Genomic DNA, 57298 nt, shown 5'->3' with positions numbered 1-57298 from the left:
CCTTGAGCGACTTTCCGGATTTCTTCGACATCGAGCTGCGCGGAGACTTGTCGGACAAGCGTGGTCCTTTGCTCGCAGGACCTGAACGGCCCCGATACTTCGACCGTACGCTACGCCGAGGGGGTCGCGTACCGCTTCCAGCCCCCAGCAACCTCACAGCTGAGGCCCAGCTCCGTGGCAGCGTGACCGTCGAGGGTGGTCACCATGACCGAGACTGTGACCGTCGCGGCTGCGGAAAGAGCCGAGAAAAGCGGGACACCCGTGCTCGATGTGGTGATCCCGGTCTACAACGAAGAAACCGACCTCGGCGTCTGTGTGCGCAGGCTGCACGCGTATCTGCGCGAGGGGTTCCCCTTCACGGCGCGGATCACGGTCGCCGACAACGCCAGCACCGACGCCACCCTCGAGGTGGCGCGGCTGCTCGCGGACGAGCTGGACGGCGTACGGGTGGTGCACCTGGACGCCAAGGGCCGAGGGCGGGCGCTGCGCGCGGTGTGGGAACACTCCGACGCTCAGGTGGTCGCGTACATGGACGTCGACCTGTCCACCGATCTCAACGCGTTGCTGCCGCTGGTCGCGCCGCTGATCACCGGGCATTCCGACCTGGCGATCGGCACCCGGCTCAGCGCGTCGTCGCGGGTGGTGCGCGGACCGAAGCGGGAATTCATCTCGCGCTGCTACAACCTATTGCTGAAAGCGTCACTGCAAGCCCACTTTTCGGACGCCCAGTGCGGTTTCAAGGCGATGCGCACCGAGGTGGCGCGCCGGCTGCTGCCGCTGGTGCGCGACGGTGAATGGTTCTTCGACACCGAATTGCTGGTGCTCGCCGAGCGGGCCGGGCTGCGCATCCACGAGGTGCCGGTGGACTGGATCGACGATCCGGACAGCCGGGTCGACATCCTGGACACCGCGCGCAAGGATCTGCTCGGCATCGGCCGGCTCGGCCGGGCCCTGGCCACCGGCGCGCTGCCGATGGACGAGCTGCGCCGCGCAGTGGGACGCGAGCCGCTGGTGCCCGGCGTGCCGCTCGGCATGGTCGGCCAGCTGGTGCGCTTCGCGATCGTCGGCGTGCTCAGCACCCTCGCCTACCTCCTGCTTTACGTTGCGCTGCAATCGTTTACCGGCGCGCAGGTGGCCAACTTCCTCGCGTTGCTGATCACCGCCGTCGCGAACACGGCAGCCAACCGGGCCTTCACCTTCGGCGTGCGCGGATCGACCGGCGTGGTCTCGCATCAGTTCCAGGGACTGGTGATCTTCGGCATCGGGCTGGCCCTGACCAGCGGATCGCTGTTCACGCTGCACCATTGGGCGCCGGACGCACCGGTGCACCTGGAGCTGTTCGTACTCGTCGTGGCGAACCTGGTGGCCACCATTCTGCGCTTCGTCGGGTTGCGCTGGGTCTTCCGGAACACACCCGACAGCACGTCCCGGACGGCGGTGGCGGTGCGGCCCGAGACGAGCGACGCACCCGGCGCGACGGTGCTGGGCACCGAGGGAGGAAACCGATGACGGCGACCCTGGCGCCGCCGACCGCGGCACCCGAGCAACCCGCACGGCAGCACGGAAATCGCTGGGAATTACCGGCTTTGGCGGCTCTCCTGCTCGGCACGGGGATCGCATACCTGTGCAACCTGAGCGCCAACGGCTGGGCCAACTCGTTCTATTCCGCTGCGGTACAAGCCGGTTCGGTGTCCTGGAAGGCATTCTTCTTCGGTTCCTCGGATGCCGCGAACTCGATCACCGTGGACAAACCGCCCGCCTCGCTGTGGCTGATGGAGCTGTCGGTGCGCGCCTTCGGCCTGAACAGCTGGAGCATTCTGGTACCGGAGGTGCTGCTCGGCGTGGCGAGTGTGGCCCTGGTCTGGGCGACCGTGCGCCGTCCGTTCGGTCCGGCCGCCGGGCTGCTCGCCGGGCTGGTGCTCGCGGTGACTCCCGTTGCCGCACTGATGTTCCGGTTCAACAACCCGGACGCGCTGCTGGTGTTCCTTATGGTGGCCGCCGCGTGGGCGATCACCCGCGCGGTCGAGGACGGCCGGTGGCGCTGGCTGGTGCTCACCGGCGTATTCGTCGGATTCGGCTTCCTCACCAAGCAGTTGCAGGTGCTGCTGGTGGTGCCGCCGCTCGTGCTGACCTACCTGATCGCCGGACCGCCGAAACTCGGCAAGCGGGTGCTGCAACTGCTGGCAGCCGGGGCCGCCATGGTGGTGGCCGCGGGCTGGTGGCTGCTGGCCGTCGAGCTGTGGCCTGCCGCTTCGCGGCCGTGGATCGGTGGGTCACAGAACAATTCGATTCTCGAACTCACCCTCGGCTACAACGGGCTCGGCAGGCTGAACGGCAACGAGCGCGGCAGCGTCGGCATGGGTGGCGCCGACCTGCCGGCCGGTGGCGGCGGCATGTGGGGCAGTCCGGGCATCACCCGGATGTTCGAGCCCGCGCAGGGCGGTCAGATCGCGTGGCTGATCCCCGCCGCGCTGGTCGCCCTGGTGGCCGGAATCCTGTTGCGCGGCAAAGCCGCCCGGACCGATCGGCAGCGCGCCGGACTGATCCTGTGGGGCGGTTGGCTGTTGGCGACCGGACTGACCTTCAGCTTCATGGCCGGCATCTTCCATCAGTACTACACGGTGGCACTCGCGCCCGCGGTGGCGGCGCTGGCCGGAGCGGGCGCGGTGCTGCTGTGGCGGGAACGGCGGCGACTGTGGGTGCGGCTGATGCTCGCGCTCGCGGTCGGGCTGACCACCGCGACGGCGTGGATGTTGTTGTCCCGCAGCGTCCACTGGCAGCCCTGGCTGCGCTGGACCGTGCTCGTCGCCGGCATTCTCGCGACGCTCGTCGCGCTCGTTCCCGCACGGCGCAAGCTGGCCGTCGTCTCCGCGCTCACCATCGCGTTCACCGGTTTGGCCGGGCCGACCGCGTACGCCGTCGACACCATCGCGACCGCACACGAGGGCTCAATCCCGTCGGCGGGCCCGAATGTCGGCCGGTTCGGGATGTTCGGACCCGGCCCGTGGGGTGAGGGCATGCCCGGTGGCCGCATGCCGCGCGGTGACGGCGGACAAGGTCCTGGACATCAGGGCATGCCGGGCGGCCCGGCAGCCGGTCAGGGCCGCGAGATGCTGGGCGGCCCGGCGGGCGGGTTGCTCGGTGCGAGCAAACCCAGCGACAAGGTCGTCGCCCTGCTGGCGCAGGACGGCAGCACCTACACCTGGGCGGCCGCCGCCATCGGCTCCAACAGCGCGGCAGGGTTCCAGCTCGCCACCGAGCTACCCGTCATGCCCATCGGCGGCTTCAACGGCAGCGATCCCTCGCCGACCCTTGATCAGTTCAAACAGTATGTGGCAGAAGGGAAGATCCACTATTTCATCGGCAGCAATCGCGGCGAACGCGAAGGCGGGCCCGGCGACGGTGGACAATCCACCAGCAATCAGATCACGCAGTGGGTCAAGGACAACTACACCGCCACCGAGGTGGACGGCGTAACCCTGTACGACCTCACCGCCACCCGATAGTCCGCTCGATCCGCACCGGGTCCCTCGCCCGGTGCGGATTGCGCATGCCACCCCGATGTCACACTCGGGCGGGCTGGGTCGTCCTCTCTGTGAACGCGGCAGAACGCGCAGGAACACAGAGGAGTGCAACGATGACGAAGAAGATCGCGGTGGCCGGGGCGACGGGTCGGCTGGGACGGCACGTGGTGGACGTGCTGAACGAGCAGGGCCACGAGGTGGTGGCGTTCTCCCGGAAAGACGGCGTGGACATCGAGACCGGGGCGGCGCTGGCCGCGGCGCTGGCCGGCGTGCAGGTGGTCATCGACGCGTCCAGCACGCCGTCGGCGGACAAGGACATCGCGACCGAGTTCTTCACCGCCGCAGCGCGAAACCTGCACGAGGCGGGCCGGCAGGCCGGAGTCGAACGACTGGTGGTGGTCTCCATCATCGGCATCGACAACGCCACCGGCGGATACAACGCGGCCAAGCTGGCGCACGAGCGCGCGCTCGCGGCGGGCCCGCTGCCGGTACAGATTCTGCGCGCCGCCCAGTTCCACGAGCTGGTCGAGGTGATGACCCAGTGGGGCACGCAGGGTGATGTCGCCTACCTCGCGAACATGCGCACCCAGCTGGTCGCCGCGCGCACGGTGGCCGAAGCGCTGGTGGAGCTGGCCGTCGCCCCGGCGCCCGCGGCGACCGGTGCGCCGATCCCCGAGATCGCGGGCCCGCAGCCCGAGACCATGGCGGGCGCGGCCCGGCTGCTCGCCGCGCGGCGCGGCGCGGCCACTCGGATCATCGAATCCAGCGACCCGGCCAACCCGGATCGCGAGACCTTCGAGAACGGCGGACTGCTGGCCGGCGCACACGCCACCCTCGCAGGCCCCACCTTCGCCGAATGGCTGGCCGACGCCTATCCGGCGAAGTAGGGTGCTACAGCTCGGCGACCAGCTTGCCGTACACCGCGTCTCGGATCTTCGGACTGAGATCGCTCTGGCTGGTGAGCAATTCGAGCATCCGCAGGATCTGCAGGGCGCGCACGCGCTCGGCCAGCTCGGGTTCGGCGGGGTCGAACTTCGCGGCCTCGAGAAATCCGGGCCAGGCGGGCGCCAGCACCTCGGCGCCCGCGAAACCGACCGACCAAGCCCACCACGCGGGATCGAAGAGCGGGTCGGCGAGCCGGACGGACTCGAAATCGAGCAGGCCCGTGATGGTTTCGCCGTCGGTGAGGATATTGACCGGGGTGAAGTCCCCGTGCGCGAGCACCGTGCGACGCTCGGCGAACAGCGCGGGATAGGCCTTCAGCACTTGGTCCAGGTTCGCGCGCTGCGGGCCGGAGAGCTCGGGTTCGAGCCGGGCGGCCCAGCCGCTCGCCTGCTGGGCGAGCCGGGTCGGGGTGGCCCAGAGGTCGTCGAGTTGCAGGCCCGCGGTGGGCAGGCGGCGGAAGGCCGCGAGCAGCAGGCCCATCTCCCGTGCGATGGCCGGGAAACGCGCGCTGTCCGGACCGATCGCGGCGCTGGCCGGGACGGGCACTCCGGGCAGCGCGTCGAAGACGATCCAGGCGGGATCGGCGTCGAGATCGAAGCGGCGGATGCGCGGGATGGCGATGCCCCGCTTGGCGGCGGGCTCCAGCAGCGTGTGCATGATCCGCAACCTGCGCTCGGCATCGTCGGGATCGCGGTAGCGCTGCAGGACCATCCGATCGCCGTCGGCCAGGGTGAGCAGGTCGGTACGGTTCTGGAAGCCCCATTCGGCGGGCGCGCTACCGGCAATCGGCTGACCGAGGGTTTGCTCGAGCCCGCCGTACTCCGCACTGTCCATACGCCAGACCCTAAGGCAAGCAAGGACGGTTGCGCGCGGATCAGCTCAGGTGCGCCGACGACCGCGACCGGCACGCCCCGGTACCCGGCCGCACCGACCCGCGAAAGCCGGTGAAACACACGGCGTTGCCCCTGACTATGGGGGTCGACAAGGCACCGTTTCAGTCAATACCGTGCAGCCGTGAACGAACGCAGTGAGCCAACCGGGTGGCAGTGCACCGCGCGCCCGACGGAACCGAGCGCCGGCGAGGTGGCGTCATGAGTTCGGGCGACGACCGTTTCTTCACTGCCGTCGGCGCTTTCATGCAGGCGCTGTCGGCGCGCGAACCCGAGCAGACCCGGGCCGCGCAAGAGGAACTCATGGCCTCGCTGGACGGGGCGGGTTCCGAGATCATCGTGCGCGGCTGCAAAGCGCTCGCCCCGCTGCTCGACCATGTGCCGCCCGGGGCGCGGCCACAGATCGCGAACATGGTGGGCGCGTACGTGACCAGCGCGGACGATGCGGTGGAGTGCGCACCCGTGATCCTCGCGAATCTGGCCAAATCACTTGGATACGCCCGGCAATTCGCCGAGCAGTGGCGTGACAGTATGGGCACCGAGCCGCCCGACCCGGAGACCACCGACCCCGACTACGCGTGGCTCGACCGGTTCGGACTGGAGCCGCTGATGGGATGGTGGACGCTGCCCCAGTGGGTCTCGCCCGCGCTGGCGATGCTGCAGCATCAGCGGGTGCGAAAGTTGTTCGGGCCCGAGGGTTGTCAGATCCTGGCGCAACGCCACGACGACCTCGCCGAGTGCTCGGGGCGCTGGTTCAAGGAGCTGGCCCACATGTTGGCGCTGCTCGACGACGAACCCTTGGTGGCCCTGCACCGCGAAACCGGGACCGGCTACCTGCTGCGGATGACCGGGATCGCCGACAACTTCCAGCTGCACACCCTGCTCGCCGACGTGCTGCTCGGCGATCAGCACCTGCCCGGCGCGCGCCCGTCGGCCGAGGCGGCGGCGATGTGCCGCGACGCCGAGGGGCAGGCGCCCACCGTCGGCGCATTCAATCTCGTTGCGCCCGAGGGCGATTGGATATGGAACGAGGGCACGCCCGCGGATATCCCGGTGCTCGGCGGGTCCCGGGTGCTGGTGCTCGATCCGCCGCCGTACGAGCGCCACTGGCCCGCGGGCCGCTACTTCCCGTTCGTACCCGCCGATCTCGTGCTGGAGCGGGCCCTCACCGCCGACGAGGCGGCTCGATGGTTCGAGCACGTTCGCCCGGCGCACGGCCCGACCGGCGAATCGCCCGCGGTGCCCCGGGAATCGCAGGCGGACAACTGATCTCAGCCGCGGGCGTGCAGCGCCTCGTGCAGCGTCGCCGCCCACTGCTGCACGATGTCCTTGCGCCGCGCGGAGTCGTCGGTGAGCACGTCGGCCAGGCCGAGCCCGCGCGCCATGTCCAGCGTGGCCTGGACCAGATGATGGGTGACCGGATCGGAGTCGTCCACCCCGAGCGCCTCCACCGCGCGCCGGTGCGAGATCCGGCCGAACTTGGCTTCGAGCGGGACGATTCGCTCCCGCAGCGCCGGATCGGCGGCCGCGTGCGTCCACACCTGCAACGCCGCCTTGAACAGCGGGCTGGTGTACGACTCGACCAGCCCGGCGACCACCGCCTCGGTGCGGCCGACCCCGCTGGCCACCTCGGCCATGGCCACCGCCTCGTCCTTGGCCTGCTGGGTCCTGGTGTCGAACATGTACTCGAGCGCGGCGGTGATCAGATCCTCCCTGGTGGGGAAGTGATGCTGGGCCGCGCCCCGGGACACCCCCGCCCGCTCGGCGACCACCGCGACCGTCGCCGCCGCCCAGCCCGTTTCGGCCAGGCAGTCGATGGTCGCCTCCAGCAGGCGCTGCCGGGTGGCTCGGCTGCGGTCCTGCTTGGGTTCGTGGGGTGTCGCCATGAGGGCTATTCTGCCCAGCTCGCGGGACGGCGCTGCAGGAAGGCCAGCATGCCCTCGTGCACCTCGGGGGTGCCGAAGAAGCTCGCCGAGCGTTGCGCGAGTTCCTCGGCCGAGGTGTCGAACTCGGCCAGCATGGCCGCGTTGACCAGCCGCTTGCTCTCGGCCAGCCCCTGCGGCGAGCCTTTGCGCAGCTCCGCGCGCAGCCGCGCCACCTCGGCCACCGGATCGGCCGCGGCGGTGCTGATCAGCCCGATCTGCTCGGCCACCGCGGCATCGAACTTCTCCCCGGTCAAGAAGTAGCGCGACGCCGCCCGCGAGCTCAGGCGCGGCAGCAGGGTGAGCGAAATCATGAACGGGGCCAGCCCGATGCGCACCTCGGTGAGCGCGAAACTACTCGTCGGCCCGGCCACCGCGATATCGCAGGCCGCGACGATGCCCATCCCACCGGCCCGCACGTTGCCGTCGATCTGCGCGATCACCGGCTTGGGCGTGGCGATCAAGCGGCGCAGCACGCCGATCATCACGCGGGTGCGCTCGTCGGCGGCCACCGCGGGATCGGCGTTACTGGCCTCGGACAGGTCGGCGCCCGCACAGAACGTGTTGCCGGTGTGGGCGAGGACGATGCCGCGCACCTTGTCATCGGCCGCGGCCGCATCGAGGCCCTGCAAGAGTTCGGCCACCAGCTTCGACGACAGCGCGTTGCGGTTGTGCGGCGAATCCAGCGTGAGCGTCGCGAAACCGTCGGCGACGTCGTAGCGGACGTAGGGCGCGGTGGATGTCTCGGTCATCGAGTCTCCTGTCGCCCCGCCGGGGGTACCGCGCTCGGCACCCCCGGCGGGCGGACGTGGTCAGTAGGACTTGGGCAGGCCGAGCGAGTACTGCGCGACGAAGTTCAGCACCATTTCCCGGCTGACCGGGGCGATCCGGCCGATGCGCGCGGCGGCCAGCATCGCGGCCAGGCCGTACTCCTTGGTCAGGCCCGCGCCGCCGTGGGTCTGGATGGCCTGATCCAGCGCCTTGATACTCGCCTCCGCCGCAGCGTATTTCGCCATGTTCGCGGCCTCGGCGGCACCCATCTCGTCGCCGAGGTCGTAGAGCGTCGCGGCCTTGCGCATCATCAGCTTGGCCAGCTCCAGCTCGATTTTCACCTGCGCCAGCGGATGCGAGATGCCTTGGTGCGCACCGATCGGCGTCTTCCACACCGTGCGCTCCTTGGCGTACTCCACCGCACGATCGATGGCGTAGCGGCCCAGGCCGATCGCCATCGCGGCACCCATCACCCGCTCCGGGTTCAGACCGGCGAACAACTGCATCAGCGCGGCGTCTTCCTTGCCCACCAGCGCGTTCGCCGGCAGCCGCACGTCATCGAGGAACAGCGTGAACTGATGATCCGGCTCGATGATGTCCATTTCCTGCGGCGTCTTGTGGAAGCCTGCGGCATCGGTCGGCACGATGAACAGCGCGGGCTTGAGCTTGCCGGTCTTGTGATCCTCGGTACGCGAGACGATCAGCACGGCCTCGGCCTGATCCACCCCGGAGATGAAGATCTTGCGGCCGTTGAGGATCCACTCCTCGCCGTCGCGGCGCGCGGTGGTGGTGATCTGGTGCGAATTGGAACCCGCGTCCGGCTCCGTGATGCCGAACACCATTTTGCCGCTGCCGTCACCGAGTTTGGGCAGCCAGGTCTGCTTCTGCTCGTCGGTGCCGTACTTGGTGATGATGGTGCCGCAGATGGCCGGGGAGACCACCATCAGCAGCAGCCCCGCGCCCTGCGCGGACAGCTCCTCCATCACCAGCGCCAGCTCGTAGAGCCCCGCGCCACCGCCGCCGTACTCCTCCGGCAGATTCACCCCGAGGAAGCCGAGTTTGCCTGCCTCGTCCCACAATTCGGTGAGCGGCTCGTTGGCGCGGGCTTTCGGCAGCACGTAGTCGCGATAGTTGTACTTCGCGGCCAGCGCCGCAACAGCCGTTCTCAGCGCTTGCTGTTCTTCAGTCTCGACAAAGCTCATTCAGGACTCCTGGTGTTCGTTGCTCTCGGCGGGATCGACGACGGCAAGGACGGCGCCTACGTCGACCTGCTGGCCGACGGTGACATTGACGGCGCTGAGCACGCCGGCGGCGGGGGCGGCGATGGTGTGCTCCATCTTCATCGCCTCCAGCCACAGGATGGGCTGGCCCTGTTCGACCCGGCTGCCGACCTCGGCGCCGAGCCGGATCACGCTGCCGGGCATGGGCGCGAGCAGGGAGCCGGTGGCCACCTGGTCGGCCGGATCACTGAAGCGCGGCAGTTTGCGCGCGCTGACCGGCCCGAGCGGCGAGTCCACGCACACCAGATCGCCGTACCTGGCGACGGCGAAATGCCTACGGACCGAGCCTCTTTCGCCCGGCACCGCGAGCACCACGCGGTCGGCACGCGATTCGACGAGTTCGAGCCCGTCGTGGCCGTCCACCGCGACCACCCCGCGGGTGTAGCGGTAGCCGATATCGTGCGTGCCGCTGGTACGGCTCTCGAACAGCTTGTGCGTCGACTGCGACGGCAGGTTGCGCCAGCCGCTGGGCAGTCCACCGCCGGCCCGGGCGGCGACGCGGTTCGCCGCGGCGTCGGCGAGCGCGGCCGCGACCAGCGACAGCGCCTCGTCGGCTTCGGACACCAAAGGCGCTGCCAGCGTGTCCAATCCGTGCGTGCCGAAGAACGCGGTATCGGTGTCCCCGGCCAGAAAGGCCGGGTGACGCAGCACCCGGACCAGCAGGTCGCGGTTGGTCACCAGGCCGTGGATCTTTGCCCGGTGCAACGCGGTCGCCAGCAGCCGCGCCGCCTCGTCGCGGGTTTCGGCGTAGGAGATGACTTTGGCCAGCATCGGGTCGTAGTGCACGCCGACGACCGAACCGTCCACCACGCCGGTGTCCAGCCGGATGCCCGGACGGTCGAGCAGATCGAATTCGGTACGCACCAACGGGATGTCGAGTCGGTGCACAGTGCCGCTCTGCGGTTGCCAGTCCTGCGCCGGATCCTCGGCGTAGAGCCGGACCTCGATCGAATGCCCGTGCATCGCAGGCGGTTCCGACGGCAGCGCGGCGCCGTCGGCCACGTCGAGTTGCAGGCGAACCAGATCCAGGCCGGTGGTGCACTCGGTGACCGGATGTTCCACCTGCAAACGGGTATTCATCTCGAGGAAGAAGAATTCGCCGCGCTCGTCGGCGAGGAATTCCACCGTGCCCGCGCCGGTGTAATCGATCGCGCCGGCGGCCAGCCGCGCCGCCTCGAACAGCCGCTCGCGCATCCCTTCGGTGCGCTCGACCAGCGGCGAGGGCGCCTCCTCGACGACCTTCTGGTGCCTGCGCTGGATGGAGCATTCGCGCTCGCCGACCGCCCAGATGGTGCCGTGCGTATCGGCCATCACCTGCACCTCGATATGCCTGCCGGTTTCGAGGTACCGCTCGCAGAACACCGTCGGATCGCCGAAGGCCGACTCGGCCTCGCGCCGCGCCCCTTCGAGCTGCGGGGTCAACTCCGCCAGGCTGCGGACCACCCGCATGCCGCGCCCACCGCCGCCCGCGGACGCCTTGATCAGGACCGGCAGATGATCCTCGGTGACTTCGGCCGGGTCCAGCTCGGCGAGCACGGGGACGCCCGCGGCGTCCATCATCTTCTTCGAGGCGACCTTGGAGCCCATCTGCTCGATCGCCTCGACCGGCGGGCCGATCCAGATCAGCCCCGCCGCGAGCACCGCCTTCGCGAAATCGGCGTTCTCGGACATGAATCCGTAGCCGGGGTGTACGGCGTCGGCGCCCGCGGACAGCGCCGCCTCGATGATCAGATCACCGCGCAGGTAGGTTTCGGCCGGGGTGTTGCCGGGCAGCCGGACCGCCGAATCCGCCTCCGCCACATGCGGGGCGGCCGCGTCCGCGTCCGAATAGACCGCGACGGTGCTCAGACCGGTCCGCCGGCAGGTGGCGAACACGCGGCGAGCGATCTCACCCCGATTGGCAACCAGGACACTCGAGATTGGCATCTGATCCCTCACATTCGGAAGACGCCGAAGCCGTCGGCGCCCTTGATCGGGGCATTGTGAATGGCCGACAAGGACATTCCCAGCACGGTGCGGGTATCGCGCGGATCGATGACACCGTCGTCGTAGAGGCGACCGGACATGAACATGGCCAGCGACTCGGCCTCGATCTGCGCCTCGACCATGGCGCGCATCCCGGCGTCGGCCTCCTCGTTGAACGGCTGACCCTTGGCCTCGGCCGACGCCCGGCTCACGATCGAGATGACACCGGCCAGCTGCGCGCCACCCATCACGGCGGATTTCGCACTGGGCCAGGCGAAGACGAAACGTGGGTCGTAAGCCCGGCCGCACATGCCGTAGTGCCCGGCGCCGTAGGAGGCGCCCATGAGCACCGAGATATGCGGCACCGTCGAATTGGACACCGCGTTGATCATCATCGCACCGTGCTTGATGATGCCCTTCTGCTCGTACTCTTTGCCGACCATGTAGCCGGTGGTGTTGTGCAGGAACAGCAGTGGCGTGTCGGTCTTGTTCGCCAGCTGGATGAACTGGGTGGCCTTCTGCGATTCCTCGGAGAACAGCACGCCCCGCGCGTTGGCCAGGATGCCGATCGGATAGCCGTGCAGCTCCGCCCAACCGGTGACCAGGCTGCTGCCGTACAGCGGCTTGAACTCGTCGAAATCGGAGCCGTCCACGATGCGCGCGATCACCTCGCGCGGGTCGAACGGGATCTTCAGATCCGAGGGCACGATGCCGAGCAGATCCTCGGGGTCGTACAGCGGCTCGAGCACGCTCGGGCGCGGCGCCGGGCCCTGCTTGCGCCAGTTCAGCCTGCGGACGATGGCGCGGCCGAGCCGGATCGCGTCCTGCTCGTCGATCGCGTAGTAGTCGGCCAGGCCCGAGACGCGGGCGTGCATATCGGCGCCGCCGAGCGATTCGTCGTCGGACTCCTCTCCCGTCGCCATCTTGACCAGTGGCGGTCCGCCGAGGAACACCTTGGAGCGCTCCTTGATCATCACTACGTGATCGGACATGCCGGGAATGTAGGCGCCACCCGCGGTCGAGTTACCGAAAACCAGTGCGATGGTGGGGATTCCGGCCGCGGAGGCGCGGGTGAGGTCGCGGAACATGCGACCGCCGGGCACGAAGACTTCCTTCTGCGTCGGCAGGTCCGCGCCGCCGGACTCCACCAGCGAGATCACCGGCAACCGGTTCTCCCGCACGATGTCGTTGATCCGCAACGTCTTTCGCAGCGTCCACGGGTTCGACGTGCCGCCGCGCACGGTCGGGTCGGGCGCGACGATCATGCATTCGACGCCCTCCACGATCCCGATGCCCGCGATGGTGCTCGCGCCGACGTGGAATTCGCTGCCCCACCCCGCCAGCGGGCACAGCTCCAGGAACGGCGAATCCTCGTCGACGAGCAGCTCGATCCGCTCGCGCGCGGTCAGCTTGCCGCGCTTGCGATGCCGGGCCAGCTTCTCCGGCCCGCCGCCCGCGATCGCCTTGGCGAACTCCCCCTCCACCTCGGTGAGCTTGGCGGTCATGGCGTCCGCCGCGGCCGCGTAATCCGGCGACGCGGTGTCCAATGTGCTGCGCAGGGTGGTCAAGACTGGTACCCCAATCGTTTGGCGGCAAGGCCGGTCAGGATTTCGGTGGTGCCACCGCCGATGCCGAGGATGCGCATGTCGCGGTATTGGCGTTCGATCTCGGATTCGCGCATGTAGCCGAGGCCGCCGAACAGCTGGACCGCCTGGTTGGCCACCCATTCGCCCGCCTCGACGGCGGTGTTCTTGGCGAAGCAGACCTCGGCGATCAGGTCGGTCTCGCCGTTCGCGCTGCGCTGGGCCACATCCCGGGTGTAGACGCGGGCGACGTCGATGCGCCGCGCCATCTCGGTGACCGTGTTCTGCACGGCCTGCCTGCTGATCAGCGGGCGGCCGAAGGTTTCCCGGCTGCGCACCCAGTCCAGGGTGAGATCGAGGCAGCGTTGCGCGCTCGAATACGCCTGCACCGCAAGGCCGACCCGCTCGCTGACGAACGCGCCCGCGATCTGGAAGAAGCCGGAGTTCTCCGCGCCGACCAGGTTCGCCGCAGGCACCCGGACGTCCACGTAGGACAGTTCGGCGGTGTCGGAGGCGCGCCAGCCCATCTTGTCCAGCTTGCGGCTCACGGTGAAGCCCGGCGTGCCCTTCTCCACCACCAGCAGCGAAATCCCTTGCGAACCGGGGCCGCCCGTGCGGACGGCGGTGACCACGTAGTCGGCCCGGCAGGCCGAGGTGATATAGGTCTTGGCGCCGTTGACGATGTAGTGGTCGCCGTCACGGCGCGCGGTGGTGGTGAGGTGGCCGACATCGGAACCGCCGCCGGGCTCGGTGATGGCGAGCGAGCCGATCTTCTCCCCCGCCAGCGTCGGGCGCACCCAGCGCTCGATCTGCTCGGGGTTGCCCGCGGCGATCATGTGCGGCACCGCGATACCGCAGGTGAACAACGAGGCGAACAAGCCGCCGGAGGCCCCCGCCTGGTGCAGTTCCTCGCAGACGATCATCGCGTCGATACCGTCACCGCCGGAACCGCCCGCGGATTCCGGGAATTGGATGCCCAGCAGGCCCAGCGCACCCGCCTTCTTGTGCAACTCGCGCGGGATCTCGCCGTCGCGCTCCCACTCGTCCATATAGGGCAGGATCTCGCGCTCCGCGAAACTGCGCACCGTGGCACGCAATTCGCGCCGCTCAGGAGTATTCCAACGCCCACCCGTCGCCCGACCGCCGCCCCCGACGGAATCGCTTCGCGATACTGAATTCATAGAAACTCCAATGGAATGTCGAGATGACGGGACCGCAGCCATTCGCCGAGTCCTTTGGCCTGTGGGTCGAATCGGGCCTGATAGGCGACGCCCTGTCCGAGCAGTCCCTCGATGATGAAATTGACCGCGCGCAGATTGGGCAGCATGTGCCGGGTCACGGACAGCGTGGCGGCCTCGGGCAACAGCTCTTTCACCCGGTCGACGGTGAGTGTGTGTACCAGCCAACGCCATTGGTCCTCGGTGCGCACCCAGACACCGACATTGGCGTTGCCACCCTTGTCGCCGCTGCGCGCCAGCGCGATGCTGCCGAGCGGTGCGCGCCGGGTTTCCTTGCCCACCAACGGTTCCGGCAGCGCGGGCGCGCTTACCTCGGCCAACGCCAGCGTGTCCGCGGGGGGCGCGATATCGGTGCGTGAACCATCCGGCAGCACCGCGACGTGCGGCACCTCGGTGGCCGCGACGTAGCCCGGCGTGTACACCCCGTAGGGCGAGCCGTTGCCGGGCAGCGTGGTGAAGCTGCACCCCGGGTAGCTGGCGAGCGCCAATTCGACGGCGACGCTGGAGAAGGCACGGCCCACCTTGTTCGGGTCGGCGTCGCGCACCACACAGCGCAGCAGCGCGCTGGCCTGCTCCTCGGTGTCGGCGTCGGGCCGGTCCAGGCGGGCCAGTGTCCAGTCCAGCTCCGCGGGCTTGCTCGGCAGCCAGGACTCCAACTGCCGCTGCGCCAGTTCGGCTTTCGCCTCGATATCGAGTCCGGTGAGGATGAAGGCCATCTCGTTGCGGAAGCCGCCGAGGGTGTTCAGCGAGACCTTCAGGGTGTCGGGCGGGGCCTCGCCGGCGACACCGCTGATCAGCACCCGGTCCGGGCCGTCTGCGGCGAGTCGCACGGTGTCCAGCCGGGACGTGACATCCGGCCCGGCGTAGCGCGCGCCCTGGATCTCGTACATGAGCTGCGCCGCGACCGTGTCGACCGTGACCGCGCCGCCGGTGCCCTCGTGCTTGGTGATGACACTGCTGCCGTCCCTGCGGATTTCGGCGATCGGGAAGCCGGGCCGGCCGAGATCGGCGAGTTCGGTGAAGAAGGCGAAGTTGCCGCCGGTGGCCTGGGTGCTGCACTCGATCACGTGCCCGGCCACCACCGCACCCGCCAGTTGGTCGTAATCGGTTCGGCCCCAGCCGAAGTGGGCGGCCGCCGGGCCGACGACCACCGACGCGTCGGTGACCCGCCCGGTCACCACGATATCGGCGCCGGCGTGCAGGCATTCGACGATGCCCCAGGCACCGAGGTAGGCATTGGCGGTGAGCGGGGCGCCGAGGCCGAGTTCGCTTGCGCGCCCGACCAGATCGTCGCCTTCGACGTAGGCGATCTTGGCGTCGAGGCCGAGGTCCGCGGCCACCTTGCGCAGTCGCTCCGCGAGCCCTGCGGGATTCAGACCGCCTGCGTTCGCGACGATCTGCACGTTGCGTTCCAACGCCAGCCCGAGGCAGTCCTCGAGCTGCTTGACGAAGGTCTTGGCGTAACCGAGGCTCGGGTCCTTCATCCGGTCCCGGCCGAGGATCAGCATGGTCAACTCGGCGAGGTAGTCCCCGGTGAGCACGTCGAGCTGCCCACCTTCGAGCATCTCGCGCATCGCGCTGAACCGATCACCGTAGAAGCCGGAACAGTTGCCGATCCGGAGGACCTCCGGATTCGCGGCCAGCGTACTCATCAGCGGGTATGCCTCCTCTGCGGTGCCGGACCGGCAGGGCGCAGCCGCGTGCCGCACCCGTGAAGTCCGCGTTCCGGGTTCAGCATCACACCGCGCACAGAAAAAAGCAAGCGCGCGTGCTTGTTACTCGGCTGTGGGTCAGATCACCGCAGGAAGCGCGTGCGAAGCGAGTCATCAGGACAGAGCACAATGGGCCCCGTGTCTACTGATGTCACCGTGATTCTCTTGATCGCCCTGGCCGGATTCCTGCTCGGCGGGGCGTATACGACGTGGAAGACCGCGCGACCGCTGTCGATCGCACTCGGGGTCTGCGCGGTACTCGCCGCGGCGGGCGGCATCACCTGGTGGATCGGGTCCTGACTCAGTTCTCGGACAGCCGGAAGATGCGCAGGTCCTCGGGGACCCCGCTGAGCGGCGCGGCGAAGAAGCTGCGGCGGTACGGCTTCACGACATAGCCCAGTTCCGCGAGCGTCTCCGGCTGCAGCGACTGCAACGTCGCCTCGGACAGCATGGTGTTGCCGTTGCCGCCCGCCTCCATCACCCGGGCCGCGATGGTGACGTCCACGCCGAGCCAGTCGCCGCCGATCTCCCGCGGCGAGCCGGTGTGCAGGCCGATCCGCATCTGCGGGCGGTAGTCCCGCACCTTCACGTCGGCCAGGTTGCGTTTGGCGTTGATCGCGGCGCGCACCGCGCGCTCGGCGGACGGGAACACCGCCATGACGCCGTCCCCCATCCGCTTGACCACCTGACCGCCGCGCTCGGCGATCGGCGGCTCGATGGCCTTGGCCACACGGCGGAGCAACTCCAGGGTCGCCTCGTCGCCCGCGGACAGCGACCAACTGGAGAACGCGACCAGGTCGGTGAACATGACGGTTATCTCTTGGTTACCTTTGCCGCGGCCGACACGCTCCAGCATCGCCTGCCAGACCTGCAACGCGCCGAAGCCGATCTCCCTGGCCGCGCTGGGGGTGTCGCCGACCAGCTTGTCCGCGGCACGCGCGACGGCCCGCGCGCCACCGGGGCCCGAAACCGACAGCGGGTCACCGAAAGAAGGATCACCGGGCAGCTGCTCGCGCGCTTTGCGGAGCACTCCGATGAGATCTTTCCGGTTGTTCGCCGCGTTCATCAGCGTGGACAGCTGACCTTTGCGCAGCCCCGCGCGGGAGCGGCGGATCGGGCCGTCCGCGTCCGCGGGTACCAGCGGGATGACGACCTCGGGCGGAAGGGCATCCTCGCCCTCCGAATCCGACCCGGGCGCAGCACCGCCGGAAGGTGTTTCGCTCACGTGCAGAGGGTATCTCAGCCGTCCCGCGGCTGGTGGATCGCTGATCATGGCCACCTTGCTACCTCCCGACGGACGCAGCGGGCACGACATTGGGGCCGCCGACGGATAACGAGCTGGTTGCTGGTTCGAACTGTACCCGCGGATCCGGCCCCGCTGAAGCGACGTGATTCACAGTTTCCGCGATGTTCACAGTGCCCGCCGACCGGCCATAATGCCCTCGGCCGAAACCTCATCGACCCGGCACGAAGGGGATTCGCACCGGGCCGATGAGCACACCGTCCACCGGGCAGTGGCGGGCGGTGCAGGGGCGCGCGGACCTCCCGACAAGGTCGGCGCCCCGACCCGAGTGGCGAGGGAAGGCGACTCGGGTAGTTCCAGGTCAGGCGTCGCGCTGGTTCACCAGGACCAGTGCGGCGCCGTAGACGATCGCCGTGAAGGCGGCGAAGTAGAGCAGGCTGCCCCACGGACCCCAGTGCCAGTTGGCGCCGGAATCCGAGACGCTCAGGAAGTGGCTGGCGTTCTGGAACGGCAGGAACGGTCCCACGTTGCGCCCGAAGCTGCCGAATGCGCCCAGCAGCGGCTCGATCAGCAGCGACCACAGCACGATCAGCGAGATCGCGGCCGCCGACTGCCGGACCAGCACACCGACGCCGATCGCGACGGCGATCATGAGGAAGGCGTAGATCGGGATGCCGTAGACCGCCCGCCACTGTCCGTCCAGGGCCAGATCGGCGTTCGAGGCCGAGCCCGCGATCGCCTTGGCCACGCCGACGGCGAGGAAGGCCAGGATCGTGGTGAGCACGGCGCTGAAGACACCGACCAAAGCGGTCTTGGTCAACAGCACCTTGGTGCGGTTGGGCACCGCCTGGAACGTGGTCCGGATGACGCCGAAGCGGTACTCGCTGGTCACGGTCAACGCGGCCATGATCATCAGCACCATCACGCCGAACCCGACGACACCCGAGGTCGCGGTGCTCACGTCCAGATTCGGCGTGCCCTGCGCGGGCTCGTCCCCGGAGGACTTGACCACCAGCGAGAACAGCGCGGCTAGGCCGAGACCGAGTGCGACGACGACCGCCGAGCACCACCAGGGCGACCTGGTCGAGGTGAGCTTGATTCGTTCTGCTGCCAGCACGCCCATCAGAGCGCACCTCCCATCGCCTGATCGAGGCCTTCGCCGTGGTACTGCACCGCGCCGCCGGTCATCCGCATGAACGCTTCCTCCAGCGAGGCGCGCTGCGGCGCGAGCTCGAACAGCGTGATGTCGTTCGCGCCGGCCAGTTTGCCGACCGCGTCGCTGGCCACACCGGCCACGACCAGCGCGGGACCGTCCTGGCCGCTGCCGTCTTCACGCACGGTCATGCCGTTGGAGGTGAGCAGGCTGCGCAACTGGTCGAGCTGCGGGCTGCGCACGCGCACCGACTGTTCGGAGGCGCGCTCGATGAATTCCTGGGTGGTGGTGTCGGAGATCAGCTGTCCGCGCCCGATCACCACGAGGTGCTCGGCGGTCTGCGCCATCTCCGAGAGCAGGTGGCTGGACACCAGCACGGTGCGGCCCTCGGCGGCCAGGCGCTGCATGAACCGGCGGATCCACAGGATGCCCTCCGGGTCGAGGCCGTTGACCGGCTCGTCGAACAGCAGCACCTGCGGGTCGCCGAGCAGCGCGCCGGCCAGGCCGAGCCGCTGCGACATACCGAGCGAGAAGCCGCCCGCGGTCTTGCCCGCCACCTCGGACAGGCCGACCAGCCGCAGCACCTCCTCCACCCGCGACTTCGGGATGTCGTTGGAGGCGGCCATCCACTCGAGGTGGGCGCGCGCCGAACGGTTCGGATGCACCCACTTGGCGTCGAGCAATGCGCCGACGGTGCGCAGCGGATGGTCCAGTTCGCGGTACGGCTTGCCCAAGATGTGCGCGGTCCCCGCGGTGGGCTTGTCCAGCCCGAGGATCATTCGCATCGTCGTCGACTTACCGGCGCCGTTCGGGCCCAGGAACCCCGTCACCTGTCCGGGTCGAACGGTGAAGGAGAGATCCTGAACCGCGACGGTCTGCCCGTAGTGCTTGGTCAGCCCTCTCAGCTCGATCATGATGACCAGCATTCCCGAAAATCAGGCGACGCGCGTCACCAGAAGGTGTCGATTTCGATCATCCTCGAGGATGATCGACACCCTGACGAGCTGATACCCGCACCCTGGCAAACCCCGAAGATCACGTACCGGGGGTCATCCTTCAGGGATAGTTCCTGGTCAGAGTGCGGGTGAGGAAGCCTGCGCCCAGAACCGTTTCGGGATCCGGCCCGCCTGCCTGGCCAGGTACCCGGCCCGCACCGCCGCCGCCATCGCCTCGGCCATCAACTCCGGTTGACGCGCCCTGGTCACCGCGGTGGCCAGCAGCACCGCCGAGCAGCCCAGTTCCATGGCGAGCGCGGCATCGCTCGCGGTGCCGATGCCCGCGTCCAGGATGACCGGGACCTTCGCCTCGGCGACGATCATCTCGATGTTGTGCGGGTTGCCGATGCCCAGGCCGGTGCCGATCGGCGCGCCGAGCGGCATCACCGCGACGCAGCCCGCCTCCTCCAGCCGGCGCGCCAGGATCGGGTCGTCGCTGGTGTAGGGCAGCACGGTGAAGCCGTCGTCGACCAATTGTTCGGCGGCGGTGAGCAATTCGACCGGATCGGGCAGCAGCGTGCGCTCGTCGGCGACCACCTCGAGCTTCACCCAGTCGGTGCCGAGCGCCTCCCGGGCCAGTTGCGCGGTGAGCACCGCCTCGGCCGCGGTGCGGCAGCCCGCCGTATTGGGCAGCGGCTGAATGTCCAAGCGCTTCAACAGATCCAGCACGCCGGTGCCGCCCGCGGCGTCCACCCGGCGCATGGCGACCGTGGTCAGCTCGGTGCCCGAGGCGACCAGCGCCTCCTCCAGCACCGCGAGGTTGTCCGCCCCGCCCGTGCCCATGATGAGCCGGGAACCGAACTCGCGGTCCGCGATGCGCAGCGGGGCGTATGCCTCAGCCACCCTGGACCGCCGTGAGCACCTCGATCTGCCAGCCCCGCCCGACCGGTTCGTCCCAGCGGGACTTGGGGAACACCGCGCCGTCCACCGCGAGCGCGATGCCCTGACAGGGCAGCTCGAGGCGGCTCAGCAACTCACGCACGGTGAGGGTGTCGGCGAACTCGTGATCGGTACCGTTCACGGTGACGCCGATGGGGACGGATGTCGAAGTCATCGAACTCCTCCTGCGGATGACAAGGACGGCTGGTGAGCCGTCGAAAAGCGTTGCGGGTCGGCGTGTTCCGCCTCGGGCAACGGGGTTCCGGCGAGCTGGGCGAGCACCGCGTCCACGGTCAGCGGCATGGTCAGCATGCCGTTGCGACCGTGGCCGGTGGCCGCGATGATCCGGTCGGTCAGCCTGCCGAGCAGCGGCAGGTTGTCCGGGGTGCCGGGGCGCGCGCCGGCGCTCGCCTCGGCCAGCTCGTATTCGCCGATGCTCGGGAATATCGCCTCGGCGTCGGCGATCAGGTCGCGGACCCCGGCGACGGTCACCGTCGTGTCGAAACCCGCCTCGTATTGGGTTGCGCCGACCACGATGCCGTCGGCGCGCGGAACCAGGTACACCGCACGGCCGTGCACCCTGGCCCGGATCACCCGCTGCGGCGCGGGCGCCACGCCGGGCCGCTGCCGCAGCCGCAGGATCTCGCCCTTGACCGGGCGGACCGGCAGCCCGGGCCACAGCCGGGCCGAGGCGGCGCCGGCGGCGAGCACGATCTGATCGTGGTCGAGGACGTCGAGCGAGTCGACCGATTCGGCGCGGATCCGCACCCCGGCCGCCTCGGCCGCCTGGCGCAATCCGGCCACGAGCCGTCGATTGTCGATCGCGGGCTCGGCGGGCGCGTGCAGTCCGGCGCGCACCGTGCGTGCCAGGGACGGCTCCAGCGCGCGGACGCCCGCGCGATCCAGCAGCCGCAGGTCGTGCCCGCGGCCACCGACCCAGTCGGCCACAGTGCGCAGGTCCGCGACGTCGGCGGCATCGAGCGCGACGGTCAGGGTCGCATCGGCCACCAGGACCGCCACCCCGCCGGCTGCCTCGATCCGAGCGGCGAACTCGGGCCAGCGGGCCAGTGCGGCGGCGCCGAAATCGAGCACCCGATCCTCGCCCGGCCAGCCTTCCGACAACGGAGCGAGCATCCCGCCCGCCACCCAGGAGGCCCCCGATCCGACGGCGGGATCGAACAGGGTGACCGACCAGCCCGCCTCGGCGGCCCGCCAGGCCACACCGAGTCCGATGACGCCGCCACCGACGACGGCCAGCGTCCGCATCCGTTCCACCTGCCTTTGTATCTGGTCGGCGACGTTCCGGGCGCCTTCCTGGTCACCCGCGCCCGAACTCCGGCGGGCCGCCGTGCGCGGCCATCGCGCGAGCGGCCGGCGGGCCCGGCGCTCGTGCCGCCGTTCGCTTCCCCACGGTAGCGCGGCTACGGTCGAAGGCGTGCAACCGTCCCACCCCAATCGACCCGCATCGCCCAGGGAGCGCTTGGCCACCGCTCGGCTCTATCTCTGTACCGACGCCCGGCGGGAAAAGGGCGACCTCGCCAAGTTCGCCGAAGCCGCGCTCGCGGGTGGGGTCGACATCATCCAGCTCCGCGACAAGGGTTCGCCCGGCGAGGCGAAGTTCGGTCCGCTGGAGGCGCGGGCCGAGCTCGGCGCGCTGGCCGAGCTGAAGGCCGCGGCCCGCAGGCACGGCGCGCTGGTCGCGGTGAACGACCGCGCCGATATCGCGCTGGCCGCCGGCGCCGACATCCTGCACCTCGGGCAGGGCGATCTGCCGCCCTGGTACGCCCGCCGCATCCTGGGCCAGGACGTGGTGATCGGCCGCTCCACGCACAACCGCGCGCAGGCCGGTCTCGCCGCGATCGACGAGCACATCGACTACTTCTGCACCGGTCCGGTGTACGCGACACCGACCAAGCCGGGCCGCCAGGCCGCGGGCATCGACCTGGTCCGGTCCACCTCCGACGCCCACCCGACCCGGCCCTGGTTCGCGATCGGCGGCATCGACGCGCACAACCTGCCGGAGGTGCTCGACGCGGGCGCGACGCGCATCGTGGTGGTCCGCGCGATCACCGCGGCCGACGACCCGCAATCGGCGGCCCGAGCTCTGAAGACCGCACTCCTCGCGAACGCCTGACCGCTCGAACAGCGTGCGGCGGTGGCAGTTCCGATGCTCGGCACCCTCAGGAGAGCACTTGGCCCCTGCTGAGCGACAGCACGGTGCCCGCCGGCGCGTCGTCGGACGGGGTGTCGGTGATGCGTGCGCAGTCACCGGGGCCGTCGGGATCGGTGTGCAGCCAGAAGAAGCCGCGGGCCGCGAGGTCGACGGTGCGCGGCAGCGCCGCGGCGACGGCCCGGTCCTCGTCGAGTTCGTCGAGACAGACCCGGGCCGGCGCGGCGCGCAGGCCGGGCCAGGCCGCCGCGAAGCCCGGATGCAGCAGCCGCGCCGCGACCTCGGCCTCCGGAATCCAGGCGAGTTCGGAACTCTCACGGTTGCGGCTGGTCGGCAGCGTGCGGTCGGCGTCGGCGATCACCGTCGTGTAGGTCCAGCCGCTCTGCGCGGCGGCGGTCACCCGCTCGCTGCGCACCCGGACATCGGCGGGATCGATGCCCGCTTCCTCCCAGGCCTCGCGCACCGCGGCGTGCACCGGGGTCTCGTGACTGTCCCGGGCGCCGCCGGGCAGGGCCCAGGTGCCGCCCTGATGACTCCACGCCGCCCGATGCTGCATCAGCACCGCCGAGCCGCCGTCGGTGAGCGGCGCGCGCAGCAGCAGCCCCGCGGCGCCGAAGCGGCCCCAATGTTTCAATCCGTCGGCCCCCCGCGACCACCCGTCACCGTCACCACGCATCTCGTACCCATCTTCATCCTGCCGTCCCCGGACCTACCGCTGACTGCCAACCAGGGGTATTTCACACGCCACGGCGCCACTACGACCACAATAAACTCCGCACCAGCACACGCGGAGCGATCGACCGGCCGGTGCGACCGTCGAGAAATCCGCGAATACGGCCCAGACTGAGGAGGTGGACATGGCTCGAACCGGGCAGACAACGACAGCACTACGACCGTCGTCGATCGCCGAGCCGGCCGCTGCGGACAGTCCGGCGGCACTGCGGGTCGCGTTCGTGCGCGAACAGTTCGACCCTGCCCGGCTGCGACTGTTCGCTCGCTCCTCGCCCGGCCGGTTGATCGCGATCGGGCTGCTGCTCATCGGATTGTGCGTGGCCGCAGGCTGGGTGACCGGCGCGACCGTGGGCGACCGGCAGCAGGCACTCAATGTCCTGCTCGACGACACCGAACCGGATTCCTACTCCGCGCACCGCCTCTACACCTCGCTGTCGATCGCCGACGCGGCGGCGAGCACCGCGTTCATCGCGGGCGGGCTGGAGCCGCAGACCGTGCGCGATCGCTATACCCAGGCCATCGGTGAGGCGGCCGCGGAACTGGTCGCGCAGACCGGCCACAGCCGGGGCGCCGGGGCGGGCGTGGCCGACACGACCGACACGAACCTCCGGATCGGAATTGCCACCCGGTTGCCGGTGTACACGGGCGTCATCGAGACCGCGCGGACCAACAACCGCAGCGGTTATCCGGTCGGCGGCGCGTATCTGAGCGAAGCGTCCAACCAGATGCAGACCGATGTGCTGCCGATGGCCGAGGAACTACAGAACCGGCGTTCGGCGGCGGTGACCGAGGCCCAGCGCAATCATGTCCGCCCGCCGTGGACCGCGATCGTGCTGCTGATCCTCGCGCTGGCGGCGTTGGTGTGGGCGCAGTTCGATCTCGCGAAGCGCTGGCGCCGGGTGCTCAACCCCGGGCTGCTGCTGGCCTCGGCGGCGGTGGTCGTGCTGCTGGTGTGGACCGTGGTCGCGGGCGCGATCTCGGCCACCTCGATGATTCGCGCCCGCGACGACGGCGCGGTGCCCGCCTCCCGGCTGACCGAGAGCCGGATCCTGGCCCAGCAGGCCCGCTCCGCGGAAACGCTGAAACTGGCCCGCCGCGATGCCACCGGCGACTACGACCGCACCTTCGACGCGAACATCGCCCGCCTCGCCGATCTGCTCGGCGGGTATCCGAGTTCCGCGCCCGCCGCCGAGGACGTGCGCAATGCCGTTCCGGCGCTGTCCCGTTGGCGGGTGGCGCACCAGCGGATGAACGACACCCTGGCCCGCGGCGACTTCAACGGTGCGGCGACGGTGGCGACCGGTCCAGGCGCGGCCGACGCCGCGGCGCAGGTCGAGGCGCTGGACAGCGCACTGGAAAAGGGCATCGACAAGACGCGTAATACGTTACGGGACAAGATATTCCGCGCCGCCTGGGTGCTCGACTTCATGGGCCCCGGGGCGTTGCTGCTCGGCATCGTGGCCGCGGGCTGTGTCGGAATCGGCCTCTGGCCTCGATTACGGGAGTACCGATGAGACCCGGCCGCGGCCTGCTCGCCGCCACACTCGCCGCGGTCGCGCTGCTCGGCGGTTGTACGAGCCAACCCGCCGCACCGCTGCCGACCAACACGACCAAGTACACCGAACCGCCCTATCCGGCCAAAGCCATTCCGGTGCTGACGGATTCGCCGTTCTCCTCGGACAAGGCGCCGCAATGCGGCGACCCGACATTGAGCCTGCGCCCCACCGGCGCCGCGGCCGGGGCGCGCGGTCCCAGCATCGACGCGATCCGGGCCCGCGGTCGCCTGCTCGTCGGATTGGACGCGGGCAGTAACCTTTTCAGCTTCCGCGACCCGATCACCGGGTCCATCGTCGGCTTCGACTCCGATATCGCCCGCGAGGTCGCGCGCGATCTGCTCGGCAGCCCGGACCTGGTCGAGTACCGGATGCTCGGCTCCGCCGACCGGGAGATCGCCTTGCAGAGCCACGATGTGGACATCGTGGCCAAGACCATGACGATCACCTGCGAGCGGCGGCAGCGGGTCACCTTCTCCACCGTCTATCTGCACTCCTATCAGCGGGTGCTCGCGTTCAAGAACTCCGGGATCAACGGCGTCGGCGATCTGGCGGGCAAGCGGGTGTGCGTGGTGCGCGGCACCACGTCGCTGGATCGCATCCGCGTGCAGCAGCCCGCCGCCACCATTCTCACCGTGCCCAATTGGGCCGACTGCCTGGTCGTGCTGCAGCAGGGCCAGGTCGACGCGGTGACCACCGATGACTCCATCCTCGCCGGCTTGGCCGCGCAGGACCCCTACACCCAGGTGGTCGGCGACAAGATCAGCGTGGAGCCGTACGGCATCGGCATCCCCAAGGGCGACGACGACCTGGTGCGGTTCGTGAACGGCACCCTGGAGCGCATTCGCAACGACGGGACCTGGGATCGCTTCTACCGCCAGTGGTTGTCCGTCCTCGGCCCGTCGCCCGGTCCGCCCGCACCGAACTACCTGGACTGACCGCCGATGAACGACTCCGACGATCCTTCCCTCGACGCGGACGAAAGCGCCGCCGCCCCGGGCGGTTCGACCGCTTCGTCCGATGTGACGGTGTACTCGAACCGCACGCCGAAACCCGCGGCGACCTCGGCCGCCGAGCCGCCGCACACCGAGTTGGCCAGGGCCGAGAACCGTCCGGCGGCCAAGTCCGCCGCGGCGGCGGAAACCGTGGTCGGCGTGGAACGGCCCAATTCGGAGCCGGGTTCGGCGGCGACCATGCGCACCTCCGGCCGCAGCTTCCGGACCGCGCGGTCGCGGCCGACGGTGCGCAGGCTCGGCGGTGGGCTGGTGCCCATCCAATCGGTCGCCCCCGCCGACCCGCGGGCCGCGGTGCTCACCGACCCGGTGGTGTCGGAGGGCAGGCGGTTCTGCTGGCGCTGCGGCAGCCCCGTCGGCCGGGCCAGCGCGACGCGCCCCGCGGTGACCGCCGGTACCTGCGAAACCTGTTCCGCTCCTTATGATTTCCGGCCGTCGCTGCACGAGGGCGATATGGTGTCCGGCCAGTACGAGGTGCAGGGGTGCATCGCGCACGGCGGGCTCGGCTGGATCTACCTGGCGATCGACCGCAACGTCAGCGATCGCTGGGTGGTGCTCAAGGGCCTGCTGCACGCCGGTGACGCGGAAGCACAGGCCGTGGCCGTCGCCGAACGCCAATTCCTCGCCGAGGTGGCCCATCCCAGCATCGTGAAGATCCACAACTTCGTCGAGCACACCGACGACGACGGCGCGCCGATCGGCTACATCGTGATGGAGTACGTCGGCGGGCGCTCGCTGCGCGACATTCTCAACTCCTATGCGCGACCGCATCGGATGCCGGTCGCCGAGGCGATCGCGTACCTGCTCGAAATCCTGCCCGCGCTGGACTATCTGCACAACATCGGGCTGACCTACAACGACCTCAAACCGGACAACATCATGGTCACCGAGGACCAGGTCAAGCTGATCGACCTCGGTGCCGTGGCCACCATCGAATCCTACGGAAACCTGTACGGCACCAGGGGATTCCAGGCGCCCGAGATCGCCAAGACCGGCCCCACGGTCGCCTCGGACATCTACACCGTCGGGCGCACGCTGGCCGTGCTGACCCTGGAGATGCCGATGGAGCAGGGGCGCTACCTCGACGGCATCCCCGACCCCGCCGACCATCCCCTGCTCGAGCGCTACGAGTTCTTCCACCGCTTGCTGCTCTGCGCCACCGATCCCGATCCCGAGCGCCGCTTCCCGTCCGCCCGCGCGATGTCGGCGCAGCTGTCCGGGGTGCTGCGGGAGATTCTGGCGCTGGACACCGATACCGAACACCCGCAGCTGTCGACGGTGTTCGGCCCGCAGCGCGGCAGTTTCGGCACCGAGGAAGTGATCAGCCAGACCGACGCCTACGCCGACGGCCAGGGCCGCAGCAAACAGCTCGAGGCGCGCGAAGTCGTTGCGGCGCTGCCCACTCCGCTGCTCGATTCGGCCGATCCGTCGGCGCCGCTGCTCGCCTCGACGGTGCATCCCGAGCCGGAACAGTCGCTCGAGGCGTTGCGTACCGCCCGCGAGCGCGCCGAGTCCGATCCCGGCAACGTCCCGGAGACCTTGGATCTGGAGCTGGCGCTGGCCGAGGCCCGGGTGCGGCTCGACCTCGGCGAGTCGGCGGCGGTGCTGCACCTGCTCGCCCGATTGCCCGAGAACGATTGGCGGGTCGACTGGTATCGCGGCCTGGCGCAACTGCTCGACCTGGCCTACGAGCCCGCCTTCGCCAGCTTCGACGAGGTGCTGCGGGTGCTGCCCGGCGAGATCGGGCCGAAGCTGGCCTTGGCCGCCACCGCGGAATTGATCCTGCAGCAGTGGGATGCGCCGGACCCCGAGCAATGGCGGCGCTACGCCGAGAAGTTCTACGACACCGTGTGGCGCACCGACCGCGCGGTGGTGAGCGCCGCCTTCGGCCTGGCCAGGCAGCTCGCCGCGGCCGACCGGGTGACCGACGCCGTGCACGCGCTCGACGAAGTGCCCGCCGCCTCACGGCATTTCACCACCGCGCGAATGACCGCGGTGCTCTTGCTGCTCACCGCGGCCCCGGTGGCCGAGCTGGACGAGGCCACCCTGCACATCTCGGCGGCGCGGGTGTCGAGCCTGCCCGCGGGCGAGGGGCGCGCGGTCCAGATGCGCGTCCTCGTGCTCGGCGCGGCGCTGGCCTGGCTGCAGGCGGGCAACACCCCGAAACGAGCGGACGCCACGCTTTTCGGCGCTCCGTTCACCGAACGCGACCTGCGGATGGGCACCGAGGCGGGCCTGCGCGCCCTTGCCCGCAGCGCACCGGGCCGCAACCACCGCTACGCCCTGGTCGACCTGGCGAACTCGATCCGCGCCAAAACCTGGGTGTGAGCGGCACTCTCACGAAAAACTCATACTGTGTCCGGCAGAGTCGGTCGCGGATCAGGTTCATCCGGCCTACCGGGCGCCGATCCGCCGCAACCCTCCCGGGACCCGATGCCCTCGCGGACCCGGCACACGGCACCGGACTGCCCTCCGGCCCGTGTCGCGGCGGACGACGCGTCCGGTGCGCCAGCTGCTCCGAGCGGCGGATCCGGCCCGGTCGGTCTTCCCTCCCGACCGGGCGCTCGCCGCCGCATCCCGGCTTCCGCGCGGACCGAAAATTGGTCGCCGATAAGGTAATTCGGCTAGCGAGGCGCTTCCGCCTCGGCGACATCGTGCGCCGCGCGGGCGATCGCCAACTCTTCGTTCGTCGGCACGACCAGTACCGCCACCTCCGCGTCCGGCGGTGAAATGCGCCGCGCAGTACGGTCTTTCGCGGTGTTCGCGGCCGCGTCGACCTCGATGCCGAAGCGGGACAAGCCCGCCAGCGCGTCCGCGCGCACCTGCGGGCTGTTCTCGCCGACGCCCGCGGTGAAGGTGATCGCGTCGACGCCGCCCAGGTCGACCAGATAGGCGCCGAGGTAGCGGCGCAGCCGGTGGATGTAGACGTCGTAGGCGAGGCGCGCGGCACTGTCCCCGCCATCGATGAGGCGTTGCAATTCGCGGAAGTCGTTGACCCCCGACAGACCCTTGATGCCGGAATCCCGGTTGAGCAGGGTGTCGATCTGATCGATATCCATGTCCGCGGAACGCACCAGGTGCGCGACGATGCCGGGATCGAGGTCACCGGACCTGGTCCCCATCACCAGGCCCTCCAGTGGGGTCAGCCCCATCGTGGTGTCGACCGGCCGGCCCCCGCGGATCGCCGAGGCCGACGCGCCGTTGCCCAGATGGAAGACGATCTGGTTCAGCTCCGCCGGATCGCGGCCGAGCAGCTCGGCGACCTGGCCGGAGACGTACTCGTGTGAGGTGCCGTGGAAGCCGTACTTGCGGATGCCATGCGCGGCAGCCACTTTCGCGTCGATTGCGTAGGTCTTCGCGGCGTCGGGCAGGCCGTGGAAGAACGCGGTGTCGAACACCGCGACCTGCGGCACGCCGGGCAGCAGCGTGCGCGCGCTCTCGATACCGGCCACGTTCGCCGGATTGTGCAGCGGGGCAAGCGAAGACAGCTTCGAGATCGCCGCGACCACCTTATCGTCGATCAATGTCGGCCGATAGAACACCTCGCCGCCGTGCACCACCCGGTGCCCGACCGCGCGCACACCCGCCGCGGCGAGGTCGTGTCCGGTATCGGCGAACATCTCGAAGACCAGCCGCAATCCGGCGGTGTGGTCGGCGATCGGCCCGCGGTGCTCGGTGCTCGCACCGTCGGCGTGATGCTCGATCCCGCCGTTCTCCTCGCCGATCCGCTCGACCATGCCGGACGCGGTCACCGCGCTCGACTCCGGGTCCAGGAGTTGGTATTTGATGGACGACGAGCCGGAATTGATCACCAGCACCAGGTCGTCGGCAGGTGTGCTCATCAGCCCTCCTGTGTTTCGCGGGTGCTCCGCACTCCCTCGGCAACCACCGGCGCCGGACGCCTGTTCCGTAGCGCGCTCCGGCTGTGGCCGACGAGACACCTCTCAGTCCCCCTGCGCCTGGATCGCGGTGATCGCCACCGTGTTGACGATGTCGGCGACCAGCGCGCCCCGGGACAGGTCGTTGACCGGCTTGCGCAGGCCCTGCAGCACCGGGCCGATCGCGATGGCACCCGCGCTGCGCTGCACCGCCTTATAGGTGTTGTTACCGGTATTGAGGTCGGGAAACACGAACACCGTTGCGCGCCCGGCCACCTCGGAGTCCGGCAGTTTGGTGGTGGCGACCGTCGGCTCGATCGCCGCGTCGTACTGGATCGGTCCCTCGACCGGCAGCTGCGGCGCGCGCTCCCGGACCAGCTTGGTGGCCACCCGCACCTTGTCCACGTCGGCGCCGCTGCCGGACTCACCGGTCGAGTAGGACAGCATCGCGATGCGCGGGTCGATGCCGAACCGGGCCGCCGTGCCCGCCGAGGAGATCGCGATATCGGCCAGCTGCTCCGAGGACGGGTCCGGTACCACCGCGCAGTCGCCGTAGGCGAGCACCCGGTCGGCCAGGCACATCAGGAACACGCTCGACACCGTGGACACCCCGGGCACGGTCTTGATGATCTCGAACGAGGGCCGGATGGTGTGCGCCGTGGTGTGCGCGGCGCCGGAGACCATGCCGTCGGCGATCCCCTTGTAGACCATCATGGTGCCGAAATACGAGATATCGGACATGGTTTCGCGCGCCCGCTCGACCGTCATGCCCTTGTGCTTGCGCAGTTCGGTGTATTCCTTGGCGAACTCGTCCAGGTGCCCGGAGGCGCGCGGATCGAGCACCTGCGCGGCCGAGATGTCCACGCCCAGCTCCGCGGCGCGCGCCCGGACCGACTGCTCGTCACCGAGAATGACCAGATCGGCGATCTTGCGCTGCAGCACCCGGCCCGCCGCGCGCAGAATGCGGTCGTCGTCGCCCTCGGGCAGCACGATTCGCTTGCGATCGCCGCGGGCCCGCTCGATGAGCTGGTATTCGAACATCTGCGGGGTCACCACGTTGGTGATCGGAACCTCGATGCGCCGCAACAACTCCGCGGCGTCGACATGCTCCTCCATCAGCGCGAGCGCGGTGTCCACCTTGCGCGGGCTGCCCGCCGACATCCGGCCGCGGGTGCGGTAGGCGGCGCTGGCGGTGTCGTAGGTGCCGAGTTCGGTGGTGAGGATCGGCAGCTTCGGTTTCAGGCCGGTCATCAGCCGGGCCACCGCGGGATGGGGCAGCATGCCGCCGTTCATGATGATGCCCGACAGCGACGGAAAGCCTTCCGCCTCATGCGCGTTCACCACGCTGAGCAGCACGTCGGAGCGATCGCCGGGCGCGATCACCACCACACCGTCGGTGAGCCGCTCCAGGATGTGTTCGGCGGTCATGCCGCCGACCATGATCTTCAACGCCTCCCGCTGCAGCAATTCCTGGTCGCCGCTGTACATTTCGCCGTCGATGGCGCTACACAGCTCGGCCATCGTCGGCGAGATCAGCAGCGGCACCTCGGGCAGCGTCCACGAGGGCACCGCGAAACCGTCCAGCGCGGAACGCACTTCGCCGAGTTGCTCCGGATCGCAGCGATTGGCCACGATCGCGACCAGCTGCGCGTGCTCCAGGGCCAGCTCGCTGGCGCACAGTTCGGCCAGGTGCTTCACCTCGGCGGGCGTGCGCCCCGAACCGCGCACCACCAGCAGCATCCCCGCGCCGAGGTTCACCGCGATCCGCGCGTTGAAGCGCAGCTCGCTCGGGCTGGCCACGTCGGTGTAGTCGCTGCCGACCACCACCACCGCGTCGCAGACCTTCGCCACCTCGTGGAAGCGCATCACGATCTCGCTGATTGCGGCGTCCGGGTCGGCGTGCACCTGCTCGTAGGTGACACCGATCGCCTGCGCGTAGTCGATATCGGCGGTGCTGTGCTCGAGCAGCAGCTCCAGGATGTAGTCCGGTTCGGTGGTCGACCGCGTGATCGGCCGGAACACCCCGACTCGCGCGGTGGTCGCGCACAGCATCTGCAACACCCCGAGGGCCACCGTCGACTTCCCGGTGTCCCCCTCCGGCGAGGCGATGTACACGGTGGATGGAGCGTGATCGGCCATGCCCAGAGCTTAGTGAACCCGCCGCTATCTCGGCTGCGCCGCGAGACCGTCATCACGAACCGGACCGAATCGGACAACCCGCAGACAGCCTCTACGCCCGGCCACCGCTCACGCATTGCACAGCGAGCGGTAGCAGCCAACGCGCACCTGGCGACGCTCACGCAGGGCGCGACGGATGGCAGGTGACCGATATAGTCCGGGCATGGTTGAGCAGTTCCCGCATCGGGAGTGGGGTTCGCGGGACAGCGGACTGTCCCGGGTAGCAAGCAAATTCGCCGCGACCAAAGCGGGTTCCTGGTGCGTCCGCAAGCTCACTCCGCTGGACCGCGCGGTGCTCGAACGCACCGACGCCAAGTACACCGTGCTCGGCCCGATCGGCGCACCGGTGATCCTGCTGACCACCATCGGCCGCAAGTCCGGCGCGCCACGCACCCAGCCGCTGCTCTACGTGCACGACGGCGACGTGCTCTATGTGATCGGCAGCAATTTCGGCCAGCAGCACCACCCCGCCTGGACCGCCAACCTGCTGGCCACCCCCACCGCGACCGTCGCCATCGCCGGCGAACGCATCCCCGTCACCGCAAGCCCCGTGGTCGACCCGGCCGAGAAGGACGCCATCTTCCGCCGCTTCGTCGACGTAGCCGCCGCCTACGCCGCCTACCGCGACCGCACCACCCGCGACCTCCGCATCTTCGCCCTCCGCCGGGCATAGACCCACAGGCCTTCCGCACGTCTCACAGGGCCTACACGCCCTGTGAACCGTATGAACCGTCTGTGGTTTCCGAGTACCAATCGCCAGTTCGGCGACCGCCGCGCGCGATTTCTGCCGCATGGGCCAGTCGGGACAGCCAGTAGCCGCGCCGAACCCGTTGCCATCGAACGGTATTCAGCTCGCGATCGGTGTAGCCCGCTCCGAGTGCGTCTTGTCGCGCGATGACGTTCATGTCATCGATCCTCGATGCGCGGCGGCGAGCCGACCATCCCCACTCGGCCCGATGGGGATAGGTCGGGGTTGGGGATAACTAGACCCACAGGCACTCCACACGCCTCACAAAGACTCGAGCCTCTGTGAGGCGTACGGTGCGTCTGTGCGAGCTAGGCGAGGGCGCGCAGGCGCGGGGCCAGGTCGCGCTGGAACAGGTCGAGGAAGCGGCGCTGGTCGTGGCCGGGGGCGTGGAAGACCAGGTGGTTGAGGCCCGCGTCGAGGTAGGGCTTGATCAGGTCGACGGCCTGGTCGGGGTCGCTGGCGACGATCCAGCGCTTGGCGATCTGCTCGATCGGGAGGGCGTCGGCGGCGGCCTCCATCTCGATCGGATCGGTGATGCTGTGCTTCTGCTCGGGGGTGAGGCTGAGCGGCGCCCAGAAGCGGGTGTTCTCCAGCGCCAGTTCGGGATCGGTGTCGTAGGAGATCTTGATCTCGATCATCCGATCGATGTCGTCGACGGTGCGGCCGGCCTTGGCGGCGCCCTCCGCGACGGCGGGCATGAGCTTGTCGGTGTAGAGGTCCATGCCCTTGCCGGAGGTACAGATGAAACCGTCCCCGGCACGCCCCGCGTACCGGGCCACCAGCGGACCACCCGCCGCGACGTAGACCGGGATGCCGCCCTTCGGCACGTCGTAGATGGACGCGCCGACGGTGTTGTAGTACTCGCCCTGGAAGTCGACGCGGTCGCCGGTCCACAGCGCGCGCATGAGTTCGACGGCTTCGCGCAGGCGCGCGAAACGTTCCTTGAAGTCCGGCCAGTCACCCTTATAGCCGGTGGCGATCTCGTTGAGCGCCTCGCCGGTGCCGACACCGAGCATGACCCGCTCGGGGTACAGGCAGCCCATGGTCGCGAAGGCCTGCGCGATCACCGCCGGGTTGTAGCGGAAGGTGGGGGTGAGCACCGAGGTGCCGAGCTGGATCCGCTTCGTGCGCTCGCCGACCGCGGCCATCCACGCCAGCGAGAACGGCGCGTGGCCGCCCTTGTGCCGCCACGGCTGGAAATGGTCGCTCACCGAGGCACTGTCGAGGCCGTGCTCCTCGGCGAGTACCGCGATCTCCACCAGTTCCCGTGGTCCGAACTGTTCTGCCGAGGCCTTGTATCCGAGCTTGAGTTCACCCATGTGCGCCACTCCTGTCGCTTCGCTGCACACCTGTGCGCGGGCATTCCCGCGCACCGTCGTCGGCCGCAGGCGCGCTGCGGTCATGTCTCGCTACAACCGCCGCCCGCCCGCGGACGTTCCCGTGCGGCGGCGATCGTTCGAGTGCGTCCGACGCGCCTCGACGGCCGACTTCGACCATAGTCAGCACGGACCCCGGTTGTGCGAAGGGTCGCATCGACCCGGACTTGCCCCCGATTACGCGTCCGTTAGCGGACAATTGTCTGGTGACTGATGAACCGATCCTGTCCTATCTCACCGACATGGACGGTGTCCTGGTGCACGAGGACCAGCTGGTGCCCGGCGCCGACGAGTTCCTCGCCGAGCTGCGCGCCAACGAGACCCCGTTCCTGGTGCTGACCAACAACTCCATTCGCACACCGCGTGACCTGCAGGCCAGGCTGCGTCAGACCGGGCTCGACATCCCGGAGGAATCGATCTGGACCTCGGCGCTGGCCACCGCGACGTTCCTGAACGAGCAGCGCCCGAACGGCACCGCGTACGTGGTCGGCGAATCCGGCCTCACCACCGCGCTGCACGAGATCGGGTATGTGCTCACCGAGATCGAGCCCGACTACGTGGTGCTCGGCGAGACCCGCAACTACTCGTTCGAGGCGATCACCACCGCCATCCGGTTGGTCGAGCGCGGCGCGAGCTTCATCGCGACCAACCCGGACCCGACCGGACCGTCGCGGGACGGTTCGCTGCCCGCGACCGGTTCGGTGGCCGCGCTGATCACCCGCGCCACCGGCCGCGACCCGTACTACATCGGCAAACCCAATCCGCTGATGATGCGCTCGGCGCTGCGCAGGCTCGGTGCGCACTCGCAGTCCACCGTGATGATCGGCGACCGGATGGACACCGACGTCATCTCCGGTCTGGAGGCGGGCATGCGCACGATCCTGGTGACCACGGGCATCTCCACCCGATCCTCGGTCGAGGCGTACCCGTACCGGCCCACGACGGTCCTCGATTCGGTGGCCGACCTCGTCGGACGGACCAAGGACCCGTTCGCCTGACCGATGCGATGACCGAGTGATCGCGGAGGCCGGCCGGCGGAGCCCCGAATCCGGCGGATCGCCGCCGCGATCAGCCGGTCTCGGTGATCGCGTCCAGTGCGGCGGAGAGCTCGGTGAGCGCGGCGACGGTCGCTGCGAGTTGCTCGTGACCGAGCTCGGCCACCAGCCGCTGCGCGACGACGGCGTGCTGCGGGTCGATGCGGCGGACCGCCGCGAGACCCGCGTCGGTGACGGCGACGAGTTTGGCCCGCCGGTGCGCGGGGTTCGGCCGGTATTCGGCAAGTCCCTTGTCCACCAGCAGATCCGCGATGCGCTGCACGCTCTGCCTGGTGATACCCATCTCCCTGGCGATGCCGGCCACCGGCAGCGGCGCCCGCAGCACCGCGCCGAGCACCTGCCACCAGGCCGCGGTGAGCCCTGCGGGGCGGGCCAGTTCCTCGGCGATGGCGAGGAACTGGCCGTTCAGCCGAAATGACGTGATCGCGGCGGTCGCGAAGAGTTCCTGTTCATCCTTGGTCACCCGTGCCTCCTCGCGATCCGGCCGAGCGGCCGGATCGCCGTGCGATTCTTCCTCATCCGGCCGCGGCCGCGGACTGCTGCTCGTCGTAGGCCGCGAGCACCTCCCAGCCCGCGCCGTCGGACTGTCCGTACAGCTGATACCACCCCGCGAGCACGTGCGGCTCGTACACGCCGAGCTTGCCGAGTACCTCGCGCGCGAATTCGAACGGCGACGTGCCGCCCGCGGTGATCAGCTCGCCGTCGGTCACCGCGGCCTCGTCGACATAGTGGTCCGCCCCCGCGTATCCGCTGTAGAGCAGGAATTCTCGAACGTTGCTGGTGTGCTTGCGCTCGTCGAGCAGGCCCTCGAGCGCCAACCCCAGGGTCGCGCCGCAGATCGCCGCGACCGGCACGCCCGCCGCGAGGAACTCGCGCGCCTTGCGGGCGAACGGCTTCAGTTCTTCGGTGTCCCACGTGTCCGCACCCGCCAGGATCAGCATCGCACTGTCTTCGGGTCGCAGGTCGGCCAGCGCCATTTCCGGCGTGACGTGCATGCCGCCGAGCGTGGTGATCGGTGCGGTGGTCGGCCCGACCGTCTTGGTCTGCCACGTGCCCGGCTCCTTCTGCCAGTGCGTCCGGTTGATGTGCGCGGTGGCCGCGCCGATCTCCCAGTCGGAGAAGGTGTTGTAGACGGCTACGTGGACTGTTCTCTTCGTCATGACAGTATCCTGTCATCTTTGACAGCATGCTGTCAACAGATTGGCCGCGACGACTTAATCTGGAGGTATGCGGATCTCTGTGGCAGCAGACGAGAACGTCGGAGTGGCACCGGAACTGGTGGCCGAACTGGCCGCGCGCGGACACGAGACAGTCCTGCACGGCGCGCTGTCCGATACCGAACGTGACGACTGGGCCTGGGCCAGCGCGGCCGCCGCCACGGACGTCGCGCACGGCCGCGCCGATCAGGCGATCGTGTGCTGCTGGACCGGGACGGGCGCGTCGATCGCCGCGAACAAGGTCGCGGGCATCCGCGCCGCGCTGTGCGGCGACGCGACGACCGCCGCGGGCGCGCGCAAATGGAACGACGCGAACGTCCTCGCGCTGAGCCTGCGCCTGACGTCGACCGCCGAACTACGCGAGATCCTCGACGCCTGGTTCGGCACGAACCCGAGCACCGACCCCGTCGATCAGGCCAACGTGGCGCACCTCGGCGAAATCGGCTGACATCACAGACAGTTCATCCGGTTCACAGGGCGCGTAAGCCCTGTGAACCGGATGGAACCTCTGTGGTTCAGCTCAGCGCGTGGTCGAGGTCGGCGAGGAGGTCGTCGAGGTCTTCCAGGCCGACGGAGATGCGGACGACGCCGTCGGTGAGGCCGATGGTGGCGCGGCCGTCGGGGCCCATCGCGCGGTGGGTTGTGGTGGCGGGGTGGGTGATCAGGGATTTCGCGTCGCCGAGGTTGTTGGAGATGTCGATGACGCGCAACCGGTTGAGCACCTCGAAGGCGCGCTTCTTGGCCTCGTGCGCGGGTGCGTCCAGTTCGAAGGTGACCACGGTGCCGCCGCCGCTCATCTGGCTCGCGGCCAGCTCGTGCTGCGGATGTGATTCCAGGAACGGGTATTTCACCCAACTGACGGCCTTGTTGGACTCCAGGAACCGGGCGATGCGCAGCGCGGACTCGGTGGAATGCCGGACCCGCAGCGGCATCGTCTCCAAACCCTTGAGCAGGGTCCACGCGTTGAACGGGCTCAGCGCCGGACCGGTATGGCGCATAAGGGTTTTCACCGGGCCCTCGATGTAGTCCCGGGCACCGAGGATGGCGCCGCCGAGCACCCGGCCCTGGCCGTCGATGTGTTTGGTACCCGAATAGACCACCACATCGGCGCCGAGTTCGAAGCCGCGTTGCAGCAGCGGCGTGGCGAAGACGTTGTCCAGCACCACTTTCGCGCCCGCGGCGTGCGCGAGTTCGGCGACCCGGCGCACGTCCACGAGGGTCTGCATCGGGTTGGCGGGCGTCTCGAAGAACACCGCCTGGGTCGGCACCGACAGCGCCGCTTCCCACTGATCCATATCCTCGCCGTCGACGAAGACGGTTTCCACGCCCCAGCGCGGCAGGATCTCGTTGCACACCACGAAGCAGGAACCGAACAGGCTGCGCGCGGCCACGAGTCGGTCACCGGCGCCGAGCAGGGCGCCCAAAGCCGTGAATACCGCCGACATTCCGCTCGCGGTCGCGAAGCACGCCTCGGCGCCGTCGAGCAGCCGCATCCGCTCCTCGAACATGGCGACCGTCGGATTGCCGTAGCGGGAGTAGACGAAATGCTCGACGTCGCCGGTGAACGCGGCCTCGGCCGCCTCGGCGCTCTCGTAGACGAACCCGGAGGTCAGGTACAGCGCCTCGGAAGTTTCCTCGAAACCCGAGCGGCGCAACCCGCCTCGCACACCGAGGGTCGCGGGACCGACGCCTTCGGGCAGCGGCTTGTCGAACGCACCACCGGTGATCACAACTGCCTCCCCGAGTTCCGCACACCACCGAACATCGGCGCGCTACAGCACGCCCCCGCGTTCACGACTGCCGCCAGGGCAGGCCGAGGGCACGCCAGCCGGAGCCGCCGCGGTGCCCGTGTTCGTCGAGCGGACCTTCGAATCCTTCGAGCACGTTGTAGGAGGCGCTGAAGCCGGCGGCGGTCGAGGCGACCGCCGCGCCGATGGAACGCTGCCCCGAACGACAGAGGAAGATCACCGGCGCCTCCGGCTTGCGCCCGTCGAGCGCCGCGAGCAGCTGGTCGGTGAACTCGCCGTTGCGCGTCCCGCTGCTGTCGACCCACTCGATCAGGACCGTCTGCCGGTCGATCGAGCTGGTGTCGGGCACCCCGACGAACTTCCATTCGGCCGTGGTGCGCACGTCGACCAGAATGGCATCGGGATTGTCGCGCAACAGTTCCCACGCCTGCTGCGGCGTGATGTCACCGGCATAAGACATATGGACCTCCTAGAATCCGCACTTGCCGCGCTCGATTGACGCGCGGCCAGGTCGTCACCCGGAGCACCCCACCGCGGAGGAGGGTTGCCGACCAGTATTGCCGGGGCTTGACACTGGTTCTCATGACCTTCAGCTGAGATTGCCTGGACAAGGGTCACCGTGTCAAACGGCTGCTCACGCTGTGGGAACGGTCAATCGCAGACCAGCCATTTGTCACCGGATCTGGTCAGATTCCAGAGGGCGGTGGCCTCGTTGCCCTCGACCTTGGTGGTGACGGTCGCCTTGGCGCGGTCGCCGTCGACCATCGGGTTCTCGATTTTCGTTACCTCTACAGTCTTTCCGGCACCGGAGCGCCCCGCCAGTGGGGACCGCTTCGGATCGAAATCCGGGCAGCCCGTGCCTGGTGGCGGCACCGCACTGGTCTGGTTGCTGCCCTCGACGAAGCGGTTGACGGCGGCAGTGATCCGGTCGGATTCTGTGACATTTTTCTCAGCGGGCGAGACCACCCCGCCGATGATGATCGCCGCGAGCACGAGCACCGCGAAAATCCCGGCCGCGGCGAACGGCACCACCGAGCGCCGATCGGTCTGATCGACCACGATGGGCTCGTCTGCGGCGGGCGGCTGCGGCTCAGTCATACGACGATGATCCCTGGTGGGCGGCGCAATCCGGCGATCGGCCCCGCATCGCGGCCGCGACGACGCCGAACTCCGCTGCGGCACGCGAGGATCAGCGCGAGCAGATCGGGTAACCAGGACAGAACGCCCGGGGTGGCATCCGCTCAGTTCACGCACCGCCGCGGGCGGGCCCGCGCAGCACCGATAGAATCGCAAGACTGCGGCCTGCTGTCATAGCCGCGACGGAGTGGGCCACGAGCCGACGGCTCCGGGGTCCGCATCGGTAGGTGCAACCAGCCAGCGCGTGACTTAGCCTAGGCTAAGCAAGACGCCGTTAATTTGTTCTCGACCATAAGGGTGCCGTTAAAGATGACCGAACAGAGTGCCGCTACCCGCCCGCTCCGCATCGCCATCGTCGGCGCCGGGCCGGCCGGGATCTACGCCGCCGACGCCCTGATGAAGTCCGACGCCGAGGTGAGCATCGACCTGTTCGAGCGCATGCCCGCGCCGTTCGGCCTGATCCGCTACGGCGTCGCGCCGGACCACCCGCGGATCAAAGGCATCATCACCGCGCTGCACAAGGTGCTCGACAAGCCGCAGGTGCGGCTGCTCGGCAACATCGACTACGGCACCGACATCACCCTGGACGACCTGCGCATCTTCTATGACGCGGTGATCTTCTCCACCGGCGCCAACGCCGACCGCGCGCTCGGCATCCCCGGCATCGGGCTGGACGGCTCCTACGGCGCCGCCGACTTCGTGTCCTGGTACGACGGCCACCCGGACGTGCCGCGCACCTGGCCGCTGGACGCGGAGAAGGTCGCCGTGCTCGGTGTCGGCAACGTCGCGCTCGACGTGGCACGCGTGCTGGCCAAGACCGGTGACGAACTGCTGCCGACCGAGATCCCGCCGAACGTCTACGCCGGCCTGAAGGCCAACAAGGCGGTCGAGGTGCACGTCTTCGGACGACGCGGCCCGGCCCAGGCCAAGTTCACCCCGCTGGAACTGCGCGAACTGGACCACTCGCCGACCATCGAGGTCATCGTCGATCCCGAGGACATCGACTACGACGAGGGCTCCGAGGCCGCGCGCCGGCACTCCAAGCAGGTCGACATGATCGCGAACACGCTGGAGCAGTGGGCCATTCGCGATGTCGGCAACCGGCCGCACAAGCTGTTCCTGCACTTCTTCGAGTCGCCCGCCGAGATCCTCGGCGAGGACGGCAAGGTCGTCGGCCTGCGCACCGAGCGCACCCAGCTCGACGGCACCGGCAACGTCAAGGGCACCGGCGTCTTCAAGGACTGGGACGTGCAGGCGATCTACCGCGCCGTCGGCTACCTGTCGCAGAACCTGACCAACCTGCCGTTCGACGACCAGGCCGGCACCGTGCCCAACGAGGCGGGCCGCGTCATCGCCGACGAGAACGCCGACGGCGCCGACCGCTACATTCCGGCCACCTACGTCACCGGCTGGATCAAGCGCGGCCCGGTCGGCCTCATCGGCCACACCAAGGGCGACGCCAACGAGACCGTGGCCTGCCTGCTCGACGACAGCAAGGACTTCACCCCGGCCGAGCGCCCCGAGCTGGACGCGGTCACCGAGTTCCTCGAGGGCAAGGGCATCCCGTTCACCACTTGGCAGGGCTGGTACCGCCTGGACGCGCACGAGCGCGCCCTCGGCGAGCCGGAGGGCCGCGAGCGCGTCAAGGTGGTCGAGCGCGAGGACATGCTGCGCGCCAGCGAGCCGCACAAGGTCTGAGCCCCGGCTCGCCGGTAACCGTCGCGACAGCGAAACTTCGCGCACTGAGGCATTCTGTACAAGTGTTCGATGCCCATCTCCATATCTTCGACCCACGGTTCCCGCGGGTCGAGAACGAGGGCTACCTGCCCGACCCGTTCACCATCGCCGACTATCGAAAGCGCATGTCGCGCTTCGATATCGACGGTGGTGCCGTGGTCAGCGGGTCATTCCAGGGCACCGATCAGACCTATCTGCGGGCCGCCCTCGCCGAACTGGGCGAGGGCTGGGTCGGCGTCACCCGGCTCGATCTCGACGCCACCGACGACGAGATCATCGAGCTGGACCGGATCGGCGTGCGCGGGCTGCGGTTCAACCTCAAGCGCGCCGCCGCCGACATCACCGGCATGACCCTGCAGGCGCTGCGCGCGCACGAACTGGTCGGCTGGCATGTCGAGGTCTACATCGACGGCACGATGCTCACCTCGCTGCAGCCGGTGCTGTCCAAGCTGCCCGCGTTCACCATCGACCATCTCGGCATGTCCGAGGAGGGCCTGCCCTACCTGCTCGATCTCGTCGATCGCGGGGCGCGGGTCAAGGCAACGGGTTTCGGCCGGGTCGCGTTGCCGGTCGCGGACACGCTGCGCCGGATCCACGCCGTCAATCCCGAGGCGCTGATGTTCGGCACCGACCTGCCCGGCACCCGCGCGGGCCGCCCCTTCCAGGATTCCGACGTCGACCTGCTCTGCGATGTCGTCGGCACCGACATGTTCGCCGTGCTCGAGGACAACGCCCGCGCCTGTTACCGCCTGCCCGCCAAGGTCCGCCCCGTCCCCGAAGATCCGGCCCCAACTCTCCCCCTGCACCGCGCCGAACAACCCACCCTCCCCATCCGCCGCGACGCCCTCCCCACCCCGGACACCACCGACACCCTCCCCCTCCCCATCATCGAGTAACGCTCGGGCACAGGGCCTTCGGCGACTCAGCGGTTCACGCGACGAGGGCGCCGACGAGCCAGACGCCGGTGGCGAGCAGGGCGCCGAGGAGTTCGATGAGCATGGAGAGGCCGACGCCTTTGAGGGCGTGCATCGTTGCCTGCCAAGCCTGTTGGTTGACGCGCAGGCGGTGTAGTTCGGAAAGGTAAACGCCGAGAACGAATCCGACGAACAGGCCGACGACGGGGATGACGAAGAAGCCGACGATGCCGAGTACCGCGCCGAAGAACAGCGAGCGGTTGGCCACGCCCGCGTCCTTCAGCTTCCGGCCGGGCCAGGTGTATTTGATGACGCCGGACAGCACGAGCAGGGCCGTGCTGATACCGAAGACGGTCCAGGCGGTGGCGCCGCCGGTCACAAACGCCCAGACGGCGATCGCGCCGAAGATCAGGATGACGCCGGGCAGGATCGGGACGATGATCCCGAGCAGGCCGACGAGGATGACGAGACCGACGACGATCTCCCCGGCGACGCTCATGCCGAAGCCTCGCTGACCAGCGGCCGCGCCGTGCGCTGTGCCATGACTCCACCTCACTGCGCTGTCGCCGGACGCTCCCGCGGTTGTCGCGCTTGCGAGGATTGTGACGTACCAGGTCCGCCGGCGCACAGCAACCGGGGCTGGGTGAGTGCGGCGAAGTTATTGTCATACTGTCAATACATCCGCCGGCGGCTCCGGCGGCAGCGCCGGGGCGCCGGTGCGCTGGATCAACGACGAACCGAGGTAGGGCGTGAGCACTCCATCCACCGCCGCAAAGGGCCCGCTCGCGGGCATCAAGGTCATCGAGCTCGCCGGGATCGGGCCGGGTCCGCACGCGGCATTGCTGCTTGCCGATCTGGGCGCCGACGTGGTGCGGGTACAGCGGGCCGGGCAGCTGCCGGGCGGGTTCGACCGCCCGCAGCTGCGCGGGCGCACCATCGTCGAGGCCAACCTCAAGGATCCGGCCGATATCGAGAAGGTGCTCGGGCTCATCGAAAAGGCCGACGTCCTGATCGAGGGCTTCCGGCCGGGCGTCACCGAGCGGATGGGTCTCGGCCCGGACGACGCGCTGGCCCGCAACCCGCGGCTGATCTACGGCCGGATGACCGGCTGGGGTCAGGAGGGCCCGCTCGCCGATCGCGCCGGGCACGACATCAACTACATCTCCATCACCGGCGTGCTGCACGCGATCGGCCGCAAGGGTGAGCGTCCGGTGCCGCCGTTGAACATGGTCGGCGATTTCGGCGGCGGCTCGATGTTCCTGGTCTTCGGCCTGCTCGCCGCGTTGGTCGAGCGGCAGAGCTCGGGCAAAGGGCAGGTCGTCGACGCGGCGATGGTCGATGGGGCGCTGGCCCTTTCGCACATGATCTGGGGCATGCGCGGCCACGGGGCGTGGTCCGACGAGCGCGGCGTGAACCTGCTCGACACCGGCATGTCGTTCTACGACACCTACGAGACCGCCGACGGCAAGTACATGGCGGTGGGCGCGATCGAACCGCAGTTCTACGCGCAACTGCTCGCCGGGCTGGAAGTCGACCCGGAGGGCCTGCCCTACCAGATCGACCCCGCCGGTCAGGAAACGCTGAAAAAGGTGTTCACCGAACGGTTCCGGGACAAGACCAGGGACGAGTGGACGGCGATCTTCGCGGGCACCGACGCCTGCGTCACGCCGGTGCTCACGTTCGAGGAGGCCACGCAGAACGAGCACATCGCGGCCCGCGGCTCACTGATCGAGGTCGACGACATCACCCAGCACGCGCCCGCCCCGCGCTTCTCCCGCACCCCGAACGGCGTCCCCACGCCGCCGCCGTCCGTCGCGACCCCGATCGAAACCGTTTGGGCGGACTGAGTTTCACGGCGAAGGCCCCGGCTGGTCAGCCGGGGCCTGCCCACTCGGAGCAGACCACACCCGGAACGGACCGCACCCGGCACGAACCACACCCGGAACGGACGGCGGCGAGCCCGGCGAACCGCAAAGCTCGACCGGCTCGGCGATCCGCGTCACCGGCACCCGGCACCCCCGCACCGAAAACTGCCGTCAGTAGCAGGTGAGCGGCTGCAGCGGGTCGGCGGCGCGCGGCGTCAACGCGGTATAGGCCGCGGCAATCCCCTTGACCGCCAGCCGGAGTTCCGGCTCCTGATGGGTGAACGGCAACCGGATGAACCGCTCGAAAGCACCTTGCACACCGAAACGCGGTCCGGCAGCGAGTAATACGCCGTGGTTGGGCGCGGTGGCGGCCAGCGCGGTCGACACCGGGGCGGGCAGCTGCGCCCACACCGACATGCCGCCCGCGCCGTAACCGACCCGCCAGTCCGGCAATTCCTCGGCGAGGGTTTCGACCAGCGCGGTCCGCTGCGCCCGCAGCTGGTCGCGGCGGCGGTCGAGGATGGTGTCGGCGTTGGCGAGCAGGTGCACGGTCGCCAGCTGGTCCATCACCGGCGTGCCGAGGTCGACCGTGGAACGGATGCCGAGCAGCTTGGTGATCAAGGGCTGGTTCGTGCGGATCCAGCCGACCCGCAGGCCGCCCCAGAACGATTTCGAGGCCGAGCCGATGGTGACGATCTCGTTGCCCTTGGCGAACGCGGCGACGGGCGGCTGCTGTGGCTCGCCCGCCAGGTGCAGATCCGCCATCGACTCGTCGATCACCACGGTCATCCTGGTTTCCCGGGCGATCGCGGCCAGTTCGGCGCGGCCGTCCGCGTCGAGCAGTAGGCCGGTGGGGTTGTTGAAATCGGGCACCAGGTAGGCCAGCGTGGCCGCGGTCTGCCTGGCCGCACTGCGGATACCGTCCAGATCCCAGCCCTGGTCAGGTGTTTCGGGGCGCAGCGGCACCGGTACCGGGCGGGCGCCGACATCCCGGATCGCCTCGATCGCGTTCGGGTAGGTGGGGTGATCGATGAGCACCCGGGCCGCGGGCGCGGTGAGCACGTTCAGCAGCAGGCGCAGGCCGTGCTGGGCACCGAGGGTGACCAGGATCTGGTCCGGATCGGTGGGCAGGCCGCGTTCGGTGTAGCGGCGCGCGATCGCCTCGCGCAGCGCGAGCACACCCACCGGGTCCATGCCGTGCGTGCCGAGGTAGGTCGGAATACCCTCCAGCGCAACGGAATAGGCCTCCTGCATCTCCAGTGGCGCGGCCATCGCGGCGTAGGTCATATCGATGGTCGGCAGCTCCGAGGCGGCCATCATCGCCAGGATGGACCTGGCCGGCTTGCTGCCGTCGTGCTGCACGTCGCGCGGCAGCGCGACCGTGCTGCGCGAACCCTGACGGCTGATCAGGTAGCCGTTCTCGCGGAGCAGCGAGTAGGTGGAGGTGATCGTCGTGCGGCTGACGCCGAGGGTCGCCGCGAGGTCGCGCTCGCTGGGCAGCGCGACCCCGAGCGGCGCCCGTCCGTCGTGGATGAGCAGCCGAATGCCTTCGGCGAGAGCCAGATACGCCGGACGCGTGGCCCGCCGGGTGGCCGGCTCGCCGCCGTCCTCGTCCACGTTGCGCCACCCACCGAGGTCACGGGCCAGCGTGCCCGCGCCGATCACTCTCGTCGCCATACAGTCCAGTATCGAGGGAGTGGATATTTAAAGCAAGGCCAGTCGGGCGCAATCTGGTGGCATGATCACCTTTGCCACCCTCCTCGTCGTCGCCGTCCTCGGCTATCTCATCTATCACTACCTGCCGAAGGGTGCCGAGCGTGCGTTCCGGCTGGAGCGTTTCCAGCCGCGCGGCCCGTTGTCGGACTGGACCGCGTCCTACTATGACGAGCAGCGGCGCTACGCCGATCTCGCCGCGATCTACGGACGCAACGACACACCGGAAACCGTGGCCGAACCGGTCCGCCCGGCCGCGCCGGAAACCATCGCCGAACTGGGACGCACCGAGCGGAAGCTGACCTCGGTCCGATCCGAGGCCGCTACCCGGCATCGGAGCAGCGTGCACCATGCCACCTTCGACAGGAAGGCCAGTTGAGCAAAACTGGCCTTATCTGACTGGACCTGTCGGTGCCACGGTGCACACTGACTACATGAGCGACCCGCGTTGCCTGACCGCCGAGGCAACCCTCTTCGACACCGCGATCGGCATCTGCGCCATCGCATGGAGCGGTCCGACCGTGATCCGGTTCCAGCTCCCCGAAGCAAGCCCGGCCGCGACCCGTGCGCGCATCACGCGCCGCCGCGCCGGCCTGCCGGACGACGAGGTCCGCGAAGAGACCCCCACCGGCGTGATCGCCGAGGCCGTCGCGGGCGTGCGCGCCCACCTCGCCGGCGAACTCGACGACCTGCGCTGGATTCCGGTGGACCTCAGCGGGATTCCGGAGTTCAACCGGGCGGTGCTCGAGGTCACCCGCGCCATCGACCCCGGCCGCACCCTCACCTACGGGCAGGTCGCGCACCGCATCGGACAGCCCGGTGGCGCGCAGGCCGTCGGACAAGCCTTGGGCCGCAACCCGATTCCCCTGATCATCCCGTGCCACCGGGTGCTCGCCGCGGACAACGCGCTCACCGGCTTCTCCGCCCCCGGCGGCGTCAGCACCAAACAGCACCTGCTGGAGATCGAGCGCACCCCAGGCTTCGGCGAGCCGACGCTGTTCTGAGGGCCGCCGTGGCCGATCGAGCGCCGCGATGAGTTTCCTGCGCCTGCCCCGTCTGCACGAGTACAGGCCGCAGCGAACCGCGGCCGGCCACCTCATCGAAAGTGAGACTGCTGTGCAGACAGTGACCTCCGCCGACGGCACCGTGCTCGCCTACGACCAGCTCGACGGCGTCGCCGGAACCGTGATCCTGATCGGTGGCGCGTTCGGCTACCGGAAGTTCCCCAAGATGGTGGCGCTGGCCGAAACGCTGCACAAGCAGTACGGATTGACCGTCCTGAACTACGACCGGCGTGGTCGCGGCGACAGCACCGACCGGGCCGCCGGGTACGACGTCCGGCACGAGATCGACGACCTCACCGCACTGGTGGCGGCCGCGGGCGGCTCGGCGATGCTGTTCGGCTGGTCTTCCGGGGCGGGACTGGCGTTGCGGGCCGCGGCGTCCGGACAGATCCCGGGGATCACCAAGGTCGTCGCCTTCGAACCGCCGTTCGTGGTCGATCACGAGAACTTCGTGCCCGCCGCCGACCTGGAGACCACCCTGCACGAATTGATCGCCGCCGGTAAGCGATCCGAGACGGTGCGCTTCTACATGACCAAGGCGATGGGCATTCCGCGCGGCTTCGTCACACTCATGCGCTGGACCCCGTTCTGGCGCAACCTGCGCGCCACCGCCCACTCGACCGCCTACGACTGGGCCGTCATGCGCGAGTTCATGCGCGGCGAACCGCTGCGCACCGAGGACTGGTCCGGTGTCAAAGCCCAAACCTTGGTCATCGCGGGCGCGAAAAGCGATGCGCTGCTGCGCACCGGCGCCCGCGCCATCGCCGCCGTCCTCCCCGACGCCGAGTTCACCGAGATCCCCCGCCTCAGCCACAACCCCGACATCCGCCTGCTCGCCCCACCCGCAGGCGAATTCCTCACCACCGCATAGACTTCCGCACCGGCCACCCGCCCCGCTCCGGCCCGGCATCCGCACGGGTCCAGCCTTCCCGCACCGCAGCAGGGCCGCGGGCACCACGGCACAGCCTCCGTACGGGTCCAGCCTTCCCGCACCGCAGCAGGGCCGCGGGCACCACGGCACAGCCTCCGTACGGGTCCAGCCTTCCCGCACCGCAGCTCGCTCAGGGCTGGCACACGGCACAGCTTCCGCACAGCTCCGGCCACCGCACCGGCCCGGGAGCAAGCGCGGGGTCAGGGGGTGGATTCGCCGCGCATGAGGGCGCCGAGGGATTCGCGGTCGGTGACGTCCATCTTGATGCAGGCGCGGTAGAGGTGGCCTTCGACGGTGCGGACGGAAACGGTGAGGCGGTCGGCGATCTGGCGGTTGGACAGACCGGCCGCGACGAGGTTCGCGATCTCGCGTTCGCGGGCGGTGAGCGGGAGCGGTTGGGCTGCCTGCCGCAATGCGGGGGTGCTCGCCCCGCCACAGGCCGCCGCGAGCCGGTTCGCCGCGGCGGCGGACTCGAGCAGGCGACGGCGATCCCCGGCGCGTTCGTGCGCCGACGCGGCCTGCGCGGAGGCGTCTGCGGCGGAAAGCAACGCGCCGAGCTGTTCGAATTCTGCTGCGGCAGCGTCCAACCCGGGTCCGTCGTGCGCCGCGAGGGCGACCGCGTGCCTGGCTTGCACCTGCACCAGCTTGCCGTCCACCATGGCCGCCAGATCTGCTAATCGGCCTGCGGCGGAATGCTCCCCGAAGCGGGCCGCGGCATGCAGCGCCATAGCCTCGATGCCGTGCTGATTGGACCGGGCGGCAGCATCGGCCGCCCCCAGCGCGAGCCGGATGGCCGGGGTGACGGTGCCTTCGGCGGCCGCGTGCCAGGCGCGGGCGACTTCGAGCTGCGGCTCGTACACGGCACTGTGCCTGCCGCCGCGGGCGGTGGCTTCGGCGATCGCCTCGGCGGCCTCGGCCGCCCGGCCGAGCGCCGAATACGCCTCGGCGAGACGGATTCTCGCCGGGAACATCCAGGCCGCCGCGCCTTCCGCGGCGAGCGCGGCCAACGCCTGCTCCAGGTTCTCGATACCGTCCGGGAAGTGCCCCTGCGCCACGTCGACGGTGCCCTGCAGGATCTTCGACATGCCCCACGCCAGATACTGCCCTGGTGCGGAATAGCCGAAATAGTCTGCGGCGCAACGACGAGCGGCATCGAGCTGCCCGGTCAACACCAGCCCGAGCACCTCGGCATGGGTGGACATGAAGCGGTTGAGACCGTCGATCTCGGTCTCCACCTCGTGCCCACGGACCGCGTACTGTTGCGCCGCATCGCCTTTACCCATCAGCGCCAAGGCCAGGCTGCCGCCGAAGGAGGCCCACCAGACCGCCCAGGCCGGTGCGCCTTTGACGTTGATCGCCTTCTCCGCGTCGGCGATCGCGGTGTCGATCCGGTTCTCGTTCACGGCGCAGGCGGAGGCGAGTCCGTCGAGCAGCGCCACGTTCTTCGGATGCTTTGTCTTGCCGCGGACCAGAGTGAGCACCTCGTCGGCGAGATCGGCGTCGCCCATGGCCCACAACAGGTTCGCCACCCGCGTGCTACCCCACCGGACCAGCTGCACCTCGCTGAGCTCGTCGGGGTCGAAGCTGGCGAGCATGCGTTCGGCTTCGATCCGATGCCCCTGCCACAGCAGCGCCCGCGCGAGCAGATCGGCGGACTCGACCCCGCCGCGCCGTTCCACCGCGGCCCGGGCGAATCGCTCGCCGAGCGGCAGGTTCGCCAAGCCGATGGCGTCGGCGGCGGCCGCCTCGAACAGTTCGAGGTCGGCGGATTTGTCGCTGTCCAAAGCCAATTCGGCGAGCCGGATACGATCGGCGGCGGAATTTATCGGCCGCTCCTTCAGCGAGGAGTACAACCGTCCGCGCAACCGCCGCGCCGAGGCGATGCCGAGCCGGCGCCGGATCACCTCGCCGAACAGCGGATGGTTGTACCGCACGATCAGCTGGTGCGAATTCTGCACAACCCGGATCACACCCCGGGTTTCGGCGGCTTCCACCGCCTCCTCGCCGGCCAGCTCGGACAGCACGTCGAGGTCGATCGGTTCGCAGAAGGTGAGCAGCTCCAGTACGTGCAGCACGTCGTCGGGCAGTTGCTCGACCCGATCTTCCAGCAGCGCAGCCAGTTCCGAGGTGACCGCGGCCCGGCCGCGCAGCTGCCAGACGCCGTTCACCTGACGCAGCGAACCCGCCTCGAGCGCGCCCTCGACCAAATGCCGCAGGAACAACGCGTTTCCGCCGGAGGACTCCCACATCAGGTTGGCGGTGAAGCCTTCCAGCTGCCCGCCCAGCATCGATTCGACCAGGTCCACACTCTGGCGCTGACTGAACGGATTCAGATCGATGCGCAGCAGATGACCGTCTTTCCACAGCGAGGTGACCGCGTCGGGCACCTGCACCCCGCTGCGCACGGTGGCCACGATGTGCGCCGCCTTGTCGATCGCCAGCTGCAGCAGCAGGGTGGCCGACAACTGATCGAGCAGGTGGGCGTCGTCGACGCCGATGATGGTGTGCCCGTCCGCGAGCAACGCCTCGCGCGCGGCGGACATGAACGTCACCGGATCGTGCGCCGTATAAACGCCGACCATGTGCGCGAACACCCCCAACGGAATGCTGCGCGCCGATTCGGTGCCCGCGACCCAGCGGATGTTGCCGCCGACCGCCGCGGTCGCCTGCCTGGCCAGCGTGGTTTTCCCGACACCGGCATCACCGGTGAGGACCGCGCCGACATGCGCCCTGCCGGTGAGGGCCGCGCGGATCGCCTCGAACTCGGTCTCGCGCTCGATCATCGGCCAGTTCCGAGCCATAGCTCTTACTGTAGTTGCCAGAGGTTCATGATCGAAGCCCTGCAGCTATTACGCTGCGTCTCACCGCGACGGTCGCGCGGCGGTGAAGTGGACGCACCGGTCGGCCAAACCCTTTGAACGACGGCCGTTTAGGTCACGGCCGCCGCCCCGCTCAGCCCAGGACGTCGTGCCGGACGATGGTCTGATCGCGGCCGGGCCCGACGCCGATGCAGGAGATCCGCGCCCCGGACAGCTCCTCCAGCCGCAGCACGTACGCCTGCGCGTTGGCGGGCAGTTCCTCGAAGGTCCGCGCCCCCGAGATGTCCTCCCACCAGCCGGGCATCTCTTCGTAGATCGGCTTCGCGTGGTGGAACTCGGTCTGTGTGGTCGGCATCTGCTCGACCCGCTCGCCGTCCACGTCGTAGGCGACGCAGATCGGCACCGTCTCCAGGCTGGACAGCACGTCGAGCTTGGTGAGGAAGTAGTCGGTGATGCCGTTGACCCGGGTCGCGTAGCGCGCGATCACCGCGTCGAACCAACCGCAGCGCCGGGCGCGTCCGGTGGTCACGCCGACCTCGCCGCCGGTCTTGGCCAGGTAGGTGCCGAACTCGTCGAACAGCTCGGTCGGGAACGGGCCGGAGCCGACCCGGGTGGTGTAGCACTTGAGGATGCCGAGCACCGTGCTGATCTTGTTCGGCCCGACGCCGGCGCCGACCGCCGCGCCACCCGAGGTCGGGTTGGACGACGTGACGTACGGGTAGGTGCCGTGATCCACGTCGAGCAGGGTGCCCTGCGAGCCTTCCAGCAGCACGGTCTCGCCGCGCTCGAGCGCCACGTTGAGCTTCAGCCGGGTGTCGGCGATCCGGTGCTTGAAGCTTTCGGCCTGCGCGAGCACCTCGTCGACCACCTGCTGCGGGTCGAGCGCGCGGCGGTTGTAGATCTTGACCAGCACCTGGTTCTTGAACTCCAGCGCGGCCTCGACCTTCTGGGTGAGGATCTTCTCGTCCAGCACATCGGCGACGCGCACCCCGACGCGAGCGACCTTGTCCTGGTAGCAGGGGCCGATACCGCGGCCGGTGGTGCCGATCTTCTTGTTGCCGAGGAAGCGTTCGGTGACCTTATCGATGGCCACGTGGTACGGCATGATCAGGTGCGCGTCGGCGGAGAGCAGCAGACCGGAGGTGTCGACCCCGCGCTCTTCCAGTCCGGCGAGTTCGTCGAGGAGCACGCCCGGGTCGATGACGACGCCGTTGCCGATGACATTCGTCACGCCGGGGGTGAGGATGCCGGAGGGGATCAGGTGCAGCGCGAAATTGTCGCCATTGGGCAGCACCACGGTGTGGCCCGCGTTGTTGCCACCCTGGTATCGGACCACCCATTGCACCCGGCCACCGAGTAGATCGGTCGCTTTGCCCTTACCTTCGTCGCCCCACTGGGCGCCGATCAGGACGATTGCCGGCATGGTCGTGTCTCCTACGGTTCGACTTGCAACACCCGGGTAGATGGCAGTCGGCAGAGCCGACCGGGCGGTATTCGCCGGTGTTGCAGCTACCTGCCGTATCGAGGCGGTGGCCGGGAGCACAGTCTAGTCGACGCGTCGTCAACAGCGTGGGACCGGATCTCGTCGTAGGCTCGACAACCGTGTGGCCGATGCCGGGCAGGGCTAAGGTTGCACCCGTTGGTCCGACGACGTCGGCTCGAACCGAGGAGGGTGTACGGCAGTTTGAGTACCCACGTTCTCCGTTGCGACGGCGCACCGGTACCTATCGCCCTCGCGGCGCTGCCGACCAGTTCGACGGCCGCCATCCCCGATACCGCAGAGATCGACGAGTTGCTTCCGGTGCTCGCCGCCGACAGCCTCCCGCGGCTGATCGTGCTCGGTGACGACGCCGCGCTCGCCGCGGTGCTGACCCACCTGATGCGCACCGAACGGCTGCACGTCGAGATCGGCTACGTCCCGGTGGACAAGACCTACGGCTCCCGCGCCTACCAGACCGGCACCGGCAACGCCGCCGCCAAGCGGGCCATCGACGGGCGCGCGACCGAGGTGCCGCTCATCCGCGACGACACCGGCAAGGTGCTGATCGGCCGCGCCAAGATCACCGGGCCGGGTGCGGAAAAGCTCGAAGGCGAGGCCTACGTGGACGACTTCCAGCTGTTCTCCGGCAAGGTCACCGCCATGCTGATCTCGCCGACACTGCATCAGCCCGGGGTCCGGGCCACGGTGCAGAAGGGCATGCGCAAGCGCCGCTGGGCCGAAGGTCGCGCCGCCCAGCTCGGCACCCCCGGCGCGGTGGTGACCAGGGACGGTATCCGCACCGACCGCACGGTGCCCCGGTCCAGTTTCTACCGGCACCACGAGCCCTGGCTGCTGGTCCGATGACGTCCGCGTTCTTCGCCGAACGGCGCTCCCGCGCGGTGCGCCCGAGCCCGATCTTCCTGTTGGTCGTCGTCATCACGATCGTCGGCGGCGTGCTCGCCTGGGATGCCCCGCTGGACTCCACCCGGGCCAAGGCCGGGGTGTTCGTGCTGGTCGTGTTCGGCTGGGTGATCACGCTGTGCCTGCACGAGTTCGCGCACGCGTTCACGGCGTGGCGGGCCGGTGACCGCGAGGTCGAACTGCGCGGCTACCTCACGTTGAATCCGCTGAAGTACAGCCATCCGCTGCTATCGATCGTGCTGCCGATGGTGTTCATCGCGCTGGGCGGCATCGGCCTGCCCGGCGGCGCGGTCTACGTGCACACCCACAATTTCGCCCCGCGCACCCAGCGGCTCATCAGTGCGGCGGGTCCCGCGGTGAACGCGCTGTGCGCGGTGCTGTTGCTGGTGGTCGTGCAGCTGTTCGGCAGTACGAGTTCGCATCCCGCGCTGTGGTTCGGCTTGAGCTTCCTCGCGTTCCTGCAGATCACCGCGACCCTGCTGAACCTGATTCCGCTGCCCGGCCTGGACGGCTACGGCATTCTCGAACCGTCGCTGAGCTATCAGACCCGCCGCTCGCTCGACCAGTTCAAGCCGTTCGGCATGCTGATCCTGTTCGCGCTGCTGTTCACGCCCGCGATCAACGGTGTCTTCTTCGACGCGGTGTACGCGCTGTTCGAGGTGTCCGGCGTGCCCGCCGACTGGTCGCGCTACGGCAGCTATCTGACCCGCTTCTGGACTTAGAGCGGATTTCGATGATCGTCCCGGGCCGAATCGGGTAATCCCCGGCCAGTCGACCCGGGCGCGTACGTGCGCCCTGTACGAGCGTGCTCCCGGCCCACCGGTCGGCGCGCACGCTGTCATCAGCACACGTTGGAGCACACCAGCATGACCGACAACCCTTCGGCGACGGTGCTTTCCGTCATCATCCCGGCCCTCAACGAGGCGACCCGGATCGAGCGCACCCTCGATCGCCTGGTCCGCCAGGACGCCGTCGACGAGATCATCGTCGTCGACAACGGCAGCACCGACGACACCCGCCGCATCGTGCACGACTACGCGCGGACCCATCCAGAGGTCGCGCTCATCGAGGAAACCACGCCCGGCATCCCGGCCGCGCGCAACGCCGGATTCGACCGGGCCCGTGGCGATTTCCTGGCCAGGACCGATGCCGACACCCTGGTCGACGCGGACTGGGCCGCGGTGGTCCGCGCGCATCTGAGCGCACACCCCGACACCGCGGCGGTCACCGGGATCACCACCTATCACGACTCGCCGGTGGGCTTCTTCTTGAAACTCGGCTACTACCTGCAGGATCGGCGCGGCAAGCTCGGCGGGCGGGTCGGCAACCTGCACGGGCCGAACATGGCCATCCGCCGGGCGGCGTGGCTGCAGGTCGGCGCGGACACCACCACGCGCGCCGACGTGGCCGAGGACCTGGATCTCGCGCTGTGCCTGACCAAGCGCGGATTTCGCATCGATCAGCTGAAAAGCATGCGGGCCGCGACTTCGGCCCGGCGCCGCCGGACCAACCCGCGAGAATGGTGGCACTTCCAGCTGACCGGCTTGCGCACCATCGCCGAGCAGGGATACCAGGTGCTGCCGCTGCATCGCGCGATCATCGTCGGCGCCTGGCTCACGCACACCGTGCAGTGGCCGATCTATCGATTCTGGGACTTCGACCGTCGCCGGTTCACACTGCGCCCGGCGCCGCCGCGGGTCTCCGCGGTCGGGGAATCCTGAAAGTACACAGGGCCGTCCGGCCTGACCTCCCCTGGACCGGACGGCTCTGCTCTTCGCAGCGGGCGAATCCACCCCTACCCGCCCGGCCACCACACCCATGGCCGGCGGGGTGGTTCGCTGATGTGCGAAGTGTGCGACCGCAACACCCCTCGCTTCGTTGCGGTCTCTTGATCAAGGTAGGGCGCGGCATCCGCCGGAACACGAGTAGCGCACTACCCAAAGATCATCATCGAGTCCCCGCACACCGGCGGCCGGAGCACTCGCACGCGGCGCCGGCTACGTAGTCGGCTCAGTCTTCCGGCACGACCCACGGCTTGGGGACGGTCGGCGGGAGCAGCGCCATCGCCGAGATGCGCTTCATCCCGCACACCTGCATCAGGTCGACCACGATCGAACGCACCTGCGCGAACACCACGTGCGCCGAAAGCCCGGCACCCTCAACGAGTTCCGGGCGTGCCTCCTTGGCGACCGACCGCAGCACCCGAGCGCCCTCCGCCTGATCGGGCTGTTCACCCGGGTCGGCGAGCATCATCCGGCGCACCACATCGACTGCCTGGCCGAGCCTTTCGACCTCGTCGATCAACCGGGGATCGAGAATCTCGTCGTCCTGGACCAGCGTCAGCGAGCGGCGCAACAGCACCCTGGTATTGCGCACCGCGTTGTCCAGCGGGTCGGCGGTGGCCTTGATGCGTTCGAGGCGGGCGCGAGAGTTCCAGTACAGCGGCGAGATTCGGCTGATCTCCCGGCCACCCTCCAGCGTGGCGCGCATCGCGTCGATCTGCGGTTGCGTCGCGCGGACCGCGGCGAGCGCCGCCCGCAGCTTGTCCGGATCCTGCGCCAGCAGGCCGTCGCCGCACTCGGTGAGCGACTTGCCCATCACGCCAAGGATTTCCGCGGCCTGCTCGCGGGCGCGGCGCACCGGATGCAGCGGAATCGAAGCCACCACAACCACTCCCACCAGACCGCCGACCAGCGCGTCGATCATCCGGGAGAAGCCGCCGCCCGCCGACGGCGGCAACAGCGTGGCGACCAGCACCGCCGAACCCGCGGCCTGCATGGTGATGATCGAGCCGCCGTCCAGGAACACCGCCGCCGCCATGGCGACCGCGACCACCAGCGCGATCTGCCACACCCCGGTCCCGGCGTTGGTGATGAACAGGTCACCGATGCCGATGCCGACCGCGACGCCGACCACCAGCTCCACCGAACGCCGCAGCCGGGCGCCGAACGAGATGCCGATCGAGACCACGGCCGCCGTCGGCGCGAAGAACGGTTGCGGGTGGCCGACGATCTCCCGCGCGATGAACCAGGCCAGGGCCGCGCCGACGGCGCACTGCACGATCGGCAGCGCGGACAGGCGCAGCCGCGCCCAGGAGGCGCGCAGCCGGTCCACCGTGCTCGTGCGCGCGACATCCACGCGCGGTTTGAAGTCGAGCAGGGACAATTCAGTCCAGGCCCAGCTCAGCCGCCGCGCGGGGATCGCAATCTTCGAGCAGGTCCAGGCAGCGCGCGTACTCCTCGGTCTCGCCGACCACCTTGGCCGCGCGGGCCAGCGCGCCGACGCTGCGCAGGAAGCCACGGTTGGGCTCGTGGCTCCACGGCACCGGGCCGAAACCCTTCCAGCCATTACGCCGCAACAGGTCGAGGCCGCGGTGGTAGCCGGTGCGGGCGAACGCGTAGGCGGCGACGATGTCGTGATTGATCGGCTCGTCCTGGGCTTCCCCCCTGGTGAGCGCGGCCTCGGCCAGATAGGCCCAGGCGATCGAGGCCGCCGGATGGTCGGCGGCGACACGCACCGGATCGGTGCCTTCGAGCAACGCGTCTTCGGCGTCGGAGATTTCGGGGAGGAGTACCGGTTGCGGGCCTAGCAGATCACCGAACGAGGTCATGCGGTTCATTGTGCACCGACGCGATAATCGCCGGTGACGCGTACCGCCGCATTCCCTGCCGCCGTGCGGGGTCTGAAGTCGGACTTCGCCGGACCCTGGCCGTTAAGCTGGCCGTCGAGTTCAAGATGTTCCGCCTGACCGAGGGGTAGTGCGTGTCCGACCCGAACGACAACAAGAACCCGGCGCGGGAGAGCGCCGACCCGGCAACCCCGGCCGGACCCGGCGCACGCCCCGGCGCCGACGCGGCGAGCAACCCGAGCGCGAACAGCGGAGATCGCCCGGCCGACGCCGGCGCGACCCGTCCTATCCCCGCCTCGGGTGGTGCTGGTGGTGCCGCACCGAACGCCGGTGCACAGGGCACGTCCACGCCGAGTACCCACGGCACCGGTTCAACCCCACGCGGAACGCAAGACCCCGGCACTGCGCCGGGCACGACACCGACCTCCGGCACTCCGGGCGCTGCGACACCGCGCCCCGGCACCCAAGACCCCGCCGCGCCGAGCGGTTCGGCCACCAGCGCAACCCAGCCCGGCGCAAGCACCCCCGCCACAGGTCGGCCCGGTTCGGGCGCGCCGACGATCAGCACGCCCGGGCAGTCCGCGCCGAGCGGGTCGACGACTCCCGCCACCGGCCGACCCGCCGCACCGGCCGAGTCCGGTCACGACAGCGGATCAACCAGCCAAGGTGCGCAAAGCGGCCCAGGCACCGCAGACCCCACCGTGCCTGGTGCGCCGAAAGCCGCAGGAACTCAACAGAGCAGCGCACCGAACAGCGGCACCGCCGAAACCGAGGTGATCGCACGGCAGAACAGGCCCGCCGCAGCAGCACCGGACGCGGCCGCCCCGACGGGACAGCCGGGTAACCCAGCGGGAACACCTGGTACACCGAAAGCTTCCGAGGCCGAAACGGTCGCGATGAAACGCGCAGCTCAGCCGAGCACGGCCGCCGACGGGTCCGGGCCAGTCGCGAACGCCATACCAGCACAGACGGGCGGCTCGGCAGGTTCGCCGCGACCCGCTCAGGGCGCGGGTACCGACAGCACTTCGGCAGTGCCTGACGCCACGAAAGGCGCTGCAGCACAGCCTGATCCGACCCGCCCCGGCCAGATCCCCGGTGCAGCAGCCGCGAGCGCGCAGGCCAGTGCCCAGGCAGGCGCATCGGGCAGCCCGGCAGGCACCGATGACGCAGCGGCACAGCCCGGCGGCCCGGCAGGTGCACCCGGCGCCGGACGGAACGCCGGCGCCGACGCCGCACCCGCGTCGCCCGGCGGCACGGAAAGCGCTGCAGCCCAGGCCGCTTCGGCGCAGAGCGAGCCCGGCGACACGAAGGGTGCGGCAGC

51 protein-coding genes, 1 pseudogene and 1 riboswitch (1 of these 53 cut by a window edge) are annotated in these 57298 nt (G+C 69.4%); of the genes and pseudogenes, 22 read left to right on the top strand and 30 right to left on the bottom strand.

Annotation, left to right across the window (positions count from 1 at the left end; translation table 11 throughout):
- On the bottom strand, positions 1–58 hold the start of the coding sequence (locus TY25_RS44495; protein ID WP_256656702.1) for a hypothetical protein. The gene continues 68 nt to the left of window position 1, outside the view; the window shows 58 of its 126 coding nt (coding positions 1–58); it begins with the start codon at positions 56–58; the stop codon falls past the left edge of the window.
- Between the two features lie 146 nt (positions 59–204).
- Here TY25_RS44495 and TY25_RS25875 point away from each other — a divergent pair, with 146 nt between their 5' ends.
- From TY25_RS25875 to TY25_RS25865, 3 genes are all read left to right on the top strand, one after another.
- Positions 205–1509, top strand: a complete 1305-nt coding sequence (locus TY25_RS25875; RefSeq protein WP_042260245.1) for a bifunctional glycosyltransferase family 2/GtrA family protein — start codon at positions 205–207, stop codon at positions 1507–1509.
- Positions 1506–3506: a glycosyltransferase family 39 protein gene (locus TY25_RS25870; RefSeq protein ID WP_042260126.1), complete on the top strand. Its 2001-nt coding sequence runs from the start codon at positions 1506–1508 to the stop codon at positions 3504–3506. The genes TY25_RS25875 and TY25_RS25870 overlap by 4 nt, the downstream gene beginning before the upstream one ends.
- Before the next feature lie 131 nt (positions 3507–3637).
- Positions 3638–4411: an SDR family oxidoreductase gene (locus TY25_RS25865; RefSeq protein WP_042260124.1), complete on the top strand. Its 774-nt coding sequence runs from the start codon at positions 3638–3640 to the stop codon at positions 4409–4411.
- A gap of 4 nt (positions 4412–4415) precedes the next feature.
- On the opposite strand, the gene TY25_RS25860 is transcribed toward TY25_RS25865, so the two are convergent.
- Entirely contained in the window at positions 4416–5303 is an 888-nt protein-coding gene (locus TY25_RS25860; protein ID WP_042260123.1) for a phosphotransferase family protein, read from the bottom strand.
- A gap of 257 nt (positions 5304–5560) precedes the next feature.
- Here TY25_RS25860 and TY25_RS25855 point away from each other — a divergent pair, with 257 nt between their 5' ends.
- Positions 5561–6628, top strand: coding sequence for a hypothetical protein (locus tag TY25_RS25855; RefSeq protein WP_042260122.1), 1068 nt, complete (start codon positions 5561–5563; stop codon positions 6626–6628).
- A 2-nt stretch (positions 6629–6630) separates the two neighbouring features.
- Here TY25_RS25855 and TY25_RS25850 read toward each other — a convergent pair whose 3' ends face one another.
- The 7 genes from TY25_RS25850 to TY25_RS25820 are packed head-to-tail and all read right to left on the bottom strand — an operon-like array spanning position 6631 to position 15770.
- The gene (locus tag TY25_RS25850) at positions 6631–7245 is read right to left on the bottom strand and encodes a TetR/AcrR family transcriptional regulator (protein WP_014988785.1); all 615 of its coding nucleotides are present in this window, start codon (positions 7243–7245) and stop codon (positions 6631–6633) included.
- Positions 7246–7250: 5 nt separating this feature from the next.
- The gene (locus TY25_RS25845; protein WP_014988786.1) at positions 7251–8033 is read right to left on the bottom strand and encodes an enoyl-CoA hydratase family protein; all 783 of its coding nucleotides are present in this window, start codon (positions 8031–8033) and stop codon (positions 7251–7253) included.
- A 60-nt stretch (positions 8034–8093) separates the two neighbouring features.
- Complete coding sequence (locus tag TY25_RS25840; protein ID WP_042260120.1) at positions 8094–9254, bottom strand: acyl-CoA dehydrogenase family protein; 1161 nt, start codon at positions 9252–9254, stop codon at positions 8094–8096.
- Positions 9255–11258 (bottom strand): acetyl/propionyl/methylcrotonyl-CoA carboxylase subunit alpha, encoded by a 2004-nt coding sequence (locus TY25_RS25835; RefSeq protein WP_042260119.1) that lies wholly within the window; start codon positions 11256–11258, stop codon positions 9255–9257. It abuts the gene before it with no gap.
- A gap of 8 nt (positions 11259–11266) precedes the next feature.
- Positions 11267–12865 (bottom strand): acyl-CoA carboxylase subunit beta, encoded by a 1599-nt coding sequence (locus tag TY25_RS25830; protein ID WP_042260116.1) that lies wholly within the window; start codon positions 12863–12865, stop codon positions 11267–11269.
- Positions 12862–14061, bottom strand: a complete 1200-nt coding sequence (locus tag TY25_RS25825) for an acyl-CoA dehydrogenase family protein (RefSeq protein WP_042260114.1) — start codon at positions 14059–14061, stop codon at positions 12862–12864. Before TY25_RS25825 ends, TY25_RS25830 begins: the two co-directional genes overlap by 4 nt.
- The gene (locus TY25_RS25820) at positions 14058–15770 is read right to left on the bottom strand and encodes an acyclic terpene utilization AtuA family protein (protein ID WP_042260112.1); all 1713 of its coding nucleotides are present in this window, start codon (positions 15768–15770) and stop codon (positions 14058–14060) included. The genes TY25_RS25825 and TY25_RS25820 overlap by 4 nt, the downstream gene beginning before the upstream one ends.
- Before the next feature lie 189 nt (positions 15771–15959).
- On the opposite strand from TY25_RS25820, the gene TY25_RS43430 reads away from it, so the two are divergent.
- Complete coding sequence (locus TY25_RS43430) at positions 15960–16130, top strand: CG2302 family histidine operon protein (RefSeq protein WP_014988792.1); 171 nt, start codon at positions 15960–15962, stop codon at positions 16128–16130.
- Between the two features lies 1 nt (position 16131).
- Here the strand turns inward: TY25_RS43430 and TY25_RS25815 are convergent, their stop codons facing one another.
- From TY25_RS25815 to thiO, 6 genes are all read right to left on the bottom strand, one after another.
- A complete protein-coding gene (locus TY25_RS25815) occupies positions 16132–16896 on the bottom strand; it encodes an adenylate/guanylate cyclase domain-containing protein (protein WP_052383194.1) in 765 nt (254 codons plus the stop codon).
- Between the two features lie 538 nt (positions 16897–17434).
- Positions 17435–18196 (bottom strand): ABC-2 transporter permease family protein, encoded by a 762-nt coding sequence (locus TY25_RS25810; RefSeq protein WP_014988794.1) that lies wholly within the window; start codon positions 18194–18196, stop codon positions 17435–17437.
- A complete protein-coding gene (locus TY25_RS25805; protein ID WP_014988795.1) occupies positions 18196–19140 on the bottom strand; it encodes an ABC transporter ATP-binding protein in 945 nt (314 codons plus the stop codon). Before TY25_RS25805 ends, TY25_RS25810 begins: the two co-directional genes overlap by 1 nt.
- Positions 19141–19299: 159 nt before the next feature.
- Positions 19300–20064 (bottom strand): thiazole synthase, encoded by a 765-nt coding sequence (locus TY25_RS25800; protein WP_042260109.1) that lies wholly within the window; start codon positions 20062–20064, stop codon positions 19300–19302.
- Entirely contained in the window at positions 20057–20275 is a 219-nt protein-coding gene (gene thiS, locus TY25_RS25795; RefSeq protein ID WP_014988797.1) for a sulfur carrier protein ThiS, read from the bottom strand. The genes TY25_RS25800 and thiS overlap by 8 nt, the downstream gene beginning before the upstream one ends.
- Complete coding sequence (gene thiO / locus TY25_RS25790) at positions 20272–21366, bottom strand: glycine oxidase ThiO (RefSeq protein ID WP_042260242.1); 1095 nt, start codon at positions 21364–21366, stop codon at positions 20272–20274. Before thiO ends, thiS begins: the two co-directional genes overlap by 4 nt.
- Before the next feature lie 169 nt (positions 21367–21535).
- Between thiO and thiE the strand changes: the two genes are divergently transcribed.
- Complete coding sequence (thiE, locus tag TY25_RS25785) at positions 21536–22234, top strand: thiamine phosphate synthase (protein WP_042260106.1); 699 nt, start codon at positions 21536–21538, stop codon at positions 22232–22234.
- A 46-nt stretch (positions 22235–22280) separates the two neighbouring features.
- Here the strand turns inward: thiE and TY25_RS25780 are convergent, their stop codons facing one another.
- Positions 22281–22946, bottom strand: a complete 666-nt coding sequence (locus TY25_RS25780) for an NUDIX hydrolase (RefSeq protein ID WP_042260104.1) — start codon at positions 22944–22946, stop codon at positions 22281–22283.
- Positions 22947–23127: 181 nt separating this feature from the next.
- Here TY25_RS25780 and TY25_RS25775 point away from each other — a divergent pair, with 181 nt between their 5' ends.
- From TY25_RS25775 to TY25_RS25765, 3 genes are read left to right on the top strand one after another with little or no spacing between them, the layout of a single operon-like run.
- Positions 23128–24516: a GlnX family signal transduction membrane protein gene (locus TY25_RS25775; protein ID WP_052383193.1), complete on the top strand. Its 1389-nt coding sequence runs from the start codon at positions 23128–23130 to the stop codon at positions 24514–24516.
- On the top strand, positions 24513–25493 hold the full coding sequence (locus TY25_RS25770) for a glutamate ABC transporter substrate-binding protein (RefSeq protein WP_042260103.1): 981 nt from the start codon (positions 24513–24515) through the stop codon (positions 25491–25493). The genes TY25_RS25775 and TY25_RS25770 overlap by 4 nt, the downstream gene beginning before the upstream one ends.
- A gap of 6 nt (positions 25494–25499) precedes the next feature.
- Positions 25500–27896 carry a serine/threonine-protein kinase PknG gene (locus TY25_RS25765; RefSeq protein ID WP_042260101.1) on the top strand — a complete coding sequence of 799 codons (2397 nt, stop codon included), beginning with the start codon at positions 25500–25502 and terminating at the stop codon, positions 27894–27896.
- A 296-nt stretch (positions 27897–28192) separates the two neighbouring features.
- Here TY25_RS25765 and TY25_RS25760 read toward each other — a convergent pair whose 3' ends face one another.
- Positions 28193–29410, bottom strand: a complete 1218-nt coding sequence (locus TY25_RS25760) for an acetate kinase (protein ID WP_042260100.1) — start codon at positions 29408–29410, stop codon at positions 28193–28195.
- A gap of 102 nt (positions 29411–29512) precedes the next feature.
- On the bottom strand, positions 29513–31585 hold the full coding sequence (gene pta, locus TY25_RS25755) for a phosphate acetyltransferase (protein ID WP_042260099.1): 2073 nt from the start codon (positions 31583–31585) through the stop codon (positions 29513–29515).
- A 202-nt stretch (positions 31586–31787) separates the two neighbouring features.
- Here pta and TY25_RS25750 point away from each other — a divergent pair, with 202 nt between their 5' ends.
- Positions 31788–32297 (top strand): nitroreductase/quinone reductase family protein, encoded by a 510-nt coding sequence (locus tag TY25_RS25750; protein WP_042260097.1) that lies wholly within the window; start codon positions 31788–31790, stop codon positions 32295–32297.
- 383 nt (positions 32298–32680) lie between these two features.
- Here the strand turns inward: TY25_RS25750 and fgd are convergent, their stop codons facing one another.
- Entirely contained in the window at positions 32681–33691 is a 1011-nt protein-coding gene (gene fgd, locus TY25_RS25740; RefSeq protein ID WP_014988808.1) for a glucose-6-phosphate dehydrogenase (coenzyme-F420), read from the bottom strand.
- Between the two features lie 299 nt (positions 33692–33990).
- Here fgd and TY25_RS25735 point away from each other — a divergent pair, with 299 nt between their 5' ends.
- Positions 33991–34746 (top strand): HAD-IIA family hydrolase, encoded by a 756-nt coding sequence (locus TY25_RS25735; protein WP_042260239.1) that lies wholly within the window; start codon positions 33991–33993, stop codon positions 34744–34746.
- 70 nt (positions 34747–34816) lie between these two features.
- Here TY25_RS25735 and TY25_RS25730 read toward each other — a convergent pair whose 3' ends face one another.
- The gene (locus tag TY25_RS25730; RefSeq protein WP_042260092.1) at positions 34817–35266 is read right to left on the bottom strand and encodes a MarR family winged helix-turn-helix transcriptional regulator; all 450 of its coding nucleotides are present in this window, start codon (positions 35264–35266) and stop codon (positions 34817–34819) included.
- Between the two features lie 52 nt (positions 35267–35318).
- The gene (locus tag TY25_RS25725) at positions 35319–35963 is read right to left on the bottom strand and encodes a type 1 glutamine amidotransferase family protein (RefSeq protein ID WP_042260091.1); all 645 of its coding nucleotides are present in this window, start codon (positions 35961–35963) and stop codon (positions 35319–35321) included.
- A gap of 67 nt (positions 35964–36030) precedes the next feature.
- On the opposite strand from TY25_RS25725, the gene TY25_RS25720 reads away from it, so the two are divergent.
- Positions 36031–36468 carry an RpiB/LacA/LacB family sugar-phosphate isomerase gene (locus TY25_RS25720; protein WP_042260089.1) on the top strand — a complete coding sequence of 146 codons (438 nt, stop codon included), beginning with the start codon at positions 36031–36033 and terminating at the stop codon, positions 36466–36468.
- Between the two features lie 67 nt (positions 36469–36535).
- On the opposite strand, the gene TY25_RS25715 is transcribed toward TY25_RS25720, so the two are convergent.
- From TY25_RS25715 to TY25_RS40745, 3 genes are all read right to left on the bottom strand, one after another.
- On the bottom strand, positions 36536–37750 hold the full coding sequence (locus tag TY25_RS25715) for an O-succinylhomoserine sulfhydrylase (protein WP_042260088.1): 1215 nt from the start codon (positions 37748–37750) through the stop codon (positions 36536–36538).
- A gap of 61 nt (positions 37751–37811) precedes the next feature.
- Positions 37812–38228: a rhodanese-like domain-containing protein gene (locus TY25_RS25710; RefSeq protein WP_042260087.1), complete on the bottom strand. Its 417-nt coding sequence runs from the start codon at positions 38226–38228 to the stop codon at positions 37812–37814.
- 13 nt (positions 38229–38241) lie between these two features.
- Positions 38242–38356, bottom strand: a riboswitch (SAM riboswitch).
- 63 nt (positions 38357–38419) lie between these two features.
- The gene (locus TY25_RS40745) at positions 38420–38866 is read right to left on the bottom strand and encodes an Rv0361 family membrane protein (protein ID WP_052383188.1); all 447 of its coding nucleotides are present in this window, start codon (positions 38864–38866) and stop codon (positions 38420–38422) included.
- A 348-nt stretch (positions 38867–39214) separates the two neighbouring features.
- On the opposite strand from TY25_RS40745, the gene TY25_RS25700 reads away from it, so the two are divergent.
- Positions 39215–40603: an FAD-dependent oxidoreductase gene (locus TY25_RS25700; RefSeq protein ID WP_042260085.1), complete on the top strand. Its 1389-nt coding sequence runs from the start codon at positions 39215–39217 to the stop codon at positions 40601–40603.
- A 62-nt stretch (positions 40604–40665) separates the two neighbouring features.
- A complete protein-coding gene (locus tag TY25_RS25695; RefSeq protein WP_042260083.1) occupies positions 40666–41538 on the top strand; it encodes an amidohydrolase family protein in 873 nt (290 codons plus the stop codon).
- Positions 41539–41572: 34 nt separating this feature from the next.
- On the opposite strand, the gene TY25_RS25690 is transcribed toward TY25_RS25695, so the two are convergent.
- A complete protein-coding gene (locus TY25_RS25690) occupies positions 41573–42055 on the bottom strand; it encodes a DUF456 domain-containing protein (RefSeq protein ID WP_042260081.1) in 483 nt (160 codons plus the stop codon).
- Between the two features lie 250 nt (positions 42056–42305).
- Here TY25_RS25690 and TY25_RS25685 point away from each other — a divergent pair, with 250 nt between their 5' ends.
- Positions 42306–43403, top strand: a complete 1098-nt coding sequence (locus tag TY25_RS25685) for a CaiB/BaiF CoA transferase family protein (RefSeq protein ID WP_042260079.1) — start codon at positions 42306–42308, stop codon at positions 43401–43403.
- Positions 43404–43592: 189 nt separating this feature from the next.
- Here TY25_RS25685 and yczR read toward each other — a convergent pair whose 3' ends face one another.
- Entirely contained in the window at positions 43593–45098 is a 1506-nt protein-coding gene (gene yczR, locus TY25_RS25680; protein ID WP_042260076.1) for a MocR-like transcription factor YczR, read from the bottom strand.
- Positions 45099–45159: 61 nt separating this feature from the next.
- Here yczR and TY25_RS25675 point away from each other — a divergent pair, with 61 nt between their 5' ends.
- The 3 genes from TY25_RS25675 (at position 45160) to TY25_RS25665 (ending at position 47069) form a co-directional block, all read left to right on the top strand.
- Complete coding sequence (locus TY25_RS25675; RefSeq protein ID WP_042260074.1) at positions 45160–45513, top strand: hypothetical protein; 354 nt, start codon at positions 45160–45162, stop codon at positions 45511–45513.
- A 55-nt stretch (positions 45514–45568) separates the two neighbouring features.
- Positions 45569–46138, top strand: a complete 570-nt coding sequence (locus tag TY25_RS25670; protein WP_042260072.1) for a methylated-DNA--[protein]-cysteine S-methyltransferase — start codon at positions 45569–45571, stop codon at positions 46136–46138.
- 112 nt (positions 46139–46250) lie between these two features.
- On the top strand, positions 46251–47069 hold the full coding sequence (locus TY25_RS25665) for an alpha/beta fold hydrolase (protein ID WP_042260235.1): 819 nt from the start codon (positions 46251–46253) through the stop codon (positions 47067–47069).
- 260 nt (positions 47070–47329) lie between these two features.
- Here the strand turns inward: TY25_RS25665 and TY25_RS25660 are convergent, their stop codons facing one another.
- The gene (locus tag TY25_RS25660; protein WP_042260070.1) at positions 47330–49930 is read right to left on the bottom strand and encodes a helix-turn-helix transcriptional regulator; all 2601 of its coding nucleotides are present in this window, start codon (positions 49928–49930) and stop codon (positions 47330–47332) included.
- A gap of 151 nt (positions 49931–50081) precedes the next feature.
- Positions 50082–51371 (bottom strand): adenylosuccinate synthase, encoded by a 1290-nt coding sequence (locus TY25_RS25655; protein WP_042260068.1) that lies wholly within the window; start codon positions 51369–51371, stop codon positions 50082–50084.
- A gap of 261 nt (positions 51372–51632) precedes the next feature.
- Here TY25_RS25655 and TY25_RS25650 point away from each other — a divergent pair, with 261 nt between their 5' ends.
- The 3 genes from TY25_RS25650 to TY25_RS25640 all read left to right on the top strand — a co-directional run bounded on the left by TY25_RS25650 (position 51633) and on the right by TY25_RS25640 (position 54070).
- Complete coding sequence (locus TY25_RS25650) at positions 51633–52292, top strand: hypothetical protein (RefSeq protein WP_226887140.1); 660 nt, start codon at positions 51633–51635, stop codon at positions 52290–52292.
- A complete protein-coding gene (locus tag TY25_RS25645; protein WP_042260064.1) occupies positions 52289–53071 on the top strand; it encodes a site-2 protease family protein in 783 nt (260 codons plus the stop codon). Before TY25_RS25650 ends, TY25_RS25645 begins: the two co-directional genes overlap by 4 nt.
- 144 nt (positions 53072–53215) lie before the next feature.
- Entirely contained in the window at positions 53216–54070 is an 855-nt protein-coding gene (locus tag TY25_RS25640; RefSeq protein ID WP_042260233.1) for a glycosyltransferase family 2 protein, read from the top strand.
- 289 nt (positions 54071–54359) lie between these two features.
- Here the strand turns inward: TY25_RS25640 and TY25_RS25635 are convergent, their stop codons facing one another.
- On the bottom strand, positions 54360–55487 hold the full coding sequence (locus TY25_RS25635) for an FUSC family protein (RefSeq protein ID WP_226887139.1): 1128 nt from the start codon (positions 55485–55487) through the stop codon (positions 54360–54362).
- A gap of 28 nt (positions 55488–55515) precedes the next feature.
- Complete coding sequence (locus TY25_RS25630) at positions 55516–55959, bottom strand: DUF3151 domain-containing protein (protein ID WP_014988818.1); 444 nt, start codon at positions 55957–55959, stop codon at positions 55516–55518.
- A 1049-nt stretch (positions 55960–57008) separates the two neighbouring features.
- On the opposite strand from TY25_RS25630, the pseudogene TY25_RS44225 reads away from it, so the two are divergent.
- A pseudogene (locus TY25_RS44225) lies at positions 57009–57298 on the top strand (hypothetical protein); the annotation flags it as partial.

Source organism: Nocardia brasiliensis NBRC 14402, from assembly GCF_000308475.2.
Lineage (GTDB): Bacteria > Actinomycetota > Actinomycetes > Mycobacteriales > Mycobacteriaceae > Nocardia > Nocardia brasiliensis.
This window is presented reverse-complemented; position numbering and strand designations above follow the sequence as displayed.

Bases quoted from the DNA above. Each gene is read 5' to 3' on its own strand.
- TY25_RS25850 (WP_014988785.1), bottom strand. From the start codon at position 7,245: ATGGCGACACCCCACGAACCCAAGCAGGACCGCAGCCGAGCCACCCGG.
- TY25_RS25805 (WP_014988795.1), bottom strand. From the start codon at position 19,140: ATGATCGAGCTGAGAGGGCTGACCAAGCACTACGGGCAGACCGTCGCG.
- TY25_RS25810 (WP_014988794.1), bottom strand. From the start codon at position 18,196: ATGGGCGTGCTGGCAGCAGAACGAATCAAGCTCACCTCGACCAGGTCG.
- TY25_RS25630 (WP_014988818.1), bottom strand. From the start codon at position 55,959: ATGACCTCGTTCGGTGATCTGCTAGGCCCGCAACCGGTACTCCTCCCC.
- pta (WP_042260099.1), bottom strand. From the start codon at position 31,585: ATGGCCGATCACGCTCCATCCACCGTGTACATCGCCTCGCCGGAGGGG.
- TY25_RS25820 (WP_042260112.1), bottom strand. From the start codon at position 15,770: ATGAGTACGCTGGCCGCGAATCCGGAGGTCCTCCGGATCGGCAACTGT.
- TY25_RS25835 (WP_042260119.1), bottom strand. From the start codon at position 11,258: ATGCCAATCTCGAGTGTCCTGGTTGCCAATCGGGGTGAGATCGCTCGC.
- TY25_RS43430 (WP_014988792.1), top strand. From the start codon at position 15,960: ATGGGCCCCGTGTCTACTGATGTCACCGTGATTCTCTTGATCGCCCTG.
- TY25_RS25765 (WP_042260101.1), top strand. From the start codon at position 25,500: ATGAACGACTCCGACGATCCTTCCCTCGACGCGGACGAAAGCGCCGCC.
- TY25_RS25645 (WP_042260064.1), top strand. From the start codon at position 52,289: ATGACGTCCGCGTTCTTCGCCGAACGGCGCTCCCGCGCGGTGCGCCCG.
- fgd (WP_014988808.1), bottom strand. From the start codon at position 33,691: ATGGGTGAACTCAAGCTCGGATACAAGGCCTCGGCAGAACAGTTCGGA.
- TY25_RS25655 (WP_042260068.1), bottom strand. From the start codon at position 51,371: ATGCCGGCAATCGTCCTGATCGGCGCCCAGTGGGGCGACGAAGGTAAG.
- TY25_RS25725 (WP_042260091.1), bottom strand. From the start codon at position 35,963: ATGACGAAGAGAACAGTCCACGTAGCCGTCTACAACACCTTCTCCGAC.
- TY25_RS25840 (WP_042260120.1), bottom strand. From the start codon at position 9,254: ATGAGCTTTGTCGAGACTGAAGAACAGCAAGCGCTGAGAACGGCTGTT.
- TY25_RS25675 (WP_042260074.1), top strand. From the start codon at position 45,160: ATGATCACCTTTGCCACCCTCCTCGTCGTCGCCGTCCTCGGCTATCTC.
- thiO (WP_042260242.1), bottom strand. From the start codon at position 21,366: ATGCGGACGCTGGCCGTCGTCGGTGGCGGCGTCATCGGACTCGGTGTG.
- thiS (WP_014988797.1), bottom strand. From the start codon at position 20,275: ATGACTTCGACATCCGTCCCCATCGGCGTCACCGTGAACGGTACCGAT.
- yczR (WP_042260076.1), bottom strand. From the start codon at position 45,098: ATGGCGACGAGAGTGATCGGCGCGGGCACGCTGGCCCGTGACCTCGGT.
- TY25_RS25865 (WP_042260124.1), top strand. From the start codon at position 3,638: ATGACGAAGAAGATCGCGGTGGCCGGGGCGACGGGTCGGCTGGGACGG.
- TY25_RS25670 (WP_042260072.1), top strand. From the start codon at position 45,569: ATGAGCGACCCGCGTTGCCTGACCGCCGAGGCAACCCTCTTCGACACC.
- TY25_RS25760 (WP_042260100.1), bottom strand. From the start codon at position 29,410: ATGAGCACACCTGCCGACGACCTGGTGCTGGTGATCAATTCCGGCTCG.
- TY25_RS25875 (WP_042260245.1), top strand. From the start codon at position 205: ATGACCGAGACTGTGACCGTCGCGGCTGCGGAAAGAGCCGAGAAAAGC.
- TY25_RS40745 (WP_052383188.1), bottom strand. From the start codon at position 38,866: ATGACTGAGCCGCAGCCGCCCGCCGCAGACGAGCCCATCGTGGTCGAT.
- TY25_RS25640 (WP_042260233.1), top strand. From the start codon at position 53,216: ATGACCGACAACCCTTCGGCGACGGTGCTTTCCGTCATCATCCCGGCC.
- TY25_RS25845 (WP_014988786.1), bottom strand. From the start codon at position 8,033: ATGACCGAGACATCCACCGCGCCCTACGTCCGCTACGACGTCGCCGAC.
- TY25_RS25750 (WP_042260097.1), top strand. From the start codon at position 31,788: ATGGTTGAGCAGTTCCCGCATCGGGAGTGGGGTTCGCGGGACAGCGGA.
- TY25_RS25855 (WP_042260122.1), top strand. From the start codon at position 5,561: ATGAGTTCGGGCGACGACCGTTTCTTCACTGCCGTCGGCGCTTTCATG.
- TY25_RS25825 (WP_042260114.1), bottom strand. From the start codon at position 14,061: ATGAATTCAGTATCGCGAAGCGATTCCGTCGGGGGCGGCGGTCGGGCG.
- TY25_RS25775 (WP_052383193.1), top strand. From the start codon at position 23,128: ATGGCTCGAACCGGGCAGACAACGACAGCACTACGACCGTCGTCGATC.
- TY25_RS25700 (WP_042260085.1), top strand. From the start codon at position 39,215: ATGACCGAACAGAGTGCCGCTACCCGCCCGCTCCGCATCGCCATCGTC.
- TY25_RS25660 (WP_042260070.1), bottom strand. From the start codon at position 49,930: ATGGCTCGGAACTGGCCGATGATCGAGCGCGAGACCGAGTTCGAGGCG.
- TY25_RS25710 (WP_042260087.1), bottom strand. From the start codon at position 38,228: ATGTCTTATGCCGGTGACATCACGCCGCAGCAGGCGTGGGAACTGTTG.
- TY25_RS25735 (WP_042260239.1), top strand. From the start codon at position 33,991: ATGGACGGTGTCCTGGTGCACGAGGACCAGCTGGTGCCCGGCGCCGAC.
- TY25_RS25860 (WP_042260123.1), bottom strand. From the start codon at position 5,303: ATGGACAGTGCGGAGTACGGCGGGCTCGAGCAAACCCTCGGTCAGCCG.
- TY25_RS25780 (WP_042260104.1), bottom strand. From the start codon at position 22,946: ATGCGTGGTGACGGTGACGGGTGGTCGCGGGGGGCCGACGGATTGAAA.
- TY25_RS25720 (WP_042260089.1), top strand. From the start codon at position 36,031: ATGCGGATCTCTGTGGCAGCAGACGAGAACGTCGGAGTGGCACCGGAA.
- TY25_RS25870 (WP_042260126.1), top strand. From the start codon at position 1,506: ATGACGGCGACCCTGGCGCCGCCGACCGCGGCACCCGAGCAACCCGCA.
- TY25_RS25815 (WP_052383194.1), bottom strand. From the start codon at position 16,896: ATGAACGCGGCGAACAACCGGAAAGATCTCATCGGAGTGCTCCGCAAA.
- TY25_RS25770 (WP_042260103.1), top strand. From the start codon at position 24,513: ATGAGACCCGGCCGCGGCCTGCTCGCCGCCACACTCGCCGCGGTCGCG.
- TY25_RS25690 (WP_042260081.1), bottom strand. From the start codon at position 42,055: ATGAGCGTCGCCGGGGAGATCGTCGTCGGTCTCGTCATCCTCGTCGGC.